The organism is Streptomyces sp. NPDC002076, assembly GCF_053593835.1.
Genome location: NZ_JBSFDI010000001.1, coordinates 111,828 through 169,298 on the forward strand (window position 1 = coordinate 111,828; position 57,471 = coordinate 169,298).

The following is a 57,471-nucleotide window of genomic DNA, read 5'->3' on the forward strand; positions in this document are numbered from 1 at the left end:
GTTCGCTCCAGCAGCCGGTGAGCATGGCCCGTACCAGCACGTTGTCCCGCGCGGCGGAGCGCGTCCACTCGGCGACGGCGGTGAGCCGTTCTCTCGGCTCGCCCGGCCCGGCGAGCGCCCGCTCGACTCCGGCGAGGTACCCGTCGGCCTCCCGCCGCACCAGCGCCCGCGCCAGCCCGTCCTTGCTCCCGAACTCGTTGTACAGGGTCTGCCGGGACACGCCCGCCGCCGCGGCCACGTCGACCATCCGCACCGCGGACCACGGCCGGCGCGCGAGCGCCGTATAGGCGGCGTCCAGTAGGGACTCCCGGGCAGCAGGCATCATCGCCTCCCTGGGTCAGAGCGGCTCTGCGCCCAGATTTGACGCGCTTGTATGCACTGTCAAGAGTTCGCGGAGGTACGGGTCGGCGGACCGACACGCCTGTCACCACAGCCCCACCGGCACCACAAGCCCCCGACACCGCCCCCTCCCCTGGTAGCCCCGTACCGACCCCGGCAGATAGCGTTCGTCACATGCCGGACTACCTCGACGATCTGCGCCTGGCCCACGTCCTCGCGGACGCCGCCGACGCCACCACCATGGACCGCTTCAAGGCCCTCGACCTGAAGGTGGAGACCAAGCCGGACATGACCCCGGTGAGCGAAGCGGACCAGGCGGCGGAGGAACTGATCCGCGGCCACCTCCAGCGCGCCCGCCCGAGAGACTCGGTCCTCGGCGAGGAGTACGGCGTCGAGGGCTCCGGCCCCCGCCGCTGGGTGATCGACCCCATCGACGGCACCAAGAACTACGTACGCGGCGTCCCCGTATGGGCGACCCTCATCGCGCTGATGGAGGCGGGCGAGGGCGGCTACCACCCTGTAGTCGGCGTCGTCTCCGCTCCCGCCCTCGGCCGCCGCTGGTGGGCCGCCAAGGACCACGGCGCCTTCACGGGCCGCAGCCTGACCTCCGCGACCCGCATCCACGTCTCCGCCGTCGGCAAGCTCGCGGACGCGTCCTTCGCCTACTCCTCCCTCTCCGGCTGGGAGGAACAGGGCCGCCTCGACGGCTTCCTCGATCTCACCCGCCAGGTGTGGCGCACGCGCGCGTACGGCGACTTCTGGCCGTACATGATGGTCGCCGAGGGATCCGTGGACATCTGCGCGGAGCCGGAACTGTCGCTCTGGGACATGGCCGCCACCGCGATCGTCGTGACGGAGGCCGGCGGCAGCTTCACCGGCCTCGACGGCCGCCCGGGCCCGCACAGCGGCAACGCGGCTGCGTCCAACGGTCTGCTGCACGACGAGTTGCTGGGGTATCTCAACCCGCGCCACTGAGACCCGGGAGCAGTCCCGATACGCCCTCAACTGGCGTCGCGCGCCCCCTTGTTGACCCGACCTTTACCTGTCACCCTGAAGTCACCCCCACTTGTGAACTTGTGAATCCAGGAACTAACGCACTGGATTCCTAGGAGGTGGCCCCATCCATGCTCGTCCGTGACGCCATGAGCACGGTGATCCTCACCGTCGGCCCCGCCCACACCCTTCGCCAGGCAGCCGCCCTGATGTCCGCCCGCCGGGTCGGCGCCGCCGTCGTCCTCGACCCGGACGCCGGCGGCATCGGCATCCTCACCGAACGCGACATCCTCAACTCCGTCGGCCTCGGCCAGAACCCCGACACGGAACGCACCCACGCCCACACCACCACCGACGTCGTCTTCGCCGCCCCGACCTGGACCCTGGAGCAGGCCGCACGCGCCATGGCCCACGGCGGCTTCCGGCACCTGGTCGTCCTCGACCGCGGCGAGGTGGCCGGCATCGTCTCGGTTCGCGACATCATCCGCTGCTGGGCCCCGACCCGCGAGCCCGCAGCGGTGCTCTGAGCAGTCCCGGGCAAGGCATGTGACCGAGCGGAACGGGCCGGACCCCGAGCACCAGGGGGTCCGGCCCGCCCAGCGGCACCGGGCGTGCCGCCGATCCGTTGCCCCCGACTGAATACGGCCGACTCGATACGACCGACTCAGCCGCGCAGCGCCTGCACCGCCGCCTCCAGCCGCTTGCCGAAGCCGGCGTCGGCGTTGCGGAAGTTGCCGATGGCGCGCTCGAGGATGTCCTCGCGCGAGACCTGGGAGACGGCACCCGCCAGGTCCGCGATCAGGCGCTCCCGCTCCTTCTCCGACATCAGCCGGTAGAGGTTGCCCGCCTGCACGAAGTCGTCGTCCTCGGCGTGCACCGGCGTCGCGTGGTTGCCGGTGGAGCCGTCGACGGAGACCGGCTGCCACAGCGGACGGCCGGTCGGCTGCGGCCCGCCGAAGCTGTTCGGCTCATAGTTCTTCGGCCGACGCGGCGACGTACCAGTGCTGTCCTGTGGCCAAAGCCGTGCCCGATCCCACATTGGACAAGCTCTAAGTTAGATATCGATCCAAACTCACACCTATTCCCGTCCTGGTCCCCCTTGCTGTTAGGCTGGTCTCCATGAGCGACCTTCTGGAACGGCTGCGTGGACGCGGATGGCGGATGACCGCGCAGCGGCGCGTCGTCGCCGAGGTCCTCGACGGCGAGCACGTCCATCTGACGGCCGACGAGGTCCACGCACGGGCTGTCGCGAAGCTGCCCGAGATCTCCCGGGCGACCGTCTACAACACGCTGGGTGAGCTGGTCTCGCTCGGCGAGGTACTGGAAGTCGCGACGGACAAACGCGCCAAGCGCTACGACCCGAACGCGCACCGGCCGCACCAGCACCTGGTCTGCGCCCGGTGCGGCGCGATCCGCGACGTCCACCCCACGGGCAACCCGCTCGCCGACCTCCCCGACACCGAGCGTTTCGGCTTCACGGTGTCGGACGTCGAGGTGACGTACCGGGGGCTGTGCCCGGACTGCGCGCGGGCGTGAGCGAACGCTGAAGAGGGGGCGGAAGCCCCCTCTTTCATTCTGTCCTGCGCTCCTGGATCTGCCGGATCTCCTGGATACGACTGAGGGCCGGAATCCATCTCTGGATTCCGGCCCTCGGCCTTCAGTAGCGGGGACAGGATTTGAACCTGCGACCTCTGGGTTATGAGCCCAGCGAGCTACCGAGCTGCTCCACCCCGCGTCGGTGAACACGACATTACGTGAGGGAGGTCGACGGAAGCAAATCAGTTACCGGGGACGTGGCGGGGCTCACGCCGAGAGCTCCTCCCGCAGCGCGTCCCGCAACCGCCCCGCCCGCTCCGAAACCTCCGCCGGCCCCAGCTCGACCGCGCGGTCGGCCCACCGCTGGCCCTCCGCCAGCTCCCCCCGACGCGCGTAGACCAGAGCCAGCCGCAGCGCCGCCCGGCCGTGCCCGGCGTCAGCCGCTCGCGTCCACCACACCGCGGCCTCCGGCTCGCTCCCCTCCCGCGCGAGCAGCAGCCCGAGGTTGAAGGCGCCGTTGCGCGACCCGGCCTCCGCCGCCGCCCGGTACCAGCGCGCCGCCTCGACCACGTCACCCCGGGCCGCCGCGAGCATCCCGACCCGCACCTGGGCTCGCCGGTGCCCCTGGGTGGCCGCCCGCTCGTACCACTCCTCGCACTCGGTCTTCTCGTGCACGATCTCGCCCAGCTCGTGCGCCGGCTCCGGCGGCCGCCGCGCGTCGAGCAGCGCGGCCAGGCGGTACGCCGCCTCCGCGCTGCCCCCGCCCGCCGCGCACCGCAGATGCCGCTCGGCCTCCTGCTCCTCGCCCGCGCGCAGCCGGGCGATCCCGACCTGGAGCGCGGCCTCGGTGTGCCCGGCGGCGGCCGCCCGCTCGTACCAGCGCAGCGCCACGGTCTCCTCGCCGCGTCCGGCGTAGAGGATGCCGAGGTTGAACGCGGCGTCCACACTGCCGGCCTCGGCGGCCTTGGAGAACCACGGCTCGGCGCCGGTGGTGTCGCCGCCCTGGAGCAGCAGGATGGCCAGCGCGTTGGCGGCCTCCCGGTGCCCGGCGTAGGCGGCCCGCCGGTACCACTGCTCGGCCTGCGCGGTCCGCCCCTGCTCGGCGCAGAGCAGCCCGAGGTTGTAGGCGCCGTTGTCGTCACCGGCGTCCAGCGCCGCCCGGTACCAGCGCTCGGCGGTCTGGGTCTCGCCGCGCTCGGCGTGCAGTGCGCCGAGGGCGTTGGCCGCGTTGCCGTCGCCCTCCTGGGCCGCGCGCAGCCACCACACGGCCGCGCTCTCGGTGTCCCCGGCGTCGCGCAGCAGAAAGCCGAGCGCGCAGGCGGCGCGGGCCTCGCCGTCCTTGGCGGAGGTCAGATACCAGCGCCCGGCCTCCTTCAGATCCCCGCGCTTCTCCAGGATCGCCCCGAGGTGCAGCGCGGCCCGCCGGTGGCCGCGCGCGGCCGCCTGTCGGTACCACTGCTCGGCCTCGGCGACAGCGTTGTCGGCCCCGGCCTCGTCCTCACGGCCGGCCGTGTCGAGCGCGCGCGCCAGCCGGTAGGCGGCCTCCCGGTGCCCCCGCTCGGCCGCGGCCCGCATCCAGTGCTCGGCGCCGACGTCCCCGCGATGCTCCAGCAGGTCGGCGAGCGCGTAGGCGCCGAGGACATGGCCCTGCTCGGCGGACTGGCGCAGCCAGTACTCGGCGGCGGGCTCGTCCCCGCGCTCTCGGTGGTAGCGGCCCAGGGCGTGCGCGGCGGCCGCGGAACCGGCGACGGCGGCGATGCGCCACCAGCCGGCGGCCTCCTCGGGGTAGCCGCGCTGGTGCAGCAGGACACCCAGGTTGTTGGCGGCGGCCCGGTCACCGGCCGCGGTGGCGGCTCGCAGATGGGTTTCGGCTCCGTCGAGGTCGCCGCGGCGCAGCAGCATGGATCCGAGGACGCTGGCGGCCTCGGCGTCGCCGCTCTGCGCGGCGAGTCCGAGGCGTACCTCCTCAGCGGCGTCCCCCGTGTCGGTCATCTCGTCACGGGACGGTTCCTCACCGGAAGGCTGCACAAATCGCCCTGACTCGAACAGAGTTGCCTTGTCCCCCATAACGTCCATCGTCGCACCACCTGCAACCTGGGTACACCCGGTATACCGCAGCCCGTGAGGTCACTTCAGCGTTTTGTCGACATGCCCACAGGACGACAAGTCAAACACACACCCCTCAACTCCCCACGGCGGCGCGGCCGTCCCTCCCCTCAGCACATGAGTTCGCACACCACGAAGGCCCGGATCCCTTGGGATCCGGGCCTTCGACTGCAGTAGCGGGGACAGGATTTGAACCTGCGACCTCTGGGTTATGAGCCCAGCGAGCTACCGAGCTGCTCCACCCCGCGCCGTTGCCTGTCAACCGTACCACGACGTGGGGCGCCCTTGATCAAGTGCCCTTTTTGCCGGTGCTCTTGTCGGCGTTCTTGCCAGCGCCGGACTGACCGGCCTTGGCCTCCGCCTCCCGCGCCCGCTGCAGCGCGTCCTTCAGGTCCCTCTGGGCCTTGGCGTACGCGGTCCAGTCCGGTCCGTTCGGCGCCTGCAGGGCCTTCTGCCCGGCGTCGTACGCCTTCTGGGCGTCGTCCAGGGCCTGTTGGACGGTCGGGTTGGCGGACGTGGGCGGATTGGGGGTGCCGGTGTCCGGCGGGGTGGTCGAACCCTGTACCCCGAACACCTTGTTCAGCGCCTCGTCCAGGGTGTTCTCGAAGGCCGTCTTGCCGTTGTAGGTGACCAGAACCTTGCCCAGCAAGGGGTACTTCAGCTTGCCGCCGAGGACGTAGACCGGCTCCGCGTACAACAGTCCGCCGTCGAGCGGCACGGTCAGCAGATTGCCGTACTCGACCTTGGAATGTCCCCGGGTGAGCAGGCTGATCGTCTCCGCGATGTCCGGCCGGGAGTTGAACTGGCTCTGCACCTGTTTGGGACCGTCGGCCGTCGTGCTGGTCGGCAGTTTCAGGATTCTGATCTTGCCGTAGTCACTGGTGCCCGGGGCGGAGTCGACCGCCATGAACGCGCTGAGGTTGTCACGTCCGTTCGGCGTGAACGTCGTCGTCAGCGAGAACGACTGCCTGCTCTGGTCCGGCATCTTCATGCTCAGGTAGTACGGCGGCACCGCGCTGCCCGAGTCGTTGGTCGGGTCGTCGGGCACCTGCCAGACCTCGCTGCCGGTGAGGAACGTCTGCGCGTCCGTCACGTGGTAGCGGCTGAGCAGCTCGCGCTGGACCTTGAACAGATCCTGCGGATAACGCAGATGGGCCAGCAGGTCCTTGGAGATGGCGCTCTTCGGCTGCACCGTGCCCGGGAACGCCTTCATCCAGGTCTTCAGCACGGGGTCCTGGGTGTCCCACTGGTACAGCTTGACCTCGCCGGTGTACGCGTCGACGGTCGCCTTCACCGAGTTGCGGATGTAGTTGACCTGGTTCTGCTGGGCCACCACCGCGCGGTTGTTGTTGGCGGCGGTCAGCGAGTCGGCCGTCGTGTCGCCCAGGGTCGTACGGGAGGAGTACGGGTAGCCGTTCGACGTCGTGTACGCGTCGACGATCCACTGGATATGACCGTCCACGACCGCCGGATAGGCGTCCCCGTCGATGGTCAGCCAGGGGGCGACCGCCTCCACGCGCTCCTTGGGCGTGCGGTTGTACAGGATCCGCGAGCCCTTGCCGATCGCGCCCGAGTAGAGGATCTGCGGCTCGTTGAACGCCACCGCGTACGCGGCCCGGTTGATCGGATTGTCGAGGTTGACGCCGCTGTTGCCGGTGTAGCTGAAGGTCTTCTCGTCGCCGTTGTCCGCCGAGTAGTCGACCTCCTTCTGCGGCCCGCCGACGATGGAGTACGTGGTGGTCTTCTCGCCGTAGTAGACGCGCTGTTCGTACGTGCCGAGGTCACCCTTGGACGGCAGGTTGGACTCGGTGAAGACCGGCTGGCCCTGGTCGTCGGCCTCGGTGCCCTTGGCGGCGACCACGCCGTAGCCGTGTGTGTAGCGGAAGTGGTCGTTGATCCAGTTGTTCTTCGGGACGCCGTCCAGGTTCAGCTCACGCAGGCCGATGACCGTGTCCTGTTCCTTGGCGTCCTTGGCGTCCTTGCCGTCCTGCGGGGGGTAGCGGTCGACGTCCAGATTGGTCGGGAAGGCGTAGTAGTTCTTCATCTGCTGCGCCTGCTGGAACGTGGGCGAGACGATGTTCGGGTCCATGATCCGGATGCTCGCCGCGTCGTCCGCGTCACCGCGCAGCCTGGTCGTGTCCGAGGTCGTGGACTTGCCTGCGTACTCGGTGACCTTGGTGTCGTCGATGCCGTACGCCTCGCGGGTCGCCTTGAGGTTCTTCTGGACGTACGGGGCTTCCTTGGCCTGCTCGTTGGGCTGGACCTGGAACTTCTGCACGATCGCCGGGTACAGCCCGCCGATCAGGATCGCGGAGAGGACCATCAGGCCGAAACCGATGACCGGCAGCTGCCAGGTGCGCCGCCACAGCGTGGCGAAGAACAGCAGCGCGCAGATGACGGCGATGCAGAACAGGATCGTCTTCGCCGGCAGATAGGCGTTGGCGTCGACGTAGCGCAGGCCGGTCCAGTTGCCGGTCGCCTTGAAGTCGCTGGACTTCACCGCGAGGCCGTACCGGTCGAGCCAGTAGGCGACCGCCTTGAGGGCGACGAAGATCCCGAGCAGCACCGACAGGTGCCCGGTCGCGGCGGCGGTGGCCCGCGCGCCGGGGCTGGTGACGCGCAGCCCGCCGTACAGATAGTGCGTGAGCGCGGCGGCGATCAGGCACAGGACGGCGGCGGCGAAGCCGAAGCCGATCAGAAAGCGGTACCAGGGCAGCTCGAAGGCGTAGAAGGAGATGTCGAGGTGGAACTGGGGGTCCTTCTGGTGGAAGGGCACGCCGTTGACCCACATCAGCCAGGTCCGCCACTGGCCGGCGGCGGAGGCGCCGGCGATCAGCCCGACGAGCGCGGTGACGGCGAGCAGCAGCCACTTCTTGTACGGCGCGATGCCCATCCGGTAGCGGTCGAGGCTCTGCTGCTCCATGGACATGGCGCTCAGCGGGGGCCGCAGGCGGTGCGCGAGCCAGATGTTGACCCCCACGGCGACCGCCATCAGCAGACCGAAGACGAAGAAGAGACCGATCTTGGTCCACAGCGTGGTCGTGAACACGGACGAGTAGTGCACCGACCGGTACCACAGCCAGTCCGTCCAGAAGCCCGCGAACATGGTGAACGCCATGCCGAGGACGGCCAGGACGCCCAGCGTCATGAGCAGGGTCCGGACACCCCGGGACGGTCGTCCCGCTCTGATCCGCGGCCCCGTCGGGCCTCCGCCGCGGTCCGGCATCTGGAAAGCCAAGGTGCGCACCTCGAAGTTCGCTGTCGATCCGTCAGGCCCTCGTGTTCGCGGACCCGCCGTGGCCCCCCGTGATCGCGGACCCACACCTATGCAACTTACTCACGCGTTCCTCGGTTCCCGATTCCGGTGTGGAACGAGGCAGGATTGTGACCATGTCCAACACTCCCATGGCAGCGAGCCCGCTCACCCGGGCCGTACTCGAGATCGACGAGTACGTCTCCGGCCTCGGCTGGGACCAGCCCGCTCGCCTCTTCGCCCTTGTCGACACCGCACGGCTGCGGGCCCAGGAGCCCGCGCTCGCGGCCCAGCTGGGCCTTGAGGACGAGTCCGCCTCCGCCGGTCTCACCCCGATCGAGCAGGACGAGATCCCGTCCGGCAGGCCGCTGGACGAGTTCCTCGGCACCATCGCCTGGCCGGACGCGGTGGCCGGCTGCGCGCTCTCGGTGGAGCGCCTGATGCTGCCGCCGTCCGCCGAGGCTCAGGTGCCGAAGAACCTCAGCGAGGCCAAGCTGGCCCAGTGGGTGGCCGACCACCCCGAGCGTCAGGAGGTGCGCATGACGGTCGCGGTGCTGCGCGACGGCGGCCGCGAGTCGGCACTGCGGCTGCGCGAGAAGGACTCCCCGACGGAGGTCCTGACCGGCCCGGACCTGGTGCCCGGCCTGGCGGCGGCCCTGGCGGCGACCTTCGCGGACTGATCCGGCCGGGTTCGGTACGGCGCTGGGGGCGCCCCCGCCTCAGGGGGCGCCCCCAGCCGTGTCACGGGCCGGTCAGCTCTTGGTGGTGCACTTGGGCAGCGCCGCGGTGTTCCCGCTGCGGATGTCCTTCAGCGCGCCGAGCGCGTCGCCGATGTTCTTCACCTTGACCAGGGTGAGCCCGCTCGGGGTGTCCTTGGCGGCGGCCGCGCAGTTGTCAGCGGGCGTCAGGAAGTACTGGGCGCCCTTCTCGCGTGCGCCGACGGTCTTCATCTCGACGCCGCCGATCGGCCCCACGGTGCCGTTGTCATCGATGGTGCCCGTACCCGCGACGAACTTGCCGCCGGTCAGGCTGCCCGGGGTCAGCTTGTCGTAGATGCCGAGGGCGAACATCAGACCGGCGCTGGGCCCGCCGACGTCGGCGAGCTTGATGTCGATGCTGAACGGGAACGTGTGGTCGGTCCCGGCCGAGATACCGACGATGGCCCGCTTGGCGCCGCTGTCAGTGGAGGTTGCCGTGGTGATCGTGACGTCCTGCGTCTTCGTCGCTGTCTTGTGCGCCTTCTCGGCGGCGGCCTGCTCCTTGGCGGGGACGACGGTGAAGACGACCTTCTGCCCGGGCTTGTGCCGGGTGACGAGCTTGGCGACGTCGGTGGGCTGCTTCACGGCCGTGCCGTCGACGGCCTTGATCACGTCACCGGCGTGCAGCCTGCCCTGGGCGGGCGAGTCCTTGACGACGGTGGAGACGATCACCCAGGACTTCACCGGGATGCCCAGTTCCTTCAGGGCGGCGACCTTGGCGCTCTCCTGGGACTGGCTGAACTCCTCGGCGTTCTGCTGCGAGGACTGCTCCTCGGTCGTCCCGTTCGGGTACAGCGTGTCGTGCGGGACGACCTTGGTGTCGTGGTCCAGCCAGCCGTAGACGGCCTCCACCAGGTTCATGCGGAAGTCCGCGCTGGTGACCCGGACGGTTGTCATGTTCAGGTTGCCGCTGGTCCTGTACGTGTCGTGCCCGTTGATCTGCAGCACCGGCTCGCCGTCGTGGTTCCCGAGCGTGTTCACGGTCGGGCCGGGGGACATCTCCGAGTACGGCACGGGGATGAGCACTCCCGCGCACAGGAGCGCGATCAGCATCAGGGTGGAGGCGAGCATCGTCGCGGTGCGGCGTGGCATGCCACGACAGTACGGGACGCCTCTGTCAGCGCACCGTCAGGGCACCCCCGTCACGCCCCGCCGGCACCCGTGTGGGATCTCTCCATGGCCTCGCGGAACCGGGCATACCCGTCCAGCTCCGGGCCGTCACCGCGCACCTTACGAGTCCGATTGGCCCAGCTGCCCCACAGTCCGCCGCCGACCGCGGCCACCAGCGGAATGAGCAGCCAGACAAGCGCCCCCATGCCGACCTCCCAACGCCATGAGCGTCCGCAACTGACTGATCAGCAGATTAACCATCCGCACTGACAACGCTCACGCGAGGGTGCCGGTTACGCAACACGGGGTAGCCCGTGTGCTCCGAGTGACCTAGCTCAGCAGGCCCCGACCCGCCCTCCCGTCACCCGACCACCGCACCCGACGACGGCGCTACGCGCCGACCCATTCATCGGTGCCGTCGGAGAACCTCTGGTGCTTCCAGATGGGCACTTCGTGCTTGAGGTCGTCGATCAGCTTCCGGCAGGCGTCGAAGGCCTCGGCCCGGTGGGGACAGGCGACGCCGACGACCACGGCGAGATCCCCGACCCGCAGGTCCCCCACCCGGTGCACGGCGGCCAGCGCCCGCACCGGGTACTCGGCCACCACCTTCTCCGCGATCCGCCGCATCTCGGCCTCGGCGCTGGGATGGCAGGAATACCCGAGGGCGTCCACGTCCGCACCCCCGTCGTGGTTCCGCACCGTCCCCACGAACAGGGCGATGCCGCCGGCCGCGGCGTCCCCGACGGCCTGGAACACCTCGTCCACGGAGAGCGCGGTCTCCCGGACACCGATCAACTTGATGGGATCCTGTGCCGCCTGCTCACCGGGGTGTTCGTTCGCGTGTGCCATGCCCCCATCGTGCCGCACGCCCGTGACACCGGGGAATACGAGATTCACCAGGCACGCACGCGGGGCGTTTTGGATGCTTGTACGACTCAGCCGCAGGCACGGAGCCCACCCCGCCCGGCCGCACCGGTCTCAGACCCGCCGCCGAGCCTTCCGAGCCCGCCGGACCACGGCGGCCGCGCCGAGCAGGGCGACCGTCGCCCCCGCGGCCCCCGCGGCCGTGGCGTCCTTGCGTCCCAGCCGCCGCCCGGCCACCGTGTGCCGCCCGGAGACCTCCTCGAGCAGCTCCGCGAGCACCTCCTCGTTGGTCCACCCGGGCCGCCACCCGGCGTCGTGCAGCCGGCTCCCGCTGACCACCCACGGGTACATCGTGTAGGCCAGATCCCCCGCCGGGGACGGCGTGAGCCCGATCCGGTGCAGCCGGGCCGCCGCGCCCAGCGCCACCGCCGACGGCAGCTCCATCCGCCGGATCCCGCTCAGCTCCTCGACCTCCTCCTGCTCCAGCCACCCGTCGCAGCCGACGGCCAGCTCCCCGTCGACCTTCTCCAGGACCGCGTACTCCAGGGCACTGCACAGGTCCTCGACATGGCAGAACTGCCACGCGGGCCGCGACCCGGCCACGACGAGCAGCCGCGGCGACTCGAAATAGCGGGTCAGCGCCGTGTCGGTACCCCCGACCAGCACGGCGGGCCGTACCACGGTGACGTTCAGCCCCGGATGCGCCCGCGGCGCCCGCCGGGCCAGCCGCTCGATCTCCAGCAGGTCCCCCACCCCGGTCGCCTCGGCGGTCGCGCGCAGCTCGGCGTCCTCCGAAAGGGGCAGCTCGTTGTCCGGCAGCGCGCCGTAGACCATCGCCGAGGTGCACAGCACGACCCGGTGCACACCGGCCGCCGCTGCGGCCGTCAGGACGGTCTGCGTCCCCCGGACGTTGTAAGCGGTGCGAGCGGCCGGATCGGTCTCCAGGTCCAGGTCGAGCGCGAGGTGGACGACCACGTCGGCGCCCCGCAGCTTGTCCGCGATGGCGGGGTCGCGCACGTCCAGGATGTGCCACTGCGCCTCGGCGCACTCCCCGCGCCGCTCGTCGATGGCGATGACCTGCTTGATCTCCTCGGAGGCGGCGAGCCGCTCGGTGAGCAGGGCACCGACCCCGCCGGCGGCGCCGGTGACCGCGACAACGGGGCCGCGCACGGCGGGAGAGGTTGACGGGTTTCGCGCTGCGCGAACCTGCGGATCTGGGGAACTCACCGGGCGTCTCCAGCGGTTGTCTTCAGTACGGGCGCGAGTGACGCGCACGTACCAGGTGCATCCATCCTGCCGCAGGCCTGCCGTGGGCGAAGCACCGAGGCCCGATCGGGTCCGGGTGTCTACGCTTGGTGTTGTCGGGCAGCCGCGCCGCCGGAGAGAACCGGTGGCCTTACCAGCCGAGGAATCCCGTGAGTGACACCCCATTCGGTTTCGGCCTTCCGCCGGAGGAGCCGGAAGACGGCGACGAGGGCAAGAAGAAGGACCAGCAGAGCGGTGGTGGGCAGGGACCGGCCAATCCGTTCGGCTTCGGCGGCCTGCCCGGAGCCGGAGGCTTTGGCGGCCCCGGCGCCGACAATCCGCTCGCAGCGATGTTCGGATCGCTGAACCCCACCGACCTGGGCGCCGCGTTCCAGCAGCTGGGCCAGATGCTCTCCTACGAGGGCGGCCCGGTGAACTGGGACATGGCCAAGCAGATCGCCCGCCAGACGGTCGCCCAGGGCACCCCGGACGGCACGAAGGACGCCAGCGTGGGCCCGGCCGAGCGCAGGGCGGTCGAGGAGGCCGTCCGCCTGGCCGACCTGTGGCTGGACGACGCGACGTCCCTGCCGTCGGGCTCGGCCTCGGCGGTGGCGTGGTCCCGCGCGGAGTGGGTCGAGGCGACCCTGCCGGCCTGGCAGGAGCTGGTCGACCCGGTCGCCGAGCGGGTCGGGGCGGCCATGGGCGACGTCCTGCCGGAGGAGATGCAGGCCATGGCGGGCCCGCTGATCGGCATGATGCGCTCGATGGGCGGCGCCATGTTCGGCACGCAGATCGGTCAGGCCGTCGGCGTGCTCGCGGGCGAGGTCGTCGGCTCCACCGACATCGGCCTGCCGCTCGGCCCGGCCGGCAAGGCCGCGCTGCTCCCGGCCAACGTGGAGGCCTTCGGCAAGGACCTCAGCGTGCCGCAGGAGGAGGTGCGGCTGTATCTGGCTCTGCGTGAGGCGGCCCACCAGCGCCTGTTCGCGCATGTGCCGTGGCTGCGCTCGCATCTGTTCGGTGCGGTCGACGGGTACGCGCGCGGGATCAAGGTCGACACCGCCAAGCTGGAGGACGTGGTCGGCCAGTTCGACCCGCAGAACCCGGAGCAGCTGCAGGACGCCCTGCAGCAGGGCATGTTCCAGCCGGAGGACACGCCGGAGCAGAAGGCCGCCCTGGCCCGGCTGGAGACCGCGCTGGCGCTCGTCGAGGGCTGGGTGGACGCGGTGGTCCACGCGGCCGCGAAGCCGCGTCTGTCGTCGGCCGACGCCCTGCGCGAGACCCTGCGCCGCCGCCGTGCCACGGGCGGCCCGGCCGAGCAGACCTTCGCCACCCTGATCGGCCTGGAGCTGCGCCCGCGCCGGCTGCGCGACGCCTCCCGCCTGTGGGCCTCGCTCACGGACGCGCGCGGGGTCGACGGCCGGGACGGTCTGTGGGCCCACCCGGACATGCTGCCGACCGCGACCGACCTGGACGACCCGGACGGCTTCGTGCACCGCGAGCAGCTGGACTTCTCCGAGCTGGACAAGATGCTCGGGGAAGCCGCCGACAAGCCGGACCTGCGCAAGAAGGACGACGGCGAGGCAGAGGGCGACGACGCCGAGTGAGCCTGCACGACGACGCGGTCCTCGTCCTGAAGGGGTACGAGGACCAGGACGAGCTGCGCCAGGCCTACCTCGACCATCTGGCGGCCCACCCGGACGGCATGTGGAAGGCCTGCGAGGCCGGCCATGTGACGGCGAGCGCCCTGGTCATCGATCCCGAGCGCGGCAGGGTGCTGCTCACCCTGCACAAGAAGCTGCGGATGTGGCTCCAGATGGGCGGCCACTGCGAACCGGGCGACCCGTCGCTCGCGGCGGCGGCCCTGCGCGAGGCGACGGAGGAGTCCGGCGTCCCCGGGCTCACCCTGCTGACCGGCGGCCCGGTGCGCCTGGACCGGCATCCGATCCCGGCGCCCTGCCACTGGCACTACGACGTGCAGTACGCGGCCCTGGCACCACCCGGCGCCGTGCAGGCGATCAGTGACGAGTCGCTCGACCTGCGCTGGTTCCCGTACGACGAGGTGGCCGACGTGGCCGACGAGTCGGTCGTACGCCTGCTGGAGGCGACGCGCGCCAGGCTGTGACGGTGTGAGCGTGGCCCGGTGTGAGGGGTGGCCACCATGGGCGGCCACCCCTCACCTGTCGGCTCAGCTCCAGACGTTCCCCTGGTTCTGCCCGCGTGCCCCGTGCTGCCCCATGCCGAACTGGGCGGCGAGGCCCTGTCCGATCACCGCGTTCTGCGGCGGCAGCAGCTCGCTGGGCTGGACCAGCGCGAAGCCGGACCCCATGAAGCTCAGCTCCCAGCCCTCACCGGTGTTGCCGCGCCGGCGCCACACTCCGGAGGAATGCGTCTGCGCCTGCATCTGCACGCGCAGCCCGGTGGACCAGGCGACGATCGCGTCCGCGTCGCAGTTGACGTACTTGTCCGGCGTCACCTGCATCAGCAGCGGCGCGCCCGACGTCATCAGGGCGACCCTGCCGCGCCCGGTGATGTTCAGCTGGTACTTCCCGGAGCCGGAGATGCCGTAGAGGCTGTCGACGGCGACGACCTCGTAGTGCAGCGAGGAGTCCATGGCGAGGACGTAGGAGCTGTCGACGGTCAGCCCGTCCTGCTCGACGTCCATGATGTGCACGTGCTGGGCCAGGTTGGCGAGATACACCGTGCCCTGCCCGTGACAGCGCATCAGGTCCAGGCCCTCGCCGGTGTACGCACGCGCGCGTGCCTGGTTGTTGTTCTGGTACTCGGCGTCGAACTCCATCAGCCCCTGGTAGGCGACCATGGTGCCCTTGCGGGCGAGGATGTCGTCGTGGCCCTCCAGGGTGACTCGGAGCAGCTGCGAGTTCTGCAGGCTCCAGCGCTCCTGCGTCTGGACGTCGTTGTGCGCGAAAAGCGGGCTCTGCATGGCTTGGTGACTCCCCCTCAGCCCCGGATCCGGAGGCGGTCGGTGCTGTCCTCGCTGGGCTGGACGACGACGATGCCCTGGCCGGAGAAGGCCATCTGGTAGGCCTCACCGCTGCCCCGGCCGATCAGCGACTGCGCCTTGAAGCTGCGCTTGCCCTTCACCTTCAGGTTCGGCGACCAGGCGACGAGCGCGTCCGGGTCGACGTAGGTCTCGTCCTCGCCGCCGCCGCAGTCGACGACGATCGGCTTGCCGCGGGAGGTCAGCGCGACCCAGCCCTGCCCGGAGATCCTCGTGTTCCACAGCCCCTGCCCGGCGAACTTCGCCAGACCCTTCACCCGCTCCACACCCCAGCTGAGGTGGGCGTCGAAGGCGAGCAGATTGGTGGCGTTGACAGAGATGCCGTCGCCGTTGAGGTTGATCACGACGACGTTGGCGCCGTAGTCGGCGAGGTAGAGCAGGCCGTCCCCGGTGCACTTCATCAGGGGCGCGCCCTCGCCGGTGATCCAGTCGCGGGCGATCTGGCGGACGGCCGGCGGGTTGGGCTCGTACTGGATGAAGCCTTCGTAGGCGACCATCGAGCCCACGCGCGCGAGAAGGTCGTTCCCGGTCTGCATGGCGACCTTCAGCATGTGGCTGCCGTGGTTCTCCATGCGGGCGGTGACGGGTGCGGGGGCGTAGCCCGCGAGCGGCTGGTTCATGACGGGCTCCCCTTAGACCTCGTACGGCTGGACGACGATGAAGTTGCCGGGCGCGCCCCGGAACTGGAGGTTGACGCTCTCGCCGGTGTCGCCCGGGTAGGCGTTGCGGCGCATGCGGACCTGGCTGGAGACGATCACCTGGGAGGCGGCCGACCAGGCGACGACCGCGTTGCAGTCGGCGAAGGTGGTCGGCGTGACCGGCAGGACCACGGGCGTGCCGTGCGTCTTGACGACGATCGTGCCGGTGCCCTGGAACTGCATGGTGAACAGCGCGCCGCCGGGGATGCCGTGGCCCTCGATGCGGCGGACCTCGTAGTGGAGGCTCTCGTCGAAGGCGAGGACGTTCTCCGCGGACACGCAGATCGCGTCGCCCTGCAGCTCGACGGGGTGCACATGGGTGGCGTTCTCGGCGAGGAACACCTGGCCGTTGCCGGTGCAGCGCATCAGCTGCATCTCCTGGCCGGTGGCGTTGCCGACGATCCGCCCGGCGAATCCGGCGCCCTTGTAGCTGAAGTCGACCTTGCCCTGGTAGAGCACCATGCTGCCCTGCCGGGCCAGCACGGGCTGCCCGCCGATGCCGAGGTCGACGCGGATGAGCTTCTTGTTCTGCTGCGTCCAGCGCTGGCCGGTGGGCGTCTCCTTGTACATCTGCAGCGCGGCCGTCACACCGGCACCGCCCTGCGGGGCGCCCTGCGGCACTCCGTAGCCGGCGGGCTGCCGGCCGGGTACCTGCCCGTAGCCCGGGGGCATGGGCGCGGTGGGCTGTCCGCCGTAGGAGGGCGGCTGCTGGCCGTAGCCCGGCGGCATCGGCGCGGCCGGCCGGCCGCCGTAGGACGGCTGTTGGGGCGGCTGGCCGTACGGCTGCTGGGGCTGTCCGAACGGTGCGGGGGCCGGGGCCGGCGGCGGGACCGTGCCGCCGACGGGCGGGGTCATGGGGGCGATGACCGTCGGCGCGGCGTGCACGTCCGGCGCGGGCGCCGGGGCGGGGGCCGGGGGCGGGGTGTGGCCCTGCGGGGCGTGGCCGGGCGGCGTGAAGCCCTGCGGAGGTGTGGCTCCGGGCGGCGGCGCGAAACCCTGGGCGGCGGGCTGTGGCGCGGCGGGGGCGGGGGCGGCCGGGGCGGCGAACGCGGGCGGGGCAGCGGCCTGGGCAGGCGGGGCGAAGCCGGGGGCGGCACCGGTCTGCGGCTGTTGCGGGGCGGCGGGCGCCTCCTCCTCCAGCACTTCACCGCCGAAGTTCTTCAGCAGCGCCTCCAGTCCGCCGTCGAAGCCCTGCCCGACGGCGGCGAACCGCCACACGTCCTTCAGGTAGATGTCGCCGACCATCACGGCCCGCTCGGTGGAGAACTCCGCGCCGTTGAAGGAGTACCGAGCGACCTCCTCACCACCCGCCACGATCCGCAGGTAGCCGGGGGCGATCTGCGACATCTGCCCGGCGCCGTCGATGGTCGCCGTGAAGGCCAGCTTGTGGATGTGCGGGGGGATCCGGTCCAGCGTGACCCGGAACGACTCGGTGTCGCCCGCCTGGGCACCCAGCAGATGGATGGACTCCTCAGGGGACTTCGGCTGGTTGAAGAAGACGAAGTACCGGTCGTCCGAGAGGCGCTCGTCGGCGTCCAGACCGAAGCAGCTGATGTCGAAGCTCAGCCCGGGGCCGGAGATCTGCACGCCTACGTACAGATCCGTGCCCGCCGTGAGGTCACTGATCCTGGCCTTGTGGCCGCGTTGGAATTCCCTGGCCATGCGTAACGACCGTCCCCCATCCCGAATACGAGTGCGTCGCGCCAGGCTAACGGCAAAGTCCGACAGCGGACGCAGCCGGTACAGACCCGGTACACAACCGCGCCCGCAGGAGGACGGACGGCGCCGGGTTCACCCCCCGCGCGCCCCGGGCACATGCGGCAGCCGTTCCGCGGCGACCACCCCTTCGAGGTAGCCGCGGGCCCGCTCGGTGCGCGGATACGCCTCCAGCAGCCGCCAGAAGTCCGGCCCGTGACCGGGGACCAGCAGATGGGCCAGCTCATGGCAGAGGACGTAGTCGACGACGTACTCGGGCATCCCCTGCAGCCGGTGCGAGAGCCGGATGCTGCCCTCGGCCGGGGTGCACGAACCCCAGCGCGTGTTCTGGTTGGTGACCCAGCGTACGGAGGCGGGGCGCGCCCGGCCGTCGAAGTACTGCGCCGACAGCCGCTCGGCACGCTCGGCCAGCTCGGCGTCGCCGAGTGCCCGCTTGCTCTCCTGGGCAGCGAGTTTGTCGAGCATGACGGTGATCCAGCGCTGTTCCTCCGCCTTCGACATCCGGGCGGGAATCAGTACGACGGTGCGATCGCCCTCGCGGTACGCGGAGACCGTCCGGCGGCGCCGGGAACTCCTGCGGACCTCGATCGCGCTCGCCCCCGAGCCGCCGGGCGGCTGGCTCGTCGTGCTGCGCTGTGGAATTCCGGCGCGGTGCAGTGGGTCGGCGGGCACGCCCCGACGTTACCCGCTGGGCAGGGCCGACGTCCCGGCTCCGGAACGGTTCGATGCCGATCCCCCACCGTGCGTTTGATTCCTATGATTCCTACCACTGATCCGCACATCCGGTTTACGGGGCTCCGCACCAGCGGTTTGTCGCCACTTTCCGACCGATTCGTTGCGCTTTGCCCGGTCGGCCTATACGACAAATACCCTCACCCTGTGGATAACCCTCGGCGCCGGGCCGACGGGCACGGCATGCTGGCAGGCGTCGGTGGAGCGTGACCGGTTCCACCGACGACGAGATGTTCGGGATGCTTTCCACGAATACGGGGGCCAGTCATGCATCCGGTGATGAAACCCGCGCTGCGGCGCGGCTGGCGTGATCGCGAGACCGTGCAGTTCGGTATGACCCAGGCGCACGCGCTGACACTGGGACCGATGGACCCGGCCACGCGCGGCTTCCTCGATCTGCTCAACGGCACGCGCGGGCTGCCGCTGCTCCGCGAGGAGGCCCGCCGCATGCGGCTCCCGGCCGGCCATGTCGACACCCTGCTGGGACGACTGACCCGCGCGGGCCTGGTCGACGACGCGCGCGGCGGCGGACCCGCCGCCGACGCGCTGCGCGCCAAGACGCAGGTCCTGGGGCGGCTGCGCCCCGACCTCGCCGCGCTGTCCCTGACCACGGCCGAGCCCGGCGGCGCGCTCGCCCGGCTCGCCGCCCGCCGCGCACTGCGCGTCCAGGTGCGGGGCGCGGGACGCGTCGGCGCCGTGCTGGCGTCGGCGCTGTCGGGCGCCGGAGTCGGCGAGGTCGACGTGCGCGACGTGGGACACGTCGAGCCGTGGGACGTGGCGCCGGGCGGGCTGCCCGCCGAGTCGCTCGGCGAGCGCCGGGACACGGCGGCGCGGGCCGCCGTGCGCCGTGCGGCACCCGACCGCCCAACGCGCCGCGCCCACTCCCCCGGATCCGGCGCCCAGGACCCCGGGTTCTCCCTGGTGATCCTCACTCCCCGGGACGACGTCGCCGTGCACGCACCGGACCCGGCCGACGCCGAGCCGCTCCTGGCCTCCGGAACGCCCCACCTGTACGCCGGTGTCGTCGAGGGCACCGGAGTCGTCGGACCGCTCGTCCTGCCCGGCGCGTCGGGCTGCGCCGGCTGTCTGCACCTCGACCGCAGGGACCGGGACCCGGCCTGGCCCAGGCTGACCGCCCAGTGGCGGTGCGCCAGGGCCCGCCGGGTCGGGGCCTGCGATCTGACGCTCGCCACGACGGTCGCCGGACTGGCCGCGGCGCACGCGCTCGCCTTCCTCGACGGGGAGTCGCCGTCCAGCACCGGCACCCGCTGGGAGGTGTCCACGCCCGGCCTGAACTGGCACGCCCGACCGGTCCGGCCGCATCCGGCATGCGGGTGCGGCGCTGCGGACAGACCTAAGGAGGAGCACTCCTCAACCGCCGGCGAAGCACGCGCGACAATGGCGGTGCAACGGCCGTCGACGGAGCGACGACGCAAGTCAGGCGCGGCGCGGCCGACTGGGACTTGGAGGGCGCATGTCTGATCTTCCCCGGAAGGCGGTCACCCGTACCGCCAAGCTCGCCGCGCTCCCGCTCGGCTTCGCCGGCCGGGCGACCTGGGGGCTGGGCAAGCGGATCGTGGGCGAGTCCGCGGAGATCGTCGGCCGGGAACTGCAACAGCGCACGGCGGAGCAGCTGTTCAAGGTGCTGGGCGAGTTGAAGGGCGGTGCGATGAAGTTCGGGCAGGCCCTGTCCGTCTTCGAGTCCGCGCTGCCCGAGGAGATCGCCGGGCCCTACCGCGCCGCCCTGACCAAGCTCCAGGAGGCGGCGCCGCCGATGCCGACCCGCACGGTGCACGCGGTGCTCGCGGAGCGGCTCGGGCCGGACTGGCGCGAGCTCTTCGAGGAGTTCGAGGACAAGCCGGCCGCGGCGGCCTCGATCGGGCAGGTGCACCGGGCCGTGTGGCGCGACGGCCGTGAGGTGGCGGTCAAGGTGCAGTACCCGGGCGCCGGCGAGGCCCTGCTCTCCGATCTCGGCCAACTGAGCCGTTTCGCCCGCCTCTTGGGCCCGCTGATTCCCGGTATGGACATCAAGCCGCTCATCGCGGAGCTGAAGGACCGCGTCTCCGAGGAGCTGGACTACGGACTGGAGGCGCAGGCCCAGACCGCCCACGCGGAGGAGTTCGCGGACGACCCGGACGTGGTGGTCCCGGCGGTGGTGCACCAGTGCGATCAGGTCCTGGTGACCGAGTGGATCGACGGCATCCCGCTGTCAGAGGTGATCTCGGACGGCACCCCGGAGCAGCGCGACCGCGCCGGCCAGCTCCTGGCCCGGTTCCTCTTCTCGGGTCCGGCCCGCACCGGCCTGCTGCACGCCGACCCGCATCCCGGCAACTTCCGGCTGCTGCCCGGCGGCCCGGAGGGCGAGGACGACTGGCGCCTGGGCGTCCTGGACTTCGGGACGGTCGACCGGCTGCCCGGCGGTCTGCCGACTCCGATCGGCATCTCGCTCCGTATGACGCTGGACGGCGAGGCCGAGACGGTCTACGAACTCCTCTGCGAGGAAGGATTCGTGAAGGAGTCCATAGAGCTGGACCCCGACGCGGTCCTCGACTACCTGCTGCCGATCATCGAACCGGCCCGGGTCGAGGCGTTCACCTTCAGCCGTAGCTGGATGCGCAACCAGGCCGCGCGCATCGCCGACCCCCGCTCCCCCGCCTATCAGCTGGGCAAGCGGCTCAACCTGCCGCCCGCCTATCTGCTGATCCACCGGGTGACCCTGAGCACCATCGGTGTCCTGTGCCAACTCGGCGCGACGGTACGACTCCGCGATGAGCTGGAGGACTGGCTGCCGGGATTCGTCCTCGACATGCCCGAGGACGAGCTGGACGACGAACTGATGGACGACGAACTGCCCGAGGAGGAGCCTGCGGCGGAGGCGTGATCCCGTGATCCGGGGTGCCTCGGATCGGGTGACCGGCGATTCTCGAAAGCGGGGCGGGAGGGAGGGGGAGGGGGGAGGGGCCCCGAGAAGCGGCTCACCACCAGGACGAGTCCAGCCGCCCCTCGATCGCCCTCAGGTTCTCCCTGGAGCAGGTGTCGCAGAAGTACTGGCGGACGCCGTTCTCCACGGAGCAGGTCCAGGTGGCCGGCTGGGGGCCTTCGGCGGGGGTTCCGCAGCGGGCGCACACCAGAACGCGGCGCTCCGGGGTGGAGCCGCCCTGATCACTTCCTCCGGGAAGACTCGTCACCCGGCGACGATAACTCCGCAGGCGGCGGAACGCCGTACAACGCACCGCGGGGGCCGGTCCGTTCAGCCGGACCGGCCCCCGCTCGAGAAGGCTTCGCCTCCCGGGCCGGGAGGCCGCCGCTTCCGCAGGCGTGATCGTTACTGCATGACCGCCATGGCGAGCGCGCGCCGGGCGCGCAGCGAGGCGCGCTCGGCCCGGCGCTGCATCCGCTCGGCGACCGCCAGGCGTACGGCCCGGCGCTCCCGCGCGGCGTCATGGAGTCGCTCGTCCATATGCGCACGAGCCAGGGCTTCTTGCATGAGTTGCATCTCTCGGGTCCTGTTCTGGCGCGCTTCGGTCGCGCCGGTGGTGGTGACGTCTGGAGTCGCGGAGCCTGCGGGCTCGCTGGTGGACGGCTTCATCGGGGCCTGCTTCTTGGGGTCGTGCGTGAGGGGACGGTCGATCGTTCCTGCGGTGTTCATGCCGTGACCGGGTTCTTCCGCGGGCGACCACGCGGCCGCTTCCGGGCGACGACGACACCCTGGACGAACAGCTCGCCACCCCAGACGCCCCAGGGCTCACGCCGCTCCTTGGCGCCGGCGAGGCAGGCCTCGATCAGCGGGCAGGTGCGGCAGAGGGACTTGGCGTACTCGACGTCCGCCGGCGACTCGGCGAAGAAGACCTCCGGGTCGTAGGAGCGGCAGGGGACGGGTACGCCGAGGTTCTCAATGGCGTCGTCGAGCGCGGTGAGCGCGGTGAGGGGGGTCAAGGTGGAGTCCTCCGTGAGGCCGGGCGGGGGGATCGTTTGCGAAGGCGGTACGGACGGGGCGTGCGCTTCGAGTTGCACGGTTGGTCTTCCTCGTCTGGTCGGTCCGGCCGGTTGACCGGGTGTCGGCTTGGTACCGGGTTCTTTTCTTGTCCCGAGGCCCCTTCGCTCCGTCGTCCCCGTTCAGGGAAAACAGAAGGGCCGCGGATCCCGGATGGGGTTCCGCGGCCCTGAAGGCGCCGGCCTGATCGGATCAGGCTGGATCACTCCAGGGTTCTGGCCCACGGAAGGCCCACATCAGGTTGTGCTGCGTCGTCTGCTTCCGGAATCCGGCACCGGCCGCCGCAAAGGCATAGGCCTGCGCCTGTGCCGCTACCGCTTCCAGTGCCTTGGTCGGTCGCTCATTGCGCTCACGGACGGGAAGGCCCGCGGGAGCAAGGGAGGACGCCGGGCGGTCGGCACGAATGCCGGACAGACCGGTGCCCTGGTGGGAGGCGCCGAGCATGCACAGGGAGACGGTCGAGCGATCGGTCAGTTTGGCCGTGCTGATGGTGCTGGTGTTGATGCTGATCACTGGACTCGCCTCCTCTCGGCGTCTCAAGGGACTGGGGTGAACCAGTCCGTTCGGATGTGCAAGTACATCACGGAAGCGGGCCCTTCGAGAAGGCCGCTGCTTCCGTGCCTAGAACCTATGGGGATTGCCGGGGCATGCGCAAACTATTTTTTCGACGAGTTCGCATCAGCCGTGCTCGTCGCCTTCCCCAACCTCGTGGCCTGCGCAGATGGCCAGAACGTCGGTTCCGTAGCTGCGCAGCTTGCGGCTGAGGACACCGGGGATGCGGGAGAGCTCGGCGGGACTCTCGGGCCGCGCCTCGGCGATGGCCATCAGGGTGCGGTCGGTGAAGACGCAGAAGTCCGGTTGTCCGCTGCGCTCGGCCTGGACCGCCCGCCACTCCCGCAGCCGTGCGTAGAGCCCTTCGTCCATGTCCGAGGGGCAGTCCTCGCAGCGCATCAGCTTCATCTCGCCGGCGTCGGTGAGCGTGCGGCCGCAGACCCGGCAGCGGGCGGGGGTGCGCTGGGTACGGCGGGGAGCGGCGAGGGTGCCGGTGGTGGTCCCGCGCTCGGTGCCTGCGGTGACGGCGGTGCCGGCGTGGCCGACGGTGGGGGTGGTGCCGGGGCGCAATCCGTCGAGGAAGTGGCTGGGTCTGCGGTTGGGGCGGGTTCCGGGTGAGCGGGACAGCGCCCAGGAGAGGTGGAGCCGTTCCCGCGCCCGGGTGACGCCGACGTAGAGGAGCCGGCGTTCCTCCTCGATCTGCTCGTCGGTCCTGGCGTAGGTGATGGGGAGCATGCCCTCGGCGATGCCGACCAGGAAGACGACGTCCCACTCCAGGCCCTTGGCGGCGTGCAGGGAGGCGAGGGTGACGCCCTGGACGGTCGGGGCGTGCTGGGCGTTCGCCCGCTCGTCGAGTTCCGCCACGAAGTCGCCGAGGGTGGCGCCGGGTCGGGCGGCGGCGAGGTCGTGGGCGAGGCCGACGAGGGCGGCGAGGGATTCCCAGCGTTCTCTGACGGCGCCGGAGCCGGCCGGGGGCTCGGTGGTCCAGCCCTCTCCGGACAGGACGGCGCGCACCTGGGAGGGCAGGTCCGCGGCGTCGTCCAGCAGGGAGTCGTTGCCGCCGAAGCGGGCGGCGCCGCGCAGGGCGATGCCGGCCTTGCGGACCTCGGGCCGGTCGAAGAAGCGCTCGGCGCCGCGTAGCTGGTAGGGGACGCCTGCGTCGGCGAGGGCCTGCTCGTAGGTCTCGGACTGGGCGTTCGTACGGAACAGGACGGCGATCTCGGCGGCCGGGACGCCCGCGTCGATCAGTTCGCGGATGCGGCGGGCGGCGCCTTCGGCCTCGGCCGGTTCGTCGGTGTACTCGGTGTAGACGGGCTCGGGGCCGGGGTGCCGCTGGGAGACCAGTTCCAGCCGGTGGTCGGCGGCGCGGCCGCGGGCCTGGGCGAGCAGGCCGTTGGCGAGGTGAACCACCTGGGGGCTGGAGCGGTAGTCACGGACGAGTTTGACGACGGTGGCGCCGGGGTGCCGGGTGCGGAAGTCGAGGAGGTGGTCGGGCGTTGCTCCGGTGAACGAGTAGATCGTCTGGCTGGCGTCGCCGACGACGCACAGGTTGTCGCGGTCGCCGAGCCAGAGTTCCAGCATCCGCTGCTGCAGGGGGCTGACGTCCTGGTATTCGTCGACGACGAAGTGCTGGTACTGCGCGCGGACCTGTTCGGCGATGTCGTGCCGGTCCTGGAGGATGGCGACGGTCAGCAGCAGGACGTCCTCGAAGTCGATCACGGCGCGGTCGCGCTTGAGGTCTTCGTAGGCGGCGTAGAGGTGGGCGATCTCGGCGGGGTCGCGGGGGGCCTCGCGGCCGGCCTTCGCGGCCGCGTACGGGTAGTCGGCGGGGATGGTCTGGGTGACCTTGGACCATTCGATCTCGGCGGTGACGTCGCGCAGCTCACCCCGGTCGAGACGGGTGCCCAGGCGTGCGGCCGCGTCGGCGACGAGCTGGATCTTGCGGTCGACGAGCCGGGGCATGCCGCCACCGATCGCTTTCGGCCAGAAGTACTGGAGCTGGCGCAGGGCGGCGGAGTGGAAGGTGCGGGCTTGGACGCCGTGGGCGCCGAGCTGGCGCAGCCGGCCGCGCATCTCTCCGGCGGCGCGGTTGGTGAAGGTGACGGCGAGCACGCTGGAGGGCTGGAGGATCCCGGCGCGCACGCCGTAGGCGATGCGGTGGGTGATCGCCCGTGTCTTGCCCGTGCCCGCTCCGGCCAGGACGCACACCGGGCCGTGCAGGGCGGTGGCCACCGCGCGCTGCTCGGGGTCGAGCCCTTCGAGCACCGCGTCGGCAGAGTCCGGTGCCTGCGGGAAGAGGGTGGAGTGCGTTGCTGCTGTCACACCGCCATGCTGCCAGGTCGCCCGGGACCGCCGTGCCGGTTGTCCGCAGGCGGGCACAGATAGTCGTATGAATGCGGCAGGCGTCACAGCCGCCTGTGGATACCCCGGGTGGGAATGGCGGGCGGCTCGCGTACGTTCTTCCCCCGGACGACTTTCCGAGCTGCCTGAGGAGCGCGAGAGACATGCAGGGCACTGTGACGATGTACAGCACGACTTGGTGCGGCTACTGCCGGCGGCTGAAGAGCCAGCTGGACCGGGAGGGCATTGCCTACACCGAGATCAACATCGAGCAGGACCCGGAGTCCGCCGCTTTCGTGGAGAAGGCGAATGGCGGAAACCAGACGGTCCCGACGGTGCTCTTCGCGGACGGTTCGACGCTGACGAATCCGTCGCTCGCCCAGGTGAAGCAGAAGCTCGCCGCCTGACGCTCCGCGGGTTTCCGCGGTGACCCCGCGGCAGGGCGGCCCCTGAAAGGATCGGGGGCCGCCCTGCTGTGTCTTCAGACGAAGCTGCGTGTCGGCAGCGGCTTGCCGTACCACATCTCGATCAGGCGGGCCGCGATGGAGATGCCGTAGGGCGGCAGCACCTCGCCGGATTCGAAGGCGTCGTGCAGTTCCTCGCGGGAGAACCAGCGGGCCTCGTGGATCTCGTCGCCGTCGACGTCGATCTCGGTCGAGGTGGCGCGGGCCATGAAGCCGAGCATCAGGCTGGACGGGAAGGGCCAGGGCTGGCTGGCCACGTACTCCACGGGGCCGACGGTGACGCCTACCTCCTCGGACACCTCGCGGCGCACCGCCTGCTCGATGGACTCGCCGGGTTCGACGAAGCCGGCGAGCGTGGAGAAGCGGCCCTCGGGCCAGTGGACCTGGCGGCCGAGCAGGATGCGGTCGTCCGCGTCGGTCACGGCCATGATCACGGCCGGATCGGTGCGCGGGTAGTGCTCGGCGCCGCAGGCCGGGCACCGGCGGATGTGGCCGGCGGCGGCGATGACCGTGCGTTCCCCGCAGCGGGAGCAGAAGCGGTGGGTGCGCTGCCAGTTCTCCAGGCCGACCGCGTGCACCATCAGCCCGGTGTCGCGCGGCGAGAGCAACAGGCCGGCCTCGCGCAGCCCGGCGGGCCGTGCGGACTGGTCGATACGGCCGGGCAGCGCGTCCTTCTGGAGCGCGAAGTAGCTGACGCCGTCCTCGTCGATGCCGAGGAAGTAGCGGTGCGCCTCGGTGAGGGGGGCCTCGAAGGACGGCGTCATGACGAGTTCGGTCCGGCCGTCCGGGGTCTCGTCGATGAGCACCTGGCCGCCGGAGACCACGAAGCAGCGGGTCGTGGGGTGGCTCCACGCCGCCGCGAGCCAGGCCTCGTCGAGCCGGTGGTGGGCGGCGCGGTCGATGCCGTTCGGGGCGGTCAGCGAGATGGGACGGTCGGCTGTGTCGTCGGTCCAGGTGGTCACGGGTGCTTCCAACTCCCCCAGTGCAGCGGTTCGTTCGGCGGGCGGTTCGGCGGGACGTGGGCGGGAGGGCACCGGGCCGGGCTCGGGTGGGACGGGCGGGACGGTCCTTCCAGTGTGCCCCGCGCGCGGTGCCCACCCGTACGGCACCGGCCGGTCAGGGCGTGTGACGCCAGTGCTCGGCCAGGTCACCCCACAGATAGGCGCTGGTCTCGACACCCTTGAGGAGGAGGTCCAGCTCGACCTTTTCGTTCGGGGCGTGCCAGCCGTCTGAGGGGACGGAGATGCCCAGGAAGAGGACGGGGGCGCCGAGGACCTCCTGGAGGTCGGCGGCGGGTCCGGAGCCGCCCTCGCGGGTGAAGCGGACCGACTTCTCGAAGGCGCGGCCCATGGCGCGGACCACGGACTGCAGTGCGGGGTGGTCGAGCGGGGTCAGGCACGGGCGGGTGGCCGCGCCAAAGCCGATCTCGTACCGGATCCCGGCGGGCATCTGTGTCTCGACCCAGGCGCGGACGGCCTTCTCGAGGTGGTCCGGGTCCTGGCCGGCGACCATCCGGAAGGACAGCTTCACCATGGCCGAGGAGGGGATGATCGTCTTGTTGCCGGGGCCCTGGTAACCGCCGCCGATGCCGTTGACCTCGGCGGTCGGGCGGGCCCAGATGCGTTCGAGGGTGGTGTATCCGGCCTCGCCGTGGGCGGCGCGAGACTTGGCGGTGTCCAGCCAACGCTGCTCGTCGAAGGGCAGCTCGGCGAACAGCTCGCGCTCGCGGTCGGTAAGCTCCACGATGCCGTCGTAGAAGCCGGGGATCGCCACGCGCGCGTGCTCGTCGTGCAGGGCTGCGACCAGGCGGGCGGCGGCGACGGCCGGGTTGGGTACGGCACCGCCGAAGGAGCCGGAGTGGATGTCCTGGTCGGGGCCGTACAGCCGGATCTCGCACTCGGCGAGGCCGCGCATGCCGGTGCAGACGGTCGGGGTGTCCTCGGACCACATGCCGGTGTCGGAGACGATCACGGCGTCGGCGGCGAGCCGGCCCGCGTGCTCCTCGACCAAGGCCCGGAAGTGCGGGGAGCCGGACTCCTCCTCGCCCTCGATCAGGAGTTTCAGGTTCACCGCGGGTGCGGTGCGGCCGGTGGCGGCGAGGTGGGCGCGGACGCCGAGTGTGTGGAAGAACACCTGGCCCTTGTCGTCGGCCGCCCCGCGCGCGTAGAGACGGTTTCCGCGGACGACCGGCTCGAAGGGGTCGGTGTCCCAGCCGTCCTCGCGGGCGGCGGGCTGTACGTCGTGGTGGCCGTAGACCAGGACGGTGGGTGCCTCGGGGTCGCCGGAGGGCCACTCGGCGAAGACGGCCGGGGCGCCGGGGGTCTGCCAGACCTCGGTGGTCGGGAAGCCGGTCTCCTTGAGTTTGGCGGCGAGCCAGTCGGCGCTGCGCCGTACGTCGGGCGCGTGGTCGGGCTGGGCCGACACGGAGGGGATGCGCAGCCATGCCGCAAGGTCGTCGAGGAAGGTGGCGCGGTGCTGCTCGATGTACGTGCGGACGGCGCTGTCCGGGGTCTGGCTCATGTTCACGAGCCTATCGGCCCGCACCGACATCCTCGGCGGGCGGTTCGTCACACTCAGATTGCCGGGTGTGCCGTTTCGGTGTCTTCCGTGAGGAGCCGTTCCAGGGCGGCCCGGTCCGGCAGGCCCCGCGGCCGTACGACCTCGCCGGTGCGCACGTACAGGAAGGCGGCCGTGACGGACTCGGGGGGCACGCCCTGCTGCTCGGCCCAGGCCAGCCGGTACACGGCGAGCTGGAGCGGGTCGGCGGTGCGGGTGCGGCTGGTCTTCCAGTCGACGATCTCGTACGTCGCCGCGTCGCCGTCGCCGTGTCTGTAGACGGCGTCGATGCGGCCCCGTACGACGCGGCCGGCGAGGGTGAGCTGGAAGGGCGCTTCGACGCGGTAAGGGGTGCGCCGGGCGTACTCGGTGCGTTCGAAGGCCTCCTTCAGGGCTTCCAGGTCCTGTTCGTCGGCGATCTCGGCGTCGCTGCCGGGCAGTTCGTCGGGTTCCAGCAGGGGGAGCGTCAGTTCCTCGAAGCGGGCTTCGACCCAGGCGTGGAACCGAGTGCCCCGGCGCGCGGCCGGTTGCGGAGGGCGTGGCATGGGGCGCGCGAGTTCCTGCGCGAGCCCGTCCGGGTCCTCGGCCAGGCGCAGCAGCTGGGTGGCGGTGAGCGCGGCGGGCAGCGGGACGTCGGTGACGGTCTGCCGGGCGCGCAGCAGTTCGCCGCTGAGCGCGTCCAGGTCACGGTCCCAGGAGGCGATGGTGCGGGCCTCCTCGGGGGTGAGAGCGGTCTCGGGCGCGGGATCGGGGGTGCGCGGAGCGCGTGCGCCGGGCGCGGGTGCCTGGTGGGGAACGGTCGGTCGCTCGGCGCTCCAGGAGTCCCAGCTGTCGGGATCCTGCGCATCGGGGCCGCCGTCGTCGTACGGGAACTCGTCCCCGTACGGATCCTCGGGCAGGCTCTCGTACGGCTCCTCGCCGTAGGGGGCGTCGTCCGGGGGCGGGGGCCAGTCCGGGTCGTCGAGGGCGGCGGGGTCGTGGGCGGCCGGCGGGTGGGCGGTGTCCTGGGCGGCGAGGGCGTCCAGGTGGGCGAGGACGGTCTCGGCGGCCGCGCGGCGGCGGGCCAGGGCGGCGGCGTCCAGCGGGAGCGGCCACACCTGGTCGGCGCCGGCCGTGTGCAGGGCGGGGTTCTCCTCGTCCTCTGCGGGCTCCTCGGCCCAGGCCTCGATCTCGCCGTGTCCGGTGGCGCAGTGGTCGTGGAGGGCCTGGAGGAAGTCGGAGGGGCCGCGTGGCTTCTTCTGGCTGGGCCCCCACCAGTGGCCGGAGCCGAGCAGCAGCGAGCGGGGGCGGGTGAAGGTGACGTAGCCGAGGCGGAGCTCCTCGGTGTGCTGATGGTCCTTCATGGCCTCGTGGAAGGCCTTCATGCCGCGCGCGTCCCAGCTGTCGACGTCGGGCAGGGTGTCGGTGTCGCCGCGCAGGGCGTGCGGCACCACCTTGGCCTGCGCCGTCCACTTCTCGCGGCCCTGTGCGCTGGGAAAGGTGCCCTTGACCAGCCCGGGGACGGCCACGACGGCCCACTCCAGGCCCTTGGACTTGTGGGCGGTGAGCACCTTGACGGTGTTCTCGCCGCCGGGCAGGGCGTTGTCGAGGCCCTTCTCGTACTGCGCTGCGGTGCGCAGGAAGCCGAGGAAGGCGAGCAGGGTGGCCTCGGCGTCGCTCGCCGCGAAGGACGCGGCGACGTCCAGGAAGTTGGACAGGGTCTCGCGGCGGCGGGCGGCCAGGGCGTGCGGGGACGCCGACAGCTCCACTTCCAGGCCGGTGACGGCGAGCACGCGGTGCAGGACGTCCATCAGCGGGTCGGACAGCGAGCGGCGCAGGTCGCGCAGTTCGGCGGCCAGGCGGGCGAAGCGCACGCGCGCGTCCGGGGAGAACGGCAGCCCGCCGTCGTGCGACTCGGCGTCCATGGGTGCTTCGAGGAAGGTGTCGAGGGCGTCCGCGAGCGAGATCACCTCGGCGGGGTCGATCCCTTCGACGGCGGCGGCGAGCCGGCGGTCGGGGTCGTCGCCGTCGTCCACGCGGGCGTGGGCGACCAGCAGCCGGGCGCGGCGGCCCAGCAGGGCGAGGTCGCGGGGGCCGATGCGCCAGCGCGGGCCGGTCAGCAGGCGCACCAGAGCGGCGTTGGCGCCGGGGTCCTGCAGGACCTCGCAGACGGCGACGAGGTCGGCGACCTCGGGCAGGTGCAGCAGCCCGGACAGGCCGACCACCTCGACGGGGACGTCCCGTGCCACGAGGGCGCCCTGGATCTCGGCGAAGTCGGTCGCCGCCCGGCACAGTACGGCGATCTCGCCGGGGGCCGTGCCGGTGTGCACGAGGTGGGCGATCGAGTCGGCGATCCAGTCGAGTTCCTCGGCGTGGGTGGGCAGCAGCGCGCAGCGGACCGTGCCGTCGTACTCGGCGCCGGGGGCCGGGCGCAGGGCCTCCACGCCCGCGTGCATGGCGCGCAGTGGTTCGGCGAGGCCGTTGGCGAGATCGAGGAGGCGGCCGCCGCTGCGGCGGTTCTCGCTGAGGGCCTGCCGGGTGGCTCGGCGGCCGTCGGCGTGCGCGAAGTGCGCCGGGAAGTCGTCGAGGTTGGCGACGGAGGCGCCGCGCCAGCCGTAGATGGCCTGGCAGGGGTCGCCGACCGCGGTCACGGGATGGCCCGTGCCGCCGCCGAACAGGCCCGCGAGCAGGACGCGTTGGGCGACGGAGGTGTCCTGGTACTCGTCCAGGAGCACCACGCGGAACTCCTCGCGCAGCAGCCGGCCCACCTCGGGGATGCCGGCGAGGCGGGCGGACAGGGCGATCTGGTCGCCGAAGTCGAGCAGGTCGCGTTCGCGCTTGGCCGTCCGGTAGCGGCGGACGAGGTCGGCCAGTTCACGGCGGGCGGCGGCCGTCTCGGGCACCTTGCGTAGATCGGCGTTGGTGAGTTCGGCGCTCTGGAGGGTGCGCAGCAGGTCGGCGTCCCAGGAACGCAGTTCCTCGGGGTCGATGAGGTGTTCGGCGAGTTCGGAGTCGAGGGCGAGCAGGTCGCTGACGAGGTCGGCGAAGGAGCGGGTCAGCGCGGGGTAGGGGCCGGGGGCCTCGCGCAGCACGCGCGCGGCGAGCTGGTAGCGGGTGGCGTCGGCGAGCAGCCGGGAGGTGGGCTCCAGGCCGAGGCGCAGTCCGTGGTCGGTGAGGAGGCGGCCGGCGAAGGCGTGGTACGTCGAGATGACCGGCTCGCCGGGCGGGTTGTCCGGGTCGATGACGTCCGGGTCGGTGACGCCGGCCTTGATCAGGGCTTTGCGGACGCGTTCGGCCAGCTCGCCTGCGGCCTTGTTGGTGAAGGTCAGGCCGAGGACCTGTTCGGGGGCGACCTGGCCGGTGCCGACCAGCCAGACCACGCGGGCGGCCATGACGGTGGTCTTGCCCGACCCGGCTCCGGCCACGATCACCTGCGGGGCGGGCGGCGCGGTGATGCAGGCCGTCTGCTCCGGGGTGAACGGGATGCCGAGGAGCTCTTTGAGCTGCTCGGGGTCGTTGATGCGGGCGGGCATGTCGCAAAAGGCTAGCGGCGGGGACTGACAGTCGATGCCCGATCGACCCTCCGGGGAGGAAGAAGCGCAGGTCAGCGCATGCGGTGCCGTGCGTCACTCCGGCATCCCCGGTGGCTCAGTCGATCACGTGCCGTCCCTCGGGACGGGCGCTGCACGAGGCGCGGAACGCGCAGTGCGTGCAGTGCTGGCCGGTGTTCGGCGCGAACCGCTCGTCGAGGACCTTGCCGGCGGCGGTGGCCAGCAGCTCGCCGACCCACTCCCCCGACAGCGGTTCCTGGGTCTGCGTCTTGGGCAGGCTGTCGCCGCCGTCGCGTCTGGCGGCGCCTTGCCTGAGGTGCACCAGTTCGGCGCCGCCGGATTCGGGACGGGCGCCGTCGAAGGCCTCGTCGACGGCGCCCTCCTGGACGGCGAGCTGGTAGACGGCCAGCTGGGGATGGCGGGCCACCTCGGCGGCGCTGGGTGCCTGCTTGCCGGTCTTGAAGTCCACCACGTAGGCGCGGCCCTCGCCGTCCGTCTCCACGCGGTCCATCTGGCCGCGGATGCGGACCTGGTAGTCGCCCGCTTCGAGGGTGACGTCGAAGTCCTGCTCGCTCGCGACCGGGGTGCGGCCGGTGCGGTCCAGCACATGCCAGTTCAGGAAGCGTTCGAGCGCCACGCGCGCGTTGTCCTTCTCCTGCTGCGACTTCCAGGGCGCGTCGAAGGCGAGCGCGTTCCACACCGAGTCCAGGCGTTCCATGAGGACGTCGAGGTCGGCCGGGCTGCGGCCGGAGGCGACCTCATCGGCGAGGACGTGGACGACGTTGCCGAAGCCCTGTGCGGTGGTGGCCGGGGCGTCGGCCTTCACCTCGCGGCCCAGGAACCACTGGAGCGCGCAGGTGTTGGCGAGCTGGTCGAGGGCGCTGCCGGAGAGCACGACCGGCCGGTCGCTGTGGCGCAGCGGCACCTTGCTCTCGGTCGGGTCGTACATGCCCCACCAGCGGTAGGGGTGCGCGGAGGGCACCAGTGGGCGGCCGTCCTCGTCGGCGAGGGCGGCGAGCCGGGCCAGGCGGCCGGCGGCGGCCTCCCGCAGGGCGGCGGACGCGCGCGGGTCGACCGTGGTGGCGCGCAGCTCGGCGACGAGCGCGGCCACGGACAGTGGGCGGCGGGGGCGGCCGGTGACGTCCTTCGGCTCGACGCCGAGTTCGGTCAGGAAGCGGGACGGCTGGTCGCCGTCGTCGGCCGGTGCCTTCACCGCGGTGACGACGAGGCGTTCACGCGCGCGTGTGGCGGCCACGTAGAACAGCCTGCGCTCCTCGGCGAGCAGGGCGCCCGGGGTGAGCGGTTCGGCGAGTCCGTCGCGGCCGATGCGGTCGGCCTCCAGGAGGGAGCCGCGCCGGCGCAGATCGGGCCACAGGCCATCCTGGACACCGGCGACGACGACCAGCCGCCACTCCAGGCCCTTGGCGCGGTGCGCGGTCATCAGACGGACGGCGTCGGGGCGTACCGCGCGGCGCGTGAGCGTGTCGGCGGCGATGTCCTGGGCCTCGATCTCCTCAAGGAAGTTGAGCGCGCCACGGCCTCCGGTGCGCTCCTCCGCGCGCGCGGCGGTGGCGAACAGCGCGCACACGGCGTCCAGGTCCCGGTCGGCGTTGCGGCCGGCCGCGCCGCCGCGCCGGGCGGCCCGTTCCAGGCGCGTGGGCCATGGCGTGCCCTCCCACAGGTCCCACAGCGCCTCCTCGGCCGTACCGCCGCCCGCGAGGCGCTCGCGGGCCTTGCGCAGCAGCGCACCGAGGCGCTGCGCGCCGCGCGCGTATGCCGGGTCGTGCACGGCCAGGCGCTCGGGTTCGGCGAGCGCCCGTGCGAGGAGTACGTCGGAGGGGGGTGGCAGCGGGTTGCCGGCCGCCCGCTCCTCCTCGCGCAGGGCGCGGCCGAGGCGGCGCAGGTCGGCGGGGTCCATGCCGGCGAGGGGGGAGGCGAGCAGGGTGAGCGCGGTCTCGGTGTCGAGCCAGGAGAGGTCCGGGACCGGCTCTGCCGTGTCTTCAGGCGCGGTGTCTTCGGGGGCGGCCTCCGCGGCGACGGCCTCTTCTGAGGCCGTCTCCCCAGGTTCGTCCGAGGCGGTCTCGACAGACTCGCCGGCAGGGGAGAGCACGCCTGCGTTCTTCTCATGGCGCCGGGCCTCCGCCGTGGCCACCGCGCGCAGGGCCGTCAGCAGCGGCGCCACCGCCGGCTCGTGGCGCAGGGGCAGGTCGTCGCCGTCGATGTCCAGCGGAACGCCGGCCGCGGTGAGGGCGCGGCGCAGGGTCGGCAGGGTGCGGGCGCCGGCTCGGACCAGGACGGCCATGTCGCTCCAGGCGACGCCGTCCTCCAGGTGTGCGCGGCGCAGGATGTCCGCGATGTTGTCCAGTTCTGTACCTGCCGTCGGGTACGTGTAGACCTCCACGCGGCCCCCGTCCCGTACGGCGGCCGGCTCGCGGTGGACGCGAACCTTGTCGGCGGGCAGCCGGGGCAGCGGCATGCGCTGGGTGATCAGCCGGGTGGCGGCCAGCAGTGTGGCACCGGAACGGCGGGAGGTGCGCAGCACCTCGACGGGGGCGGGGCGGCCGTCCGCGCGCGGGAAGGCCGCCGGGAAGTCGAGGATGCCGTTCACGTCGGCACCCCGGAAGGCGTAGATCGACTGGTCGGGATCGCCGAAGGCGACCAGGGTCCGTCCGCCGCCGGCCAGCGCGTGCAGGAGCCGTACCTGGGCGGAGTCGGTGTCCTGGTACTCGTCGACGTACACGGCGTCGTACTGGGCGGCGAGCCGTGCGGCGGTCTCCGGGCGGCGGGCGAGCAGGACCGCGCGGTGGACCAGTTCCGCGTAGTCGATCACGCCCTGCATGTCGAGCACGTCCAGGTACTCGGCGAGGAACGCGGCGGCGGCGCGCCAGTCGGGGCGGCCGATACGGCGGGCGAATGCGTCCAGTGCGCCGGGGCCGAGGCCCAGCTCGCGACTGCGGGCGAGGACCGCGCGGACCTCGTCGGCAAAGCCCCGTGTGGTCAGGCAGGCGCGCAGCTCGTCGGGCCAGCTCACATGCGCCAGTCCGAGCCGCTGCAGTTCCGGCTGCCCGGCGAGCAGCTCGCGGACGGTGACGTCCTGTTCCGGGCCGGAGAGCAGTCGCAGCGGCTCGGTGAACAGGTCGCTGTCCTGATGGGCGCGCACGAGCGCGTAGCAGTACGAGTGGAACGTGGTCGCCCGGGGCGCGCGAGCGGCGCCGATGCGCAGGGCCATGCGGTCGCGCAGGTCGACGGCGGCCTTGCGGCTGAACGTCAGCACCAGGATGCGTTCGGGATCGGCGCCGCGGGCTATCCGCGCGGCCACGGACTCGACGAGGGTGGTGGTCTTGCCGGTGCCGGGGCCGGCGAGGACGAGCAGGGGTCCGGCGCTGTGGTCAACCACGGCGCGCTGAGCCGCGTCCAGACGAGGGGGGTCCATGGCGGCCGGCGGGGTACGGACCAGTCGGTAAGCGCCACGGCCCCCCTGCCGCACCGGGGGGTGCGGCAGGCGCCTGGTGGAGGAAGAGGAGCTCACGTGATCGGCCGGTCCTGGTGTTCGTGCTGGTGGGCGGGCGGTCACGCGTGCGAGGCGGTGACCGCGGGGTGAGGGGGACACGTGCAGCCGACGCTACGCCGCCGCACCGGACGGAAGCAGGGCTTCCGCTTCTTCCCTCGCGGCGCTCATGCCACGCGCGTCCCACAACCCACGAACGTACGTCATGCCACGGATGTCCCCCGTGTCACCCGTACGGGCCATGGGCTCTCCCCGAGGGCATCGAATGGCGGAAGCTGTCAGGTGTGACCAACCGCGCCCGTTCCGCCGTCCCATCGGGCCCGCCGCATGTCGATCCGCGGCAGATGCCCCTCGGCACTCCTGGCCGCCTCCTTCAGCGGCGTGCCCTCCGCGCGGTAGTGGGCGAGTGCGCGCAGTTCGTGGCCGGGCAGCAGCACCCCGTCGGCACGCACCACACGCCACCACGGAACGGCGCCTCCGTAGAGCGACATCACACGGCCGACCTGGCGCGGTCCGCCTTCCTCGAGCCACTCGGCGACATCGCCGTACGTCATGACCCGCCCCGGCGGGATCCGCTCGGCGACCTCGAGGACCCGCTCGGCGTACTCCGGCAGCGCGTCCGCGTACTCCTCGCGGGTGTCCTCGGCAGGGCTCTGCTCGCTCATTCGCCCCATCCTGCCCCACCCCACCGACATCGCGGCGCGGACCGCGAGGAACGGCCCTCTCGCCCCCGGACGGCGCTTCCGGCAGACTGTGCGCCCGCGCATCCGCACCCTGATGCCCCCGTGTGTCGGTGGGGCATGCCACCATCGTGCGGGCGGTGACTGGTGATACGAGACCAAGAAGAGACCATGAAGCAGCAGGGCGTGCACCCCGAAGGAGCGGCGGGCACCCCTGACGCCGCCGCGCGCCCCGACACCGCCGGCGGAGCGCAGGACGACGGCCCGCGCAAGCTGGAGAACAGCGCAGAGGACAGCGCACGCGCGCGTGAGAACAGCGCGGCCGACGGAAACGACGACGCCGAGGGAGCGCACGTCCCGGAGAACACGACCCCCGGCCACGGTCCAGGCGCAGACGACGATCCGCACGCCGAGGCCGTGGAGGGCGACGAACCGCTGCTCCCCGCGCGCGTGCACCGCCCCTCGGACCTCATGCGGCTCCTGGTGGGCGTGCTCGCCATCGCGGTGCTGCTCGCGATCGCCGCGTTCGCGCACGGCACCACCTCGGGCTTCGAGCAGGACATCCACAAGGGCACTGGTCAGGCCCCCGACCTGCTCATCAAGATCGCGGGTCTGGCGTCCAGCATCGCGATCCTGCTGGTGCCGGTCGCCTTCGCGATCGAGCGGCTGATCAAACGCGACGGGCTGCGCATCGCCGACGGCGTCCTCGCGGCGGTCCTCGCCCACGGAGTGACCCTCGCGACAGACCTGTGGGTCGCGCGTGCCGCCCCGGGCTCGATCCAGGAGGCGCTCACCCAGCCCTCCCCCGGCGACATCCATGCCCTCACCGACCCCGTGCACGGCTATCTGGCACCCGTCATCGCCTATATGACGGCCGTCGGCATGTCCCGCAGACCCAGATGGCGCGCGGTGCTGTGGATCGTGCTGCTGCTCGACGCGTTCTCGATGCTGGTCACCGGCTACACGACGCCGTTCTCGATCATGCTGACGGTGCTGATCGGCTGGACCATCGCCTACGGCACGCTGTACGCGGTCGGCTCCCCCAACGTGCGCCCCACCGGGCAGACCCTGATGGCGGGCCTCAGGCACGTCGGCTTCCACCCCGTCAGCGCGGCCCGCGAGGAGGCCGTGGAGACGGAGAACGGCGACCGCGGCCGGCGCTACTTCGTCACTCTGGAGGACGGCCCGCCGCTGGACGTCACGGTCGTGGACCGGGAACAGCAGGCCCAGGGCTTCTTCTACCGGGCGTGGCGCAATCTCACCCTGCGCGGCTTCGCCACCCGCTCCAGCCTCCAGTCCCTGCGCCAGGCGCTGGAACAGGAGGCGCTGCTGGCGTACGCGGCGATCGCGGCCGGCGCCAACGCGCCCAAGCTGATCGCCACCTCCGAGCTCGGCCCCGACGCCGTCATGCTCGTCTACGAGCACACCGGCGGGCGCACGCTGGACTCGCTGGCCGACGAGGAGATCACCGACGAGCTGCTGCGCAACACCTGGCACCAGGTGCAGGCGCTGCAGTCGCGGCGCATCGCACACCGCAGACTCGCAGGTGACGCGATTCTGGTGGATCGTTCCGGCAGGGTGATCCTCACCGAGCTGCGCGGCGGTGAGATCGCGGCCGGCGAGCTGCTGCTGCGCATGGACGTGGCCCAGCTGGTCACGACGCTCGGTCTGCGGGTGGGCGCCGAACGCGCGGTGGCCTCGGCGGTCCGGGTGCTCGGGCCCGACGCGGTCGCCGACTGCCTGCCGCTGCTCCAGCCGATCGCCCTGACCCGCTCCACGCGCGCGACGCTGCGCAAACTGGCCCGGGAGCAGGCCCAGCGCGAGCGCGAGGCGGTCCTGGAGGCATCCCGGCAGGCCAAGCAGGCGCCTCCGGAGGAAGCCGGAGCGCAGGGCACGGAGGCCCTCGGGAAGGCCGACAAGAAGGCCGTACGCGCCCAGGCGCGGGCCGAGAAGCGGGCCGTCGACGAGGCCCTGGAGGAAGCGCGTGAGGAGGATCTGCTCACCCAGATCCGCCATGAGGTGCTGCGGATCAGGCCGCAGGCGCCGGTGGAGCCGGCCCGGCTGGAACGGGTGCGGCCACGCACGCTGATCAGCGTCTTCGCCGGTGCCATCGGCGCGTACTTCCTGCTGACGCAGCTCACGCACATCGAGTTCGGGCCGCTCGTGGCCAACGCCCAGTGGGGCTGGGTCGTCGCCGCCGTGCTGTTCGCGGCGCTCAGCTATGTGGCGGCGGCGATGCAGCTGCTGGGGTTCGTACCGGAGCGGGTGCCGTTCCTGCGGGCCGTGGCGGCTCAGGTGGCCGGCTCGTTCGTGAAGATCGTGGCACCGGCCGCGGTCGGCGGTGTGGCCCTCAATACGCGGTACCTGCAGCGCTCGGGGGTGCGGCCGGGGCTCGCGGTGGCGAGCGTGGGCGCCTCGCAGCTGGCCGGGCTCGGCTTCCACATCCTGATGCTGTTGTCCTTCGGCTATCTCACCGGCACCGAGAAGACGCCGTCCCTGTCGCCGTCCCGGACGGTCATCGCGGGCCTGCTGACGGTGGCGGTGCTGGTGCTCGTGGTGACATCGGTGCCGTTCCTGCGGAAATTCGTCGTCACGCGCGTGCGCTCACTTTTTGCGGGTGTCGTGCCCCGCATGCTCGATGTGCTGCAGCGGCCGCAGAAGCTGATCACCGGCATCGGCGGCATCCTGCTGCTGACGTTCTGCTTCGTGATGTGCCTGGACGCCTCCGTCCGGGCGTTCGGCGACGGCTCGGCCTCGCTCAGCATCGCCAGCGTCGCCGTTGTCTTCCTCGCGGGCAACGCCCTCGGCTCCGCGGCGCCCACCCCGGGCGGCGTCGGTGCCGTGGAGGCGACCCTGACGGTCGGCCTGATCGCCGTCGGCCTGCCCAAGGAGGTCGCCGCCCCGGCCGTCCTGCTGTACCGCCTGCTGACGCTGTGGCTGCCGGTGCTGCCGGGCTGGCTGGCCTTCAACCAGCTCACCCGCAAGGGAGCCCTGTAGGGGTCGCACAAGGCACGGGCACGGGGTTCCGTACCTCATACGGCCCGCGCCCCGCGCGCCCCGGCGTGTGCGCCTCCAGGATGGGAGTATGGCGAATTCCTCCCGGCTGCGCGCCGCCGCCCTGACCACCGCTGCCCTGATGCTCCCGGCTCTGCTGGCCGGGTGCGGCGACCGCAGCAAGGACAGCGACCTCTCGGCGCAGAAGCTGGACTGGAAGGACTGCACGGCTCCCTCCGAGGCCGAGGGTGGCGGCAGCGCCCCGTCCCCGCTGCCGAACGGCGGCACATGGCAGTGCGCCACCATGAAGGCACCCCTGGACTGGAGCAATCCGAAGGGCGACACCATCGGCATCGCCCTGATCCGCGCCAGGGCCAGCGGCCCCGCGAGCGAGCGGATCGGCTCGCTCGTGTTCAACTTCGGTGGCCCCGGCGGCAGCGGCGTCAGCTCGCTGCCCGCGTTCGCCTCGGACTACGCCGCCCTGCGCACCCGCTACGACCTGGTCAGCTTCGACCCGCGCGGGGTCGGCCGCAGCGCGCCGGTGCAGTGCGAGAGCGACTCCCAGCTGGATGTGTACTTCCAGCAGGACGCGACCCCCGACAACGGCGCCGAACGTACGGCGCTGGTGAACCGCACCAAGCAGTTCAACGCGGCCTGTGAGAAGAACTCCAGGAAGATCCTGCCGCACGTGGCGACCACCGACGCGGCCCGCGACATGGACCTGATGCGCCAGGTCCTCGGTGACGACAAGCTGCACTACTTCGGCATCTCCTACGGCACCGAACTCGGCGGCGTGTACGCCCACCTGTTCCCCAAGAACGTCGGCCGGGCCGTGCTCGACGCGGTCGTCGACCCCACGCAGAACCCCGAACAGAGCGCGCTCGGCCAGGCCAAGGGCTTCCAGCTCGCGCTGGACAACTACGCCGCGGACTGCACCTCCAAGACCACGGAATGCCCGGTCGGCACCACCGCGCAGGATGTGAAGAACCGCATCGCGAAACTGCTGAACGACCTGGAGAAGAAGCCGATCCCCGGCATCGCGCCGCGTCAGCTCACCCAGACCGCCGCGACGAACGGCATCGCGCAGTCCCTGTACTCCAAGGACTTCTGGGAGTACCTCACCGAGGGCCTGGAGCAGGCGTACGCGGGCGACGGCAAGATCCTCATGCTGCTGTCCGACTCCATGAACGGCCGCAGCGAGGACGGCGAGTACAGCAACATCACCGCGGCGAACATCGCCATCGACTGCGCCGACGAGAAGCCGCGGTACACCGTCGGCTACGTCCAGCGGAAGCTGCCCGAGTTCCGTGCCGCCTCGCCGCTGTTCGGGGACTACCTGGCCTGGGGCATGGTCAGCTGCACCAACTGGCCCGTGGCGGGTGCCGCCGACCATCCCGACGTCAGCGCGCCCGGCTCGGCGCCCATCCTGGTCGTCGGCAACACCGGCGACCCGGCCACCCCGTACGAGGGCGCCAAGAAGATGGTGGAGGCGCTGGGCAAGGGCGTCGCCGTCGAGCTGACGTACAAGGGCCAGGGGCACGGTGCGTACGACAGCAAGAACAAGTGCGTGCAGAGCGCGGTGAACGGCTATCTGCTGGACGGGAGGGAACCGAAGGCCGGCACGGTCTGCTCCTGAAACACCCCCACACCTGCCAAGAAGCCGCTGGTCAGAGCGTTATCCACAGGCCGCCACGAGATCGGCCGGGTATGCCTACCATGGCCTGGACGCCCGGCGCGGCACGACGCGCAGGGCCTGCGAGGGGGGTGCGTATGAGGCGGTTCCTGCGCTGGACGGCCGCGCTGGCCGCGGCGCTGCTGGTGGCCGGCTGCGGCGGCGGCTCGGCGGACGGACGGGGCAACGGCAAGGGGCACGACGGCGGCGAGGACGAGGGCACCAGCACGGCCGGCCCGCCCGCTCCGGCGACGGACCTGCCCGCGTCCCTCACCTCCCAGCACCTCGACTGGCACGGGTGCAAGGCCACGGGGAACTCGCCCGCGCCGAGCGGCGACTGGCGGTGCGCGACGCTCAAGGTGCCGCTGGACTGGTCCGAGCCGGACGGTGCGACGATCGGCCTGACTCTGATCCGCGCGCAGGCGACGGGCGGGAACCGTATCGGCTCCCTGCTGTTCAACTTCGGCGGCCCCGGCGGCTCGGGCCTGGAGATGATGCCGTACTACGCAGGCGCCGTCTCGAAACTCCGTGAGCACTACGACCTGGTGAGCTGGGACCCGCGCGGGGTCGGCGCCAGTGAGGGCGTCCGCTGCCGCGGCGACCGGCAGATCGAGGCCGCCGAGGACGTGGACGCCACGCCGGACAGTCCACAGGAGGAGCAGGCGTTCTTCCAGGACGCCACCGACTTCGGCAAGGGCTGCGCGAAGGCCGCAGGCAAGCTGCTGGCCCATGTCTCCACCACCGACACCGCACGCGACATGGATCTGATGCGCCAGGTACTCGGCGACACGCGGATGCACTACTTCGGCATCTCCTACGGCACCGAACTCGGCGGTGTGTACGCCCACTTGTTCCCGAAGCGGGTGGGACGGCTGATCCTCGACGCGGTGGTCGACCCGACTGCGGACACGATGAGCCAGGCCGAGAACCAGACCCGCGGCTTCCAGCGGGCGCTGGACGACTACCTGAAGTCCACCGGACAGGACCCCGCACAGGGTTCCCGGAAGATCGCCACTCTGCTGAAGCGCATCGACGCGCGCCCGCTGCCGACGTCGTCCGGGCGGAAGCTGACCGACACCCTCGCGGTCACCGGGATCGTCCTGCCGCTGTACAGCGAATCCAGCTGGCCGAGGCTGACCGCCGCGCTCGACTCGGCGGAGAAGGGCGACGGCTCACCGCTGCTGGCGCTCGCGGACGACTACAACGAGCGGGACTCCTCGGGACACTACGGTACGACGTCCCACTCACAGCGGGTCATATCGTGCCTGGACGAGAGGGAGCGGCCGACGCTCGCCGAGACGAAGAAACGGCTGGCGGAGTTCGAGCGCATCTCGCCGGTGTTCGGGGACTTCCTGGGCTGGGACACGGCCGGCTGGTGCCACGACTGGCCGGTACCGGGCCAGTTCACGACCCCGGAGGTCAGCGCGCCGGGAGCGGCACCGATCCTGCTGGTCGGCAACACCGGCGACCCGGCCACGCCCTACGAGGGCGCCCGCAGAATGGCCGACGAACTCGGCAAGGGCGTCGGTGTCGAACTCACTTGGAAGGGCGAGGGACATGGGGCGTACGGCAACGGCAGCGACTGCGTCGACTCGACGGTGAACGCCTACCTGCTGAACGGGACGGTGCCGAAGGACGGCAAGGTCTGCTCCTGACGTTGTGTGCGGCGGGCGGCGCTTCGACGCACCCCCACACCCTCAACCTGGCACTCGCGGCGGCCCCGCCCGAACCGTTCCGGCTTGGTGCTGCGGGTGAGGGTGTGCCGGTCTCAGGTTGGCGGTCCCTGCGGTAGCGTCCGCCGCATGACCTCACCATTTGACCTCGTCAGCCAGCTGAAACCGGGTGTGACGGACGCCGCCGAGGCCTGGCGCTTCATTCGCGGATTCGCCGCGCACTGGGTGACACCACTGGCTGAGGGCGACGGTTGCGACGATGCGGAGCTGGCATGTGCGGAGACCCGACTCGGTCTCACCCTGCCCGCGGCACTTCGTCAGGGCTACCAGCTCATAGGGGGCCGACAGGATCTGACGAGCAACCATGACCGCCTGCTCAGTCCGGATCAGCTGTACGTCGACGAGCGCGGTGAGGTATTGGTGTTCCGGCATGAGAACCAAGGGGCGGCGTCGTGGGGCATCCGGCTCGTTGATCTCGACAAGGCCGATCCTCCTGTGATGACGAGGCTCGATTTGGCCGACAAGGCGGCCGAGCGCTGGGAGGCTTGGATGGAACGGTGTTCCCTGGCCTGGGTCGAGATCGTCCTGTCGGAGTCCCTGCATGCGCCAGAGGAGCTCAGCGACTTCTTGCCGGACCTCGACGAGCCGTTGGACAACCGCTTTGTGCTGCTGCCGTGTCCCTCCTACCCGGGAGAGTCCGGGGAGTGGGGACGCTGGTTCGCTGGATCGGATGTGATCCTGCGGGAGGAGGGCGGGGTATGCCTCTCGGTTCGCGCGCGCAGCGAGGAGGCACTGAATCGGGTCCGCGATGCGCTGTCTGGTGATTGGGTCAACGACTGCCGTTGACGTCAGGGGCCGGGCCTGCAGCGGGGGCCGGCTCCCCCGCGTGGCGGGTCATCGCGACCCGCTGTGACACGACCAGTTGTGGGCCCTCAGCGGCAGCCGCATTCCCGGATGTCGGGATTTCGGTGGCCCGCTGCCGCTCAGGGAGTGGGATTGCGCGCCATCAGCGCGGTGTCGGCCCGCGGGCTCAGGCGAGGGCGGCGACCAGCAGGGCGAAGGCGGCGATGATGACGGCGACGCGGACGTAGTGGAAGCGGTCCCAGCGGTTCATCTGCTCCTTCCAGTCCTCGGGCCGGTTCTCGCGGGTCCACGTCTTGCCCCGGTTGTTGATCGGGACGAGCAACAGGATCGACATGACCACGCTGAGGATCAGCAGCGCGCCGGCGGTGACGACAAGGCCGGCGCCGTGGTGGTGCCATCCGGCGACGGCCCAGACCGCGCTCAGGATGAGCGAGCCGATGTACCAGAACGGCATCACGGCGCCGAGCATCCGGCCCCCGTGGGCGCGACCGAGTTGGCCACTGTCGCCGGGGAGTGGGTCGAGGATCAGGTTGATGACGAAGGCGACGGAGAACTCCACCCCACCATCACGCCGACGACCACGGTGGTGAACACCTCGAGTGCGTTGAGCAATGACCCCTCCTGAGATCTAGCACCGCTAGATGATGAGGCAACGCTGCTGCTGCCGCTCACACTTCCGCGGCAAGCGCGAGATATCGGCGCCGTCGCCCTTGAGGGCGCCACCGAGATGGCCGCGGCGCTGCGGGCCGCGACCTCCGCCGCGGACGGACCTCGCACCCGGGTCACCGCCCTCGCCCGCACCTACCTCGAATTCGCCGCACGCAACCCGGCGGTCTACGACGCCATGTTCCAGCTCGACGGCGGCCTGGCCTTCGCGAAGGAGGACACCCCGGAGCCACTTCAGGGCGCCTTCGCCGCCCTGCTGGTGACTCTCCGCGAGGTCGCCGGGGACGGCATCCACCCGGGACTGTTCACCGAGGTGTTCTGGGCGGCCCTGCGCGGGCTGGCCACCCTGGCCCGAGCAGGACGACTGCCGCCGGAGGACACCGAGCCGAGGGTGGAACTGCTGGTGGACCGGCTCGCCATGATCTGACCGATGCAGGCGGGGAGTTCGTAGAGCGGCGCCGAGCGCTACCGCATGGCGGCCCCCGGCAGCCGCTGCCCGGGCCGTCTCCGGGCCGTGCGAGGCCGCCCGACTCCGACCAACAACGACAGAAGCCCACGGCTCCGACCAGGTCGGAGCCGTGGGCTTCGTCAGCCTCGCCGGTGGGCGGGCCCGGTGATCAGTAGACCGGCTTGTGCGGTTCGATCTGGTTGACCCAGCCAATGACGCCGCCGCCGACGTGGACGGCGTCGGCGAAGCCCGCGGACTTCAGGACGGCCAGGACTTCCGCACTGCGGACACCCGTCTTGCAGTGCAGGACGATCTTCTTGTCCTGCGGGAGGCCCTCCAGGGCGGTGCCCATGAGGAACTCGTTCTTCGGGATCAGCCTGGCGCCCGGGATGGAGACGATCTCGTACTCGTTCGGCTCGCGGACGTCGATGATCTCGATGTTCTCGCCGTCGTCGATCCACTCCTTGAGCTGCTTCGGAGTGATCGTGGAGTCGGCGGCCGCCGCCTGGGCCTCCTCGGAGACGACGCCGCAGAAGGCCTCGTAGTCGATGAGTTCGGTGACGGTCGGGTTCTCGCCGCAGACGGCGCAGTTCGGGTCCTTGCGGACCTTGACCTGGCGGTACGTCATCTCCAGGGCGTCGTAGATCATCAGGCGGCCGACCAGCGGCTCGCCGATGCCCGCGAGCAGCTTGATGGCCTCGTTGACCTGGATGGAGCCGATGGACGCGCAGAGCACGCCCAGGACGCCACCCTCGGCGCAGGAGGGGACCATGCCGGGCGGCGGGGGTTCCGGGTACAGGCAGCGGTAGCAGGGGCCGTGCTCGGACCAGAAGACGGAGGCCTGGCCGTCGAAGCGGTAGATCGAACCCCACACGTACGGCTTGTTCAGCAGCACGCACGCGTCGTTGACCAGGTAGCGGGTCGCGAAGTTGTCGGTGCCGTCGATGATCAGGTCGTACTGGCTGAAGATGTCCATCACGTTGTCGGCCTCGAGCCGCTCCTCGTGAAGGATCACGTTCACGTACGGGTTGATGCCCTTGACGGTGTCACGGGCGGACTCGGCCTTGGAGCGGCCGATGTCGGACTGGCTGTGGATGATCTGGCGCTGCAGGTTCGACTCGTCGACCTCGTCGAACTCCACGATGCCGAGGGTGCCCACGCCCGCGGCGGCCAGGTACATCAGCGCCGGCGAGCCCAGGCCGCCGGCGCCCACGCAGAGCACCTTGGCGTTCTTCAGCCGCTTCTGCCCGTCCATGCCCACGTCGGGGATGATCAGGTGGCGGGAGTACCTGCGGACCTCGTCTACGGTGAGCTCAGAGGCTGGCTCAACCAGGGGTGGCAGCGACACGGGGACTCCGTTGGTCGGTCAATCACTACAGTTGTTCTCTCCGTAACACTGCCACGGCCTTCTTCATTCCGAGACACCTGTTCCGATACGCGAGACGATTTCGTCCCAGTAACCGGGCATGGTCTCCCAGGGGTCGGTGCGGCCGCCGCGGTCCGTGCGGTCGGTGAAGTAGATCGTCGCCGCGCCCTGCCAGCGTGCGATGCGCAGCGCCTCCTCCAGGTGGCCACGGGGCACGCCGTGCACGAAGTGGCAGAAGCGGTCGGGCGGGTAGTCGGCGGTCCACTCGGCGACCTGCGACCAGCGGTACTCGGACCAGGGACCGGAGAAGGTCACCAGTTGATCGGCTTTCTCCGCGTACCCGGGGTGCGGATGGCTGCCGTGGCCGAGGACGATGTGGACAGTGTCACTGATCGTCCGCAGCGTGGTGACCGCGCGGCGGACCTCGGGCAGCGCGGTGCGGTCGGTGGGGCAGCGGTCCAGCAGGAAGCCGTCGACCCGGTACCAGTCGAGGTGGCGGTGGGCGTCGGAGAGCAGGTCGGCGAAGGCGCGGGTGCCGTGGGCGAGGTCCAGGTGGCCGAGGACGCGGACCCCCGCTTCCCGCAGCCGGCCCGCGGCCTCCAGGCAGTGCGGGTCCGGGCGGGTGCCGGGGCCGGCGGCCACGTTCAGGACCACCCAGTCCAGGGGGGTACCCGGGCGGGCGAGCTGGGCCCACTGGGCGGGGGCGACGAGCGGGTGGGCGTAGCCGGGTACGCCGATGGCGGTGCGCAGGCCGGTGCTCGTGGCGCCTGCTGTGGTGCTGGTCAGATGCGGCATGCCGCCTCCATCCAGATGTCGGCCAGGGATTCTTCGAGGTTGATGCGGGGCCGCCAGCCGAGCCGGTCGCGCGCGGTGCGCACGTCGGCCTGCTGCCAGCTGCCGCAGCCGTCCGGGTACGGGTACGCCACTGGGGCCGCGTGGTCGGAGTCGGCGCGGGGGTGGCCGATGGCGCTGCGCAGCGGGCCGGGCGGGGCGTCGAGTTCGTGCAGGGCGCCGCCGTAGCCCGCCACGCGCGCGAGGACGGCGGCGGCGTCGCGGAGGCGGACGGCGCGGCCGGAGCCGATGTTGATGACGCCCTGCGCGGCGGAGAGCGAGGCGGCGTGCACCGCGCGGGCGACGTCGCGTACATCGACGAAGTCGCGCTGCACGCCGAGGCCGCCCAGCTTGAGCTCGCCGTCGCCGGACTGCATCGCACGCCGCATCGCCTCGGCGAGCCGGCCGAGCGGGGAGCCGGCCGGGGTGCCGGGGCCGGCCGGGGAGAAGACCCGCAACACGACGGCGTCCAGTCCGGAGCCGAGGACCAGTTCGGTCGCGGCGAGCTTGCTCACGCCGTACGGGCCGCCGGGGCGCGGTACGGCGTCCTCGGCGGTGGAGGAGCCGGGCTGGCTCGGCCCGTACTCGGCGCTGCACCCGATCTGCACCAGCCGGGCTCCGCAGCCGCTGCGGCGCAGGGCCTCGCAGACGGTGGCGACGGCCACGGTGTTGTGCCGGGTGAGTTCGCGGGCGCCGCCGCGGATGGCGCCGGCGCAGTTGACGACGACCCCGGGGTGGACCGCGTCCAGGAAGCGGGTGAGTGCGCCGGGGCTGCCGGTGGCGAGGTCGAAGCGGACGTCGGCGTCGTCGCCGCGGCCGAGCGCGGTGAGCTGGACGGCCGGGTCGGCGAGCAGGCGGTCGGCGACGAAGCGGCCGATGTATCCGTTGGCTCCGATCAGCAGGACCCTCATCGGGCGGCTCCCGTGGTGCGGGCGCCGGCGTGACTGGCGGGGCCGATGTGACAGTTGTGGCTGGCTGCACCGATGTGGCCGACGTGGCCAAAAGGTGCCTTGAGCCATGAGGGTGTGCTGGGTCCGCCCGTGCTCGCGGTGCCTGCGGATCCGGTGGCTGCCCGGACTCCGGCTCCGGCGGTCCCGGCTTGTGCATCCGCGGCTGCGACTGCTGCGGACGCGCCGGAGGTTCCGGGGGCTCCGGACGCTCCGGGTCGGGAGGTGGTCATCTCGTCTTCTCCTTCAAAAGGGGCGGTGCGGTCGCTGCCGGCGACGGTTCGGGCCGGTGGCGGAAGATTCAGTCGGGGGCTGCCGTGGGCGCGTGCGCCGAGGCCTGGGTGAGGGTCCGGCCGGCATGGCACAACAGGGCCAGCGCGGCCGTACCGCAGACGAGGGCCGGGACCGCGGCCTCACCCCAGGCCGCGACGAGGGTTCCTACCGGGGTCGCCAGCACAGCGCAGCCCGGCAGCCTTCCGGCCAGCGGCAGCGCGAGGGCCACCGCCTCCGCGGCCGCAGCGGCGCCGAGCGCCACGGCCGGGGCGTGCCGGCGGCCGTGCACGGTGAGCACGCGGGCGAGCAGCAGCAGGGCACCCAGGGCGAGGGTCTGCGGGTAGGCCACGGGTTCGTGCAGGAGGGTGCCGCACACCAGGAGCAGGGCGGTGAGGGCGCCCAGGAACAGGACGAACATGCCGAACAGCAACGGTTTGGCGCTGGCTGTGAAGTCCTCCAGACCCCGGCTGCCGGCGAGCCTGCGGCGGGCGCCCGCGCTGAGCAGGTGCGCGCACCATGCCGCCGGAGCACAGGCCAGCATGAGGGCCAGGGCGGGCGCCAGGGCCGTGGGCCAGGGGCCGTCCGGGGCGCCGGTGGGCAGGGCATCGGGCCCACCGGTCGTGATCGCGTGGAGGAGGCCGTCGCCGAGGAGGGCGTATCCGAGCAGCCACAGGGTCCACGCCCGCGTGGCCTTCGCCGTGCGCCACGCGTGCGTGCCGGGCGGTCCGGCGAGGGGGCCGCGGCGCAGTGCGGCACGCGTGGCGAGGGCTACGGCGAGGATGCCGGCGGCGGCGGCGAGCAGGCGTGGGTGTCCGTGGGTGAGGCGCAGTCCGGCCACGGTGGCCGCGCCGAGTGCGCCGGGCAGGAGGGTGAGCAGGATCCAGTCCGCGCGCACACGGGGCACGGGCAGGGGCTCGGACTCCGGGCCCTGCTCGCCGCCTCGCGGCACGCGCGCGTACAGCTCCTCGGCGAGCGAGAAGACGTCGCGGTGGCGGAAGCGGGCGGCGGTCCGGTCGGTGACACCGTGCGCCTCCAGCCCGGCGGCGATCTCCAACGGGTCCACGGCCCGCTCGCACAGCTCACGGTGCCGGTGCAGCAGGGCTTTCACGGGGTCGGCGGCTCCACGCCTGGGCACGGCGGCGACGCGCCGCTTGTCCGGCTCACCGTTGCCCGAAGGGGAGTTGCCCGAGCGGGAGTTGTCCGACGGCGAGTCGTCCGATGCCGCCTGGGTGACGGCGCCCGCGGGGGGCGTTCCGGTACGGCCCGGCCGCCCGTCCCGTTCGGCGACACCTGTGGAGCCTGACGCGCCGGGCAGCACGGCGGCGGACCGGGCCGACGAGGTCTCGCCGGACAGGGCTGCCTCATCGACCCGCTCGGCCTCGAACCACTCCCCCGACCGCGAGTCCCAAGGTTCGGCAGCACTGGGCTTGCCGAGCGGCGCGCCCAGCCCGCCCGGCTCCCCCGACACCCCGGCGGGCGAACCCGAGCTCCCCGACTCCCCGGACACTCCAGTGCCCCACGCGCCCGACCCGCCCAGCGCCTCCGCCACCCCGGTGGCCGAATCCGCGCACCCCAGCCCGCCCCGCACCTCAGTGCCCCGCGGTCCGAGGTCTCCCGGCGTGTCCGGTTCGGTCGGCTCGTCCACCGACACGATGCGCTCTGCGCCCGTGTGGTCGTCCCGTGTGTCCATCACGCCCCCTCGGTGGCCAGTCGTGTCGCGCGTACCGGTGGGGCCGTGGCCCAGCCGGGGGCGGTCCGGGGCAGGACGCGGGCCGTGGGGCCGGTCCAGCGGCCGGGGACATGGGACTCGGCGGGGGTGGCGAACGGCAGGGGGTCACCGGCCTCGTCGAGGACGACCCTGCGGACCGGGCAGCGCGAGACGATCTGCAGGTAAATGCCGTGAAATGCCGCGATGTTCTGCTCGACGGTGAACAGTTCGAGCGCGCGGGCGCGCGCGGCGGCGCCCAGGCGCTCACGGCGCTCGGGGTCGCGCAGCAGCGCCACGCACGCCTCGGCGAGCGCCCGCGGATTGCGCGGGGGCACGACGAGCCCCGTGCCCCCGATGACCTCCACCACCGCGCCGACGTCGGTGGACACCGTGGCCCGGCCGCAGAACATGGCCTCGATCAGGCCGATCGGGAAGCCCTCGACCACGCTGGACAGCACGACGACCGCGCCGGCCCCGTACACCTCGGGCAGCGTGGGCGCCTCCGGGCCACCGATCTCCTCGAAGGAGACCGGGTTGTCGCCGACGGCGTGCACACCCTCCGCCTCGTCCGGGAAGAGCTGCGCGGCGAGCGCCCGGCAGTGACCGAGGTAGGCCGCGCCCTCGGGTCCGGAGGGCGCGCCGACGATCCTGAGGCGCGCCTTGGGCTCCTCCTTGCGGACTTCGGCGAAGGCGTGCAGCAGCGAGATCAGGTCCTTGGCGGGTTCGACCCGCCCGACCCAGACCAGAGTGCCGGGGTCGGCGCGGTCCGGGGCCTCGCCGACCTCCGTGAAGTGGCCGGCGTCCATGCCGGGGTAGACCGTGCGGATCCGGGCCCGGTCGGCGCCGCACCGTTCCTGCCAGCGGCGGGCGTGGGCGTTGCCGGGGGTGAGGACCTCGGCGCGCCGGTAGACCTCTGCGGCGAGCCGGCCGTGAAAGGCGGCGAGCAGCGCGCGTACGGCGGGGGCGGCGGAGTCGGGGCCGAGGGCCAGGTAGTGCGAGCGGAGCTGTACGCCGTACTCGGTGACGAGCAGGGGTACGCCGGCGAAGTGCCGGGCGAGCAGCCCGGGAAGGGCGGCGGTGCCGCCGGCGGCGGCGTGGCAGAGGTCGGCCGCGCCGAGGTCCTCGTCGCCGTACCAGTCGAGGGAGAGGGGGCGCAGGGCGCGTTCGAGGTGTGCGGTGACGGTGAGCAGATCGGGTACGCGCGCCTCGCGCGCCGCGCGCAGCGCGCCGGGGGCGCGGCAGGCGCGTTCGAGGGTGCGTACGGCGGCGTCCGAGTGCAGGGCGCCGGCCAGCCCGCCTTCCTCGCGGGCGAGTTCGGCGAGTCCGTACAGCGCGCTGCCGAAACGGTCCGCCATGTCGGTGGACCCGCCCCCGGACACCGGGTCGGCTCCGGCGCTCATGGCGGCGACCAGTTCGCCGTAGCACTCGGTGAAGTGCTGGCGCGTGCGCCGTGAGTAGGCGACCCCGTCGTCCTCGGCCGTCCACAGCGGCGCCGTACGCACCCGGCCGACCTGCGGCGGGAGCGCGACCCAGCCGTCGTCCTCCTGGCGCCGGCTGCGGCTGAGCGCGTAGATGTCGAACTCGTGCTGGTCGAGCCCGCGCACGAGCCGGTCGCACCAGAGTCCGGCGTCACCGCTCACATACGGGTAGCCGCCTTCCGTAAGCAGTCCGATGCGCACGTGTGCACCCCCGATCTCCTGTCCGGTGAGCCGCCGTTCCCACGGCGGCTCGCAGCGGGACGAACGTAAGGGGACAAGGCGGTGGCGCGACGGACGGTTGTCCATCGCGCCACCAAAAGGGGTGAACGGTCGTAACTTTCGCGTGCGGGTCGCGTTCGGCCGCGCTAAGGCTTCACAGGGCGATCAGTCATGCACGAAACGTTACGCCGCGGCCGGTTCGCGCCGCGCGGCGCGGCGCTGCGCCGCCAGCTCCGGGTCGAGCGCCGGTACGGCCGCCAGGAGCTGCCGGGTGTACGGCTCCCGCGGGCTGTCGTACACCTCGTCGGCGGGCCCGTATTCGACGAGCCGGCCCTGGCGCATCACCGCGACCCGGTCGCTGACCTGCCGTACCACGGCGAGGTCATGGGCGATGAAGACGAGCGCGAGGCCGAGTTCCCGCTGGAGTTCGCCGAGCAGCTCGACCACCTGGGCCTGCGTGGTGACGTCGAGTGCGGAGACCGGCTCGTCGCACACGATGACGCGCGGGTCGGCAGCGAGTGCGCGGGCGATGCCGATGCGCTGGCGCTGACCGCCGCTGAACTCGTGCGGGTAGCGGTCGTAGTGCGCCCTTTCGAGCCCCACGCGCTCCAGCAGTTCGTTCACGCGCCCCCGGATGCGCTCCTCGTCGTGTTCGCCACGCGCGCGTAGCGGATCGGCGATGGACTCGCCCACGCTGCGACGCGGGTTGAGGGAGGAGACGGGGTCCTGGAAGACCATCTGGACGGCCGGGTTCACGCCCTTGTGCGGGCGGCCCTCGTAGCGGATCGCGCCGGAGGTCGGCTCCAGCAGGCCGACCAGCATCCGGCCGAGCGTGGTCTTGCCGCTGCCGCTCTCGCCGACGACCCCGAGCGTCTCGCCGCGGCGGACGGTCAGCGAGATGTCGTCCACGGCCGCGAACGCCCGCCGGCCACGCCCGAACTCGCGCCGCACCCCGGTGGCCTCCAGCACGACCTCGGCGGAGGCCCGGGAGCCGGTGCGCCGGGTGTCCACGCGCGGGACGGCGTCGAGGAGTTCCCGGGTGTACGCCTCGGCGGGCGCCGCGAGGACCGTGCCGACCGGGCCGTGCTCGACGACCCTGCCGTGCCGCATGACGAGGATGTCGTCCACGCTCTCGGCGGCGACGCCCACGTCATGGGTGACGAGCAGCAGGCCCATGCCGGTCTCCTCGCGCAACGTGTGCAGCAGGTCGAGGATCTGAGCCTGGACGGTGACGTCGAGCGCGGTGGTCGGCTCGTCGGCGATCAGCAGGTCCGGCTCGCAGGCGAGGGCCATGGCGATGAGGGCGCGCTGGCGCATGCCGCCGCTGAACTCGTGCGGGCGGGACCGGGACCGCCGTGCCGCGTCCGCAATTCCAACCCGCTCCAGCACCTCGACGGCACGCGCGCGTGCGGCGCGGCGCGACACGCGCGTGTGCACGCGGTGGACCTCGGCGATCTGGTCGCCGATCGCGTAGTACGGGTCCAGCGAGGACAGCGGGTCCTGGAAGACCATGGCGGCCGTGGCGCCGCGCAGCCGCCGCAACTCCTCGTCGGGGGCCGCCTGTACGTCCGTGCCGGCGACGCGGACCGAGCCGGTGACCCGGGCTCCGGTGCCGCGGTGCAGGCCCAGCAGGGCGCCCGCGACCGTGGACTTGCCGGAACCCGACTCGCCGACCAGGGCCAGCGCGGCGCCCTTCGCGAGGCTGAAGGAGAGTCCGTCGACGGCCCGCAGCGAACCGAACTCGACGGTCAGATCCGTGACTTCCACCAGGCTCATTGGAGTACCACCCGTCGGTCGGCCACCGCGTACAGGACGTCCGCGACGGCGTTGGCGAGGACCACGAAGAAGCCGATGACCAGGACCATGCCCACGACCACCGGCAGGTCGACGACCTTCACCGCGTGCACCAGCTCCTGGCCGATGCCGGGCAGCCCGAAGAGGGTCTCGGTGAGGACGGCACCGCCGACGGCCGAGCCGACGTTGTTGGCGTTCAGCGCGATCACGGGCGCCAGGGCGCCGCGCAGGGCGTGCCGGCCGACGATGGAACGCTCGGACACGCCGTACGCCCGGAAGGTCCGGATGTGGTCCTCGGCGAGGGTCTCCAGCATGGCGGCACGGGTGAGGCGGGCGAAGGCCGCCGCCTCGATCAGGGCGAGCGAGAGCCAGGGCAGCAGCAGGTTCCAGGCCCATTGCTCGGGATCGTCGGAGAAGTTCACGTACTGCGGGAAGGGCAGCAGCTGCAGTTCGCCGCAGACGACGATCATCAGCACCAGGCCGATGACGAAGACGGGCGTGGCCGTGCCCGCGAGGGTGATCGCGGTCAGCACGCGCTCGGAGATCCGGCCGCGCCGCCACGCGGAGAGCACGCCGGTGCCGACGCCGAGGACGAGCCACACCACCATGCCGCCGAGGACCAGCGACAGACTGACCGGCAGCTTGGTCAGGATGATGTCCAGGACCTGCTGGTCGGTCTGGTACGACTGCCCCAGGCAGGGCGCGGCGCAGTGCACGACCGATGTGCCCGTGGAGAAGTCCTGGCCGACGACGAGCCCTTCCAGGAAGTGCCAGTAGCGCAGGTAGAGGGGGTCGCCCAGCTTCAGTTGCTCGGCGACCTGGCGCACCTGTTCCGGTGAGCAGCGCGGGCCGCAGGTGATCTGGGCGACGTTGCCGGGGGTGACGTAGAAGACGACGTAGACGATCACCGAGATCGCGAGCAGGGTGACCACCACGCCGACGGCGCGGCGCAGCAGAAAGCCGCCGAGGCCGCTCATGCGGTTGCCTCCTTGTGACTCTTGGCGCCCTCGGCGTCCGGGGCGTCCTCGGCGTCCTTGCGGCCGGTGCCGACGCGCAGGCGGGAGGCGGCGCGCGGGTCGAGGGCGGTGCGCACGCCGTCGCCGAGGACGGTGAGGGCGAGGACGGTGACGAACAGGGCGCCGGCCGGCAGCAGCAGGTACTGGGGCGCGGCCTGGTACCAGACGTCCGCGGCGGTCAGCATCTGTCCCCAGGACGGGGTGGGGGGCTGCACGCCGACGCCGAGGAAGGACAGCGCCGCCTCGACGGAGATGTTCGTGGGCACCAGCAGCGCGGCGTACGTGATGACGGGCGCGGCGAGGCCGGGCAGCAGTTCGCGGCGGGCGACCCGCCAGGCGCCCCAGCCGCTGAGCCGGGCGGCGGAGACGTAGTCGAGCCCCTTCAGGGAGAGTGTCTGGGCCCGCACGATCTTCGCGATGTTGCCCCAGGCGATCAGGCCGATGACCAGCGCGACCAGGACCGGCCGCGGAAAACTGGATGGCACGATGGCCAGCAGTGCCAACGACATGATCATGAGGGGCATCGACACGATGATGTCCGTGGCGCGACTCAACAGTTGATCAACCCATCGATTGCCGAGCGCGGAGGCCACACCGACGGCGACCCCGATGGCGACCTGCACCACCGTGGCCGCGAAGGCGACGCCCAGCGACACCCGCGCCCCGTAGACCAGGCGGGCGAACAGGTCGCGGCCTGTCTGCGGTTCGACGCCCAGCCAGTGGTCGGCGCCGATGCCGCCGAGGGAGCCGATGGGGACGCCGCCGCGCGCGGAGTCGATCAGGGACGGGTGGTAGGTGGTGGGGTCCTGGCCCTCCAGGGCGGTGAGCAGCGGCGCGGCGAGCGCGACCAGGACGAGCAGGGCGACGGCGGCCGCAGCGACCAGAGCGGCGCGCTGCGCCCGCAGCCGCCGCCAGAACTGACGGGCCCCCGAGGCCGCCGGGACGGTGGCTTCCGTCCCGGCGGCCTCGACGGCGACGAGTGCCTCGCTCACGGCGCTACTTCACCGCGACCTGGGAGATGTCCAGCACGCCGGTCCAGTCGCTGATGACGATGTTCTTGACGTCCTTGCCGTACAGACGCTTGTAGACCGGGTGGAACAGCGGCACGACGAGGGCCTGTTCGCCGATCTTCTTGTCCAGTGCGCCCCACCGCTTGGCGGCGGCGTCGAGGTCGGTCAACTTGTTGATCGCGTCAATCTCGGCATTGACCGACTTGTCGTTGAGCAGGCCCGTGTTGAAGTTCGCGCCGTCCTTGACGATCTGCCGGCCGTCGAAGATCGGGGCGAGGAAGGGACCGCCGGAGGGCCAGTCGGCACCCCAGTGCGCGAGGAAGAAACCGGGCTCGGTCTTCACGCTGTGGATGGTGTCCCGGTAGTCGTTGTCCTCCAGGCCCTGCAGCTTGACCGTGATGCCGGCCTTCTTGAGCGCGTCCTGGACGGCGGTCGCGATCTCCGGGCTGGTCTCGAAGTCCTTGGCGTTGGAGTGGGTCAGCGTGATGGTGAGCCCGTTCTTGTAGCCGGCCTGGGCGAGCAGTTCCTTGGCCTTGGCCGGGTTGCCGGACGCACCGGCCGGGAACGGGTCGTACGGCGTGTAGCCGAAGGACTTCTGGTTCGGTAGGAAGGTGGTGGCGGGCTCCGCGAGCGCGCTGCCGCCGGCCGCGTTGACCACCGAGGAGCGGTCGACTGCGTAGGCGATCGCCTGCCGCACCTTGGGGTTGTCGAAGGGCTTCACGGTCGGGTTGAACGCGATGTAGTTCGTGTAGCCGAAGTGGCCGGTGCCGACGCGCGCGGCCAGTTCCTTGTCGCCGCTGACCTTGGCCAGCTCGGCGGGACCGAGGTTGGTGTCCGTGGTGACCGCCGCGGCGTCCGCACCCTGAGACGCGGACAGCCGCTGGTTGATCACCGAGGAGTCGAGTCCGGAGCGGACGTCGATGGTGTCCGGGTAGGCCTTGCGCTGGTCGTCGACAGCTGTCGACCAGTACTTGTTGCGTTCCAGGACCAGGTGCTCGCCGTCGTTGTCGTTCTTGACGACCCGGTAGGGGCCGGACGAGATCGGGTGCTCCTCGTACTTGGTGCCGTTGTCCCTGTGCTTGGGCACCGGGGCGAACTGCGTCTGCGTCGCGAGGAACGGGAACTCGCCCTCGGGCTTGTTCAGGTGGAAGACGATGGTCCGCGCGTCAGGCGTCTCGATCGCCGAGAGCCCCTTCTTGTCCTTGTAGGGCCCCTGGTAGTCGGCCGCGCCGACCAGCCAGTCCCTCAAGTAGGGGGCGCCGCCGGAGAGCTCGGGGGCGAAGGAGCGCTCGATGCCGTACTTGATGTCGGCCGAGGTGATCGGGGTGCCGTCCTCGTACTTGAGGCCCTTCTTCAGGGTGTACGTCCACACGGTCGCGTTCTTGCTGGGGCGCCCGGTGTCGGTGGCGAGGTCGGGGACGACCTTGGCGCCGGCCGCGCCGTTCTCGCGGTTGCGCGTGGTGAGGGTGCGGAAGACCAGCGAAGGGACGTTTCCGCCGCCGGAGGTGTAGAGGCGCGCGGGGTCGAAGTCGGTCTGCGGCTGGGAGTTCAGCACCGTGAGGGTGCCGCCCTTGTGGGGCGTGGAGTCGCCACCGGAGCCCTTGGCATCGTTGTCCTTCGGGCCGCAGGCGGCGGCGCCCGCTGCCACGACCAGGCTGACGGATGCCGCTGCCACGCGGCGCGCTATGACGGACGGTTGACGCATCGGAATGACGACCTCTCGAATATTGAGACAGAAGGACAAGGAGTGAGACGATTGCGGGCAGACGTCAGCCTCGGCGTCGGGGCGTCGAAAATCCGTGACTCAATCCGTGACTGAGTCACGGACGTGAAAAGGGGAAAAGGGTCGCGACGCGAACGCCAGGGTGGCGGCGTCAGCGACAGTCGATGTCGGCCACGCAGAGTGCGGTCACGCCGATGAGCGCCAGCTCGATGGCTGCGCTCTCACGGACGGCATGACTAGACCACATGAGCAGAAATATGAACGACCTTGCGGCTCATGTCAATGTGACATAAGTGGCGCCCGTCAACTCCCGGGATACGGCCAGGGGTTGGGCAGACAGTGGATTCCGTCATGGTCGAGGAACTTGGTCTGCTGCTGCATGACGGGGGCGAGTTCGCCGTCCTTCTGGCACGTCACATGGCCGTGGCCGAGCCGGTGACCGACCTCATGATTGATCAACATCTGCCGGTAGGCGTGGATTTTGTCCCCATATGTCTTGCTGCCCTGGGCCCACCTGTATGCGTTGATCATCACTCGTTCGGTGGCGGCGGAGTCACAGGAGACGTTGTCCTCGGTGGTGTCGAGCCCGGACTTGGCGCACCACTTGGCGGTCGTACCGGGGCTGGCCAGCGTGATCACGAAGTCGGGTTTGCCGGAGGAGACCCGCTCGAAGGTACGGGCGCCGTCGTGGGCCCAACTGCGGTCGTCGTTCAGGGTCTTCTGCACGGCCTCGGCGAACAGTTCGCCGTCCAGTCCGAGTCCCTGCTCGATGTCCACGCGGTAGGTGTACTTCTGC

The 57,471-nt window shown here is 71.6% G+C and carries 44 protein-coding genes, 2 tRNA genes and 4 pseudogenes (2 of these 50 running past the window's edge); 14 read left to right on the top strand and 36 right to left on the bottom strand.

Features of this window, described 5'->3' with window-relative positions:
* Positions 1–325, bottom strand: the 5' portion of a protein-coding gene (locus ACWCQS_RS00525) for a TetR/AcrR family transcriptional regulator (RefSeq protein ID WP_451002449.1). It extends 284 nt beyond the left edge of the window; only the first 325 of its 609 coding nucleotides appear in the window; the start codon lies at positions 323–325; the stop codon falls past the left edge of the window.
* 188 nt (positions 326–513) lie between these two features.
* Here ACWCQS_RS00525 and hisN point away from each other — a divergent pair, with 188 nt between their 5' ends.
* A complete protein-coding gene (gene hisN / locus ACWCQS_RS00530) occupies positions 514–1,314 on the top strand; it encodes a histidinol-phosphatase (RefSeq protein ID WP_451002450.1) in 801 nt (266 codons plus the stop codon).
* A gap of 149 nt (positions 1,315–1,463) precedes the next feature.
* Positions 1,464–1,859, top strand: coding sequence for a CBS domain-containing protein (locus tag ACWCQS_RS00535; RefSeq protein ID WP_388620648.1), 396 nt, complete (start codon positions 1,464–1,466; stop codon positions 1,857–1,859).
* A 137-nt stretch (positions 1,860–1,996) separates the two neighbouring features.
* Here ACWCQS_RS00535 and ACWCQS_RS00540 read toward each other — a convergent pair.
* A pseudogene (locus ACWCQS_RS00540) lies at positions 1,997–2,311 on the bottom strand (catalase-related domain-containing protein); the annotation flags it as partial.
* A 140-nt stretch (positions 2,312–2,451) separates the two neighbouring features.
* Between ACWCQS_RS00540 and ACWCQS_RS00545 the strand changes: the two are divergent.
* Positions 2,452–2,868, top strand: coding sequence for a Fur family transcriptional regulator (locus tag ACWCQS_RS00545; RefSeq protein WP_228623407.1), 417 nt, complete (start codon positions 2,452–2,454; stop codon positions 2,866–2,868).
* 125 nt (positions 2,869–2,993) lie between these two features.
* Here ACWCQS_RS00545 and ACWCQS_RS00550 read toward each other — a convergent pair.
* The 4 genes from ACWCQS_RS00550 to ACWCQS_RS00565 all read right to left on the bottom strand — a co-directional run bounded on the left by ACWCQS_RS00550 (position 2,994) and on the right by ACWCQS_RS00565 (position 8,200).
* Positions 2,994–3,067: transfer RNA gene (locus ACWCQS_RS00550), tRNA-Met, on the bottom strand.
* Between the two features lie 68 nt (positions 3,068–3,135).
* Positions 3,136–4,944 (bottom strand): tetratricopeptide repeat protein, encoded by a 1,809-nt coding sequence (locus ACWCQS_RS00555; RefSeq protein ID WP_451002451.1) that lies wholly within the window; start codon positions 4,942–4,944, stop codon positions 3,136–3,138.
* A 204-nt stretch (positions 4,945–5,148) separates the two neighbouring features.
* Positions 5,149–5,222 (bottom strand) — tRNA-Met (locus tag ACWCQS_RS00560).
* A 41-nt stretch (positions 5,223–5,263) separates the two neighbouring features.
* A complete protein-coding gene (locus ACWCQS_RS00565) occupies positions 5,264–8,200 on the bottom strand; it encodes a UPF0182 family membrane protein (RefSeq protein ID WP_451002994.1) in 2,937 nt (978 codons plus the stop codon).
* A 164-nt stretch (positions 8,201–8,364) separates the two neighbouring features.
* Between ACWCQS_RS00565 and ACWCQS_RS00570 the strand changes: the two genes are divergently transcribed.
* The gene (locus ACWCQS_RS00570; protein ID WP_451002452.1) at positions 8,365–8,907 is read left to right on the top strand and encodes a PPA1309 family protein; all 543 of its coding nucleotides are present in this window, start codon (positions 8,365–8,367) and stop codon (positions 8,905–8,907) included.
* Between the two features lie 72 nt (positions 8,908–8,979).
* On the opposite strand, the gene ACWCQS_RS00575 is transcribed toward ACWCQS_RS00570, so the two are convergent.
* From ACWCQS_RS00575 to ACWCQS_RS00590, 4 genes are all read right to left on the bottom strand, one after another.
* Positions 8,980–10,077 carry a YlbL family protein gene (locus ACWCQS_RS00575; protein WP_451002453.1) on the bottom strand — a complete coding sequence of 366 codons (1,098 nt, stop codon included), beginning with the start codon at positions 10,075–10,077 and terminating at the stop codon, positions 8,980–8,982.
* A 50-nt stretch (positions 10,078–10,127) separates the two neighbouring features.
* A complete protein-coding gene (locus ACWCQS_RS00580; protein WP_385316635.1) occupies positions 10,128–10,301 on the bottom strand; it encodes a hypothetical protein in 174 nt (57 codons plus the stop codon).
* Between the two features lie 184 nt (positions 10,302–10,485).
* Positions 10,486–10,944, bottom strand: coding sequence for a molybdenum cofactor biosynthesis protein MoaE (locus ACWCQS_RS00585; protein ID WP_388620637.1), 459 nt, complete (start codon positions 10,942–10,944; stop codon positions 10,486–10,488).
* A 129-nt stretch (positions 10,945–11,073) separates the two neighbouring features.
* On the bottom strand, positions 11,074–12,186 hold the full coding sequence (locus ACWCQS_RS00590; protein ID WP_388620634.1) for an SDR family oxidoreductase: 1,113 nt from the start codon (positions 12,184–12,186) through the stop codon (positions 11,074–11,076).
* A 188-nt stretch (positions 12,187–12,374) separates the two neighbouring features.
* On the opposite strand from ACWCQS_RS00590, the gene ACWCQS_RS00595 reads away from it, so the two are divergent.
* Together ACWCQS_RS00595 and ACWCQS_RS00600 are read left to right on the top strand one after the other, a co-directional pair.
* Entirely contained in the window at positions 12,375–13,808 is a 1,434-nt protein-coding gene (locus ACWCQS_RS00595) for a zinc-dependent metalloprotease (RefSeq protein WP_451002454.1), read from the top strand.
* Positions 13,805–14,326, top strand: a complete 522-nt coding sequence (locus tag ACWCQS_RS00600) for an NUDIX hydrolase (RefSeq protein WP_451002455.1) — start codon at positions 13,805–13,807, stop codon at positions 14,324–14,326. Before ACWCQS_RS00595 ends, ACWCQS_RS00600 begins: the two co-directional genes overlap by 4 nt.
* Positions 14,327–14,389: 63 nt before the next feature.
* Here ACWCQS_RS00600 and ACWCQS_RS00605 read toward each other — a convergent pair whose 3' ends face one another.
* The 4 genes from ACWCQS_RS00605 to ACWCQS_RS00620 all read right to left on the bottom strand — a co-directional run bounded on the left by ACWCQS_RS00605 (position 14,390) and on the right by ACWCQS_RS00620 (position 18,309).
* Positions 14,390–15,145 (bottom strand): AIM24 family protein, encoded by a 756-nt coding sequence (locus ACWCQS_RS00605; protein WP_451002456.1) that lies wholly within the window; start codon positions 15,143–15,145, stop codon positions 14,390–14,392.
* 17 nt (positions 15,146–15,162) lie between these two features.
* On the bottom strand, positions 15,163–15,843 hold the full coding sequence (locus ACWCQS_RS00610) for an AIM24 family protein (protein ID WP_451002457.1): 681 nt from the start codon (positions 15,841–15,843) through the stop codon (positions 15,163–15,165).
* Positions 15,844–15,855: 12 nt separating this feature from the next.
* On the bottom strand, positions 15,856–17,583 hold the full coding sequence (locus tag ACWCQS_RS00615) for a TerD family protein (protein ID WP_451002458.1): 1,728 nt from the start codon (positions 17,581–17,583) through the stop codon (positions 15,856–15,858).
* Between the two features lie 129 nt (positions 17,584–17,712).
* Positions 17,713–18,309, bottom strand: coding sequence for a M48 metallopeptidase family protein (locus tag ACWCQS_RS00620; protein ID WP_451002459.1), 597 nt, complete (start codon positions 18,307–18,309; stop codon positions 17,713–17,715).
* Between the two features lie 327 nt (positions 18,310–18,636).
* Between ACWCQS_RS00620 and ACWCQS_RS00625 the strand changes: the two genes are divergently transcribed.
* Positions 18,637–19,851 (top strand): TOMM precursor leader peptide-binding protein, encoded by a 1,215-nt coding sequence (locus ACWCQS_RS00625; protein ID WP_451002460.1) that lies wholly within the window; start codon positions 18,637–18,639, stop codon positions 19,849–19,851.
* Positions 19,844–21,250, top strand: a complete 1,407-nt coding sequence (locus tag ACWCQS_RS00630) for an ABC1 kinase family protein (RefSeq protein ID WP_451002461.1) — start codon at positions 19,844–19,846, stop codon at positions 21,248–21,250. The genes ACWCQS_RS00625 and ACWCQS_RS00630 overlap by 8 nt, the downstream gene beginning before the upstream one ends.
* A 94-nt stretch (positions 21,251–21,344) precedes the next feature.
* Here ACWCQS_RS00630 and ACWCQS_RS00635 read toward each other — a convergent pair whose 3' ends face one another.
* From ACWCQS_RS00635 to ACWCQS_RS00655, 5 genes are all read right to left on the bottom strand, one after another.
* Positions 21,345–21,557: a hypothetical protein gene (locus ACWCQS_RS00635; RefSeq protein WP_451002462.1), complete on the bottom strand. Its 213-nt coding sequence runs from the start codon at positions 21,555–21,557 to the stop codon at positions 21,345–21,347.
* A 137-nt stretch (positions 21,558–21,694) separates the two neighbouring features.
* The gene (locus ACWCQS_RS00640; protein ID WP_388620605.1) at positions 21,695–22,018 is read right to left on the bottom strand and encodes a hypothetical protein; all 324 of its coding nucleotides are present in this window, start codon (positions 22,016–22,018) and stop codon (positions 21,695–21,697) included.
* On the bottom strand, positions 22,015–22,383 hold the full coding sequence (locus ACWCQS_RS00645) for a WhiB family transcriptional regulator (RefSeq protein ID WP_023546912.1): 369 nt from the start codon (positions 22,381–22,383) through the stop codon (positions 22,015–22,017). Before ACWCQS_RS00645 ends, ACWCQS_RS00640 begins: the two co-directional genes overlap by 4 nt.
* 172 nt (positions 22,384–22,555) lie before the next feature.
* Complete coding sequence (locus ACWCQS_RS00650; protein ID WP_451002463.1) at positions 22,556–22,876, bottom strand: hypothetical protein; 321 nt, start codon at positions 22,874–22,876, stop codon at positions 22,556–22,558.
* A gap of 165 nt (positions 22,877–23,041) precedes the next feature.
* Entirely contained in the window at positions 23,042–25,294 is a 2,253-nt protein-coding gene (locus tag ACWCQS_RS00655) for an ATP-dependent DNA helicase UvrD2 (protein ID WP_451002464.1), read from the bottom strand.
* A gap of 125 nt (positions 25,295–25,419) precedes the next feature.
* On the opposite strand from ACWCQS_RS00655, the gene ACWCQS_RS00660 reads away from it, so the two are divergent.
* The gene (locus ACWCQS_RS00660) at positions 25,420–25,662 is read left to right on the top strand and encodes a mycoredoxin (protein WP_030649619.1); all 243 of its coding nucleotides are present in this window, start codon (positions 25,420–25,422) and stop codon (positions 25,660–25,662) included.
* A gap of 74 nt (positions 25,663–25,736) precedes the next feature.
* Here the strand turns inward: ACWCQS_RS00660 and nudC are convergent, their stop codons facing one another.
* The 5 genes and pseudogenes from nudC to ACWCQS_RS00685 all read right to left on the bottom strand — a co-directional run bounded on the left by nudC (position 25,737) and on the right by ACWCQS_RS00685 (position 35,978).
* Positions 25,737–26,681, bottom strand: coding sequence for an NAD(+) diphosphatase (gene nudC / locus ACWCQS_RS00665; RefSeq protein WP_388620594.1), 945 nt, complete (start codon positions 26,679–26,681; stop codon positions 25,737–25,739).
* Positions 26,682–26,835: 154 nt separating this feature from the next.
* On the bottom strand, positions 26,836–28,239 hold the full coding sequence (locus ACWCQS_RS00670) for a dipeptidase (RefSeq protein ID WP_451002465.1): 1,404 nt from the start codon (positions 28,237–28,239) through the stop codon (positions 26,836–26,838).
* A 10-nt stretch (positions 28,240–28,249) separates the two neighbouring features.
* A pseudogene (locus tag ACWCQS_RS00675) lies at positions 28,250–31,787 on the bottom strand (UvrD-helicase domain-containing protein).
* A gap of 115 nt (positions 31,788–31,902) precedes the next feature.
* The gene (locus ACWCQS_RS00680; protein WP_451002466.1) at positions 31,903–35,334 is read right to left on the bottom strand and encodes an ATP-dependent helicase; all 3,432 of its coding nucleotides are present in this window, start codon (positions 35,332–35,334) and stop codon (positions 31,903–31,905) included.
* Positions 35,335–35,591: 257 nt separating this feature from the next.
* The gene (locus ACWCQS_RS00685; RefSeq protein ID WP_451002467.1) at positions 35,592–35,978 is read right to left on the bottom strand and encodes an MGMT family protein; all 387 of its coding nucleotides are present in this window, start codon (positions 35,976–35,978) and stop codon (positions 35,592–35,594) included.
* 186 nt (positions 35,979–36,164) lie between these two features.
* Between ACWCQS_RS00685 and ACWCQS_RS00690 the strand changes: the two genes are divergently transcribed.
* From ACWCQS_RS00690 to ACWCQS_RS00705, 4 genes are all read left to right on the top strand, one after another.
* The gene (locus ACWCQS_RS00690; RefSeq protein WP_451002468.1) at positions 36,165–38,990 is read left to right on the top strand and encodes a lysylphosphatidylglycerol synthase domain-containing protein; all 2,826 of its coding nucleotides are present in this window, start codon (positions 36,165–36,167) and stop codon (positions 38,988–38,990) included.
* 88 nt (positions 38,991–39,078) lie between these two features.
* Positions 39,079–40,623: an alpha/beta hydrolase gene (locus tag ACWCQS_RS00695; RefSeq protein WP_451002469.1), complete on the top strand. Its 1,545-nt coding sequence runs from the start codon at positions 39,079–39,081 to the stop codon at positions 40,621–40,623.
* A 134-nt stretch (positions 40,624–40,757) separates the two neighbouring features.
* On the top strand, positions 40,758–42,314 hold the full coding sequence (locus ACWCQS_RS00700) for an alpha/beta hydrolase (RefSeq protein WP_451002470.1): 1,557 nt from the start codon (positions 40,758–40,760) through the stop codon (positions 42,312–42,314).
* 147 nt (positions 42,315–42,461) lie between these two features.
* Complete coding sequence (locus tag ACWCQS_RS00705; protein WP_451002471.1) at positions 42,462–43,178, top strand: SMI1/KNR4 family protein; 717 nt, start codon at positions 42,462–42,464, stop codon at positions 43,176–43,178.
* Between the two features lie 184 nt (positions 43,179–43,362).
* Here the strand turns inward: ACWCQS_RS00705 and ACWCQS_RS00710 are convergent.
* A pseudogene (locus ACWCQS_RS00710) lies at positions 43,363–43,808 on the bottom strand (anthrone oxygenase family protein).
* A gap of 29 nt (positions 43,809–43,837) precedes the next feature.
* Here ACWCQS_RS00710 and ACWCQS_RS00715 point away from each other — a divergent pair.
* Positions 43,838–44,289 (top strand): annotated as a pseudogene (locus ACWCQS_RS00715) (TetR-like C-terminal domain-containing protein).
* Between the two features lie 190 nt (positions 44,290–44,479).
* Here ACWCQS_RS00715 and moeZ read toward each other — a convergent pair.
* The 11 genes from moeZ to ACWCQS_RS00770 all read right to left on the bottom strand — a co-directional run.
* The gene (moeZ, locus tag ACWCQS_RS00720) at positions 44,480–45,658 is read right to left on the bottom strand and encodes an adenylyltransferase/sulfurtransferase MoeZ (RefSeq protein WP_451002472.1); all 1,179 of its coding nucleotides are present in this window, start codon (positions 45,656–45,658) and stop codon (positions 44,480–44,482) included.
* A gap of 63 nt (positions 45,659–45,721) precedes the next feature.
* Positions 45,722–46,471, bottom strand: a complete 750-nt coding sequence (locus ACWCQS_RS00725) for a spherulation-specific family 4 protein (RefSeq protein WP_451002473.1) — start codon at positions 46,469–46,471, stop codon at positions 45,722–45,724.
* On the bottom strand, positions 46,459–47,418 hold the full coding sequence (locus tag ACWCQS_RS00730) for an NAD-dependent epimerase/dehydratase family protein (protein WP_388620561.1): 960 nt from the start codon (positions 47,416–47,418) through the stop codon (positions 46,459–46,461). The genes ACWCQS_RS00725 and ACWCQS_RS00730 overlap by 13 nt, the downstream gene beginning before the upstream one ends.
* Before the next feature lie 337 nt (positions 47,419–47,755).
* Positions 47,756–49,195, bottom strand: a complete 1,440-nt coding sequence (locus ACWCQS_RS00735) for a hypothetical protein (RefSeq protein WP_451002995.1) — start codon at positions 49,193–49,195, stop codon at positions 47,756–47,758.
* Positions 49,196–49,416: 221 nt separating this feature from the next.
* Positions 49,417–51,114: a GT4 family glycosyltransferase PelF gene (gene pelF, locus ACWCQS_RS00740; RefSeq protein WP_451002474.1), complete on the bottom strand. Its 1,698-nt coding sequence runs from the start codon at positions 51,112–51,114 to the stop codon at positions 49,417–49,419.
* A 201-nt stretch (positions 51,115–51,315) separates the two neighbouring features.
* Positions 51,316–52,908, bottom strand: a complete 1,593-nt coding sequence (locus ACWCQS_RS00745; protein WP_451002475.1) for a dipeptide ABC transporter ATP-binding protein — start codon at positions 52,906–52,908, stop codon at positions 51,316–51,318.
* Entirely contained in the window at positions 52,905–53,903 is a 999-nt protein-coding gene (locus tag ACWCQS_RS00750; protein ID WP_451002476.1) for an ABC transporter permease, read from the bottom strand. The genes ACWCQS_RS00745 and ACWCQS_RS00750 overlap by 4 nt, the downstream gene beginning before the upstream one ends.
* The gene (locus ACWCQS_RS00755) at positions 53,900–54,934 is read right to left on the bottom strand and encodes an ABC transporter permease (RefSeq protein WP_451002477.1); all 1,035 of its coding nucleotides are present in this window, start codon (positions 54,932–54,934) and stop codon (positions 53,900–53,902) included. The genes ACWCQS_RS00750 and ACWCQS_RS00755 overlap by 4 nt, the downstream gene beginning before the upstream one ends.
* Positions 54,935–54,938: 4 nt before the next feature.
* Positions 54,939–56,657: an ABC transporter substrate-binding protein gene (locus tag ACWCQS_RS00760; protein ID WP_451002478.1), complete on the bottom strand. Its 1,719-nt coding sequence runs from the start codon at positions 56,655–56,657 to the stop codon at positions 54,939–54,941.
* 169 nt (positions 56,658–56,826) lie between these two features.
* Positions 56,827–56,922 (bottom strand): Ms4533A family Cys-rich leader peptide, encoded by a 96-nt coding sequence (locus tag ACWCQS_RS00765; protein WP_351024127.1) that lies wholly within the window; start codon positions 56,920–56,922, stop codon positions 56,827–56,829.
* A gap of 56 nt (positions 56,923–56,978) precedes the next feature.
* A protein-coding gene (locus ACWCQS_RS00770) for a DUF3152 domain-containing protein (RefSeq protein WP_451002479.1) crosses the window boundary here: on the bottom strand, positions 56,979–57,471 show its end. Its footprint extends 1,157 nt past the window's final position; the window shows 493 of its 1,650 coding nt (coding positions 1,158–1,650); its start codon lies off the right edge, out of view; the stop codon is at positions 56,979–56,981.

Excerpts from the sequence above, each read along its gene's own strand:
- ACWCQS_RS00615 (WP_451002458.1), bottom strand. The coding sequence starts at position 17,583 with ATGGCCAGGGAATTCCAACGCGGCCACAAGGCCAGGATCAGTGACCTC.
- ACWCQS_RS00670 (WP_451002465.1), bottom strand. The coding sequence starts at position 28,239 with ATGAGCCAGACCCCGGACAGCGCCGTCCGCACGTACATCGAGCAGCAC.
- ACWCQS_RS00690 (WP_451002468.1), top strand. The coding sequence starts at position 36,165 with ATGAAGCAGCAGGGCGTGCACCCCGAAGGAGCGGCGGGCACCCCTGAC.
- ACWCQS_RS00695 (WP_451002469.1), top strand. The coding sequence starts at position 39,079 with ATGGCGAATTCCTCCCGGCTGCGCGCCGCCGCCCTGACCACCGCTGCC.
- ACWCQS_RS00630 (WP_451002461.1), top strand. The coding sequence starts at position 19,844 with ATGTCTGATCTTCCCCGGAAGGCGGTCACCCGTACCGCCAAGCTCGCC.
- ACWCQS_RS00535 (WP_388620648.1), top strand. The coding sequence starts at position 1,464 with ATGCTCGTCCGTGACGCCATGAGCACGGTGATCCTCACCGTCGGCCCC.
- ACWCQS_RS00570 (WP_451002452.1), top strand. The coding sequence starts at position 8,365 with ATGTCCAACACTCCCATGGCAGCGAGCCCGCTCACCCGGGCCGTACTC.
- ACWCQS_RS00700 (WP_451002470.1), top strand. The coding sequence starts at position 40,758 with ATGAGGCGGTTCCTGCGCTGGACGGCCGCGCTGGCCGCGGCGCTGCTG.
- ACWCQS_RS00685 (WP_451002467.1), bottom strand. The coding sequence starts at position 35,978 with ATGAGCGAGCAGAGCCCTGCCGAGGACACCCGCGAGGAGTACGCGGAC.
- hisN (WP_451002450.1), top strand. The coding sequence starts at position 514 with ATGCCGGACTACCTCGACGATCTGCGCCTGGCCCACGTCCTCGCGGAC.
- ACWCQS_RS00565 (WP_451002994.1), bottom strand. The coding sequence starts at position 8,200 with ATGCCGGACCGCGGCGGAGGCCCGACGGGGCCGCGGATCAGAGCGGGA.
- ACWCQS_RS00555 (WP_451002451.1), bottom strand. The coding sequence starts at position 4,944 with ATGGACGTTATGGGGGACAAGGCAACTCTGTTCGAGTCAGGGCGATTT.
- ACWCQS_RS00660 (WP_030649619.1), top strand. The coding sequence starts at position 25,420 with ATGCAGGGCACTGTGACGATGTACAGCACGACTTGGTGCGGCTACTGC.
- ACWCQS_RS00545 (WP_228623407.1), top strand. The coding sequence starts at position 2,452 with ATGAGCGACCTTCTGGAACGGCTGCGTGGACGCGGATGGCGGATGACC.
- ACWCQS_RS00750 (WP_451002476.1), bottom strand. The coding sequence starts at position 53,903 with ATGAGCGGCCTCGGCGGCTTTCTGCTGCGCCGCGCCGTCGGCGTGGTG.
- ACWCQS_RS00760 (WP_451002478.1), bottom strand. The coding sequence starts at position 56,657 with ATGCGTCAACCGTCCGTCATAGCGCGCCGCGTGGCAGCGGCATCCGTC.
- ACWCQS_RS00585 (WP_388620637.1), bottom strand. The coding sequence starts at position 10,944 with ATGGCACACGCGAACGAACACCCCGGTGAGCAGGCGGCACAGGATCCC.
- ACWCQS_RS00575 (WP_451002453.1), bottom strand. The coding sequence starts at position 10,077 with ATGCCACGCCGCACCGCGACGATGCTCGCCTCCACCCTGATGCTGATC.
- ACWCQS_RS00745 (WP_451002475.1), bottom strand. The coding sequence starts at position 52,908 with ATGAGCCTGGTGGAAGTCACGGATCTGACCGTCGAGTTCGGTTCGCTG.
- ACWCQS_RS00730 (WP_388620561.1), bottom strand. The coding sequence starts at position 47,418 with ATGAGGGTCCTGCTGATCGGAGCCAACGGATACATCGGCCGCTTCGTC.
- ACWCQS_RS00765 (WP_351024127.1), bottom strand. The coding sequence starts at position 56,922 with ATGTGGTCTAGTCATGCCGTCCGTGAGAGCGCAGCCATCGAGCTGGCG.
- ACWCQS_RS00605 (WP_451002456.1), bottom strand. The coding sequence starts at position 15,145 with ATGCAGAGCCCGCTTTTCGCGCACAACGACGTCCAGACGCAGGAGCGC.
- ACWCQS_RS00725 (WP_451002473.1), bottom strand. The coding sequence starts at position 46,471 with ATGCCGCATCTGACCAGCACCACAGCAGGCGCCACGAGCACCGGCCTG.
- ACWCQS_RS00625 (WP_451002460.1), top strand. The coding sequence starts at position 18,637 with ATGCATCCGGTGATGAAACCCGCGCTGCGGCGCGGCTGGCGTGATCGC.
- ACWCQS_RS00640 (WP_388620605.1), bottom strand. The coding sequence starts at position 22,018 with ATGAACACCGCAGGAACGATCGACCGTCCCCTCACGCACGACCCCAAG.
- ACWCQS_RS00580 (WP_385316635.1), bottom strand. The coding sequence starts at position 10,301 with ATGGGGGCGCTTGTCTGGCTGCTCATTCCGCTGGTGGCCGCGGTCGGC.
- ACWCQS_RS00705 (WP_451002471.1), top strand. The coding sequence starts at position 42,462 with ATGACCTCACCATTTGACCTCGTCAGCCAGCTGAAACCGGGTGTGACG.
- ACWCQS_RS00610 (WP_451002457.1), bottom strand. The coding sequence starts at position 15,843 with ATGAACCAGCCGCTCGCGGGCTACGCCCCCGCACCCGTCACCGCCCGC.